At 52.9% G+C, this 57,671-nt stretch carries 38 protein-coding genes, 6 tRNA genes, 6 rRNA genes and 1 riboswitch (2 of these 51 only partly in view); of the genes, 11 read left to right on the forward strand and 39 right to left on the reverse strand.

From position 1 onward, the window contains the following. On the reverse strand, positions 1-997 hold the beginning of the coding sequence (metH, locus tag LH22_RS01010; RefSeq protein WP_038649728.1) for a methionine synthase. The gene continues 2,687 nt to the left of window position 1, outside the view; the window shows 997 of its 3,684 coding nt (coding positions 1-997); it begins with the start codon at positions 995-997; its stop codon lies beyond the left edge, outside the window. A 198-nt stretch (positions 998-1,195) separates the two neighbouring features. Here metH and iclR point away from each other — a divergent pair, with 198 nt between their 5' ends. Further along, positions 1,196-2,026 carry a glyoxylate bypass operon transcriptional repressor IclR gene (iclR, locus tag LH22_RS01015; protein WP_038643723.1) on the forward strand — a complete coding sequence of 277 codons (831 nt, stop codon included), beginning with the start codon at positions 1,196-1,198 and terminating at the stop codon, positions 2,024-2,026. Here the strand turns inward: iclR and aceK are convergent. The 4 genes from aceK to metA all read right to left on the reverse strand — a co-directional run bounded on the left by aceK (position 2,023) and on the right by metA (position 8,009). Continuing rightward, positions 2,023-3,756 carry a bifunctional isocitrate dehydrogenase kinase/phosphatase gene (gene aceK, locus LH22_RS01020; RefSeq protein WP_038643725.1) on the reverse strand — a complete coding sequence of 578 codons (1,734 nt, stop codon included), beginning with the start codon at positions 3,754-3,756 and terminating at the stop codon, positions 2,023-2,025. The two genes, iclR and aceK, sit on opposite strands and share 4 nt — an antisense overlap. A gap of 134 nt (positions 3,757-3,890) precedes the next feature. Further along, positions 3,891-5,192, reverse strand: coding sequence for an isocitrate lyase (aceA, locus tag LH22_RS01025; RefSeq protein ID WP_038643727.1), 1,302 nt, complete (start codon positions 5,190-5,192; stop codon positions 3,891-3,893). Between the two features lie 16 nt (positions 5,193-5,208). Beyond that, positions 5,209-6,807, reverse strand: a complete 1,599-nt coding sequence (aceB, locus tag LH22_RS01030) for a malate synthase A (RefSeq protein WP_038643728.1) — start codon at positions 6,805-6,807, stop codon at positions 5,209-5,211. A 272-nt stretch (positions 6,808-7,079) separates the two neighbouring features. Continuing rightward, positions 7,080-8,009: a homoserine O-acetyltransferase MetA gene (metA, locus tag LH22_RS01035; protein WP_034827128.1), complete on the reverse strand. Its 930-nt coding sequence runs from the start codon at positions 8,007-8,009 to the stop codon at positions 7,080-7,082. Between the two features lie 427 nt (positions 8,010-8,436). On the opposite strand from metA, the gene LH22_RS20495 reads away from it, so the two are divergent. Further along, the gene (locus tag LH22_RS20495; protein WP_156102771.1) at positions 8,437-8,574 is read left to right on the forward strand and encodes a hypothetical protein; all 138 of its coding nucleotides are present in this window, start codon (positions 8,437-8,439) and stop codon (positions 8,572-8,574) included. Between the two features lie 163 nt (positions 8,575-8,737). Here the strand turns inward: LH22_RS20495 and rrf (LH22_RS01040) are convergent. From rrf (LH22_RS01040) to LH22_RS01055, 4 genes are all read right to left on the reverse strand, one after another. After that, positions 8,738-8,853, reverse strand: a 5S ribosomal RNA gene (gene rrf, locus LH22_RS01040). Between the two features lie 103 nt (positions 8,854-8,956). Beyond that, a 23S ribosomal RNA gene (locus LH22_RS01045) occupies positions 8,957-11,863 on the reverse strand. Positions 11,864-12,077: 214 nt separating this feature from the next. Further along, positions 12,078-12,152: transfer RNA gene (locus LH22_RS01050), tRNA-Glu, on the reverse strand. Positions 12,153-12,241: 89 nt separating this feature from the next. Beyond that, positions 12,242-13,781 (reverse strand): 16S ribosomal RNA (locus LH22_RS01055). Together the 16S, 23S and 5S rRNA genes with 1 tRNA gene alongside form the textbook arrangement of a ribosomal RNA operon. A gap of 628 nt (positions 13,782-14,409) precedes the next feature. Between LH22_RS01055 and purH the strand changes: the two genes are divergently transcribed. Then, a complete protein-coding gene (purH, locus tag LH22_RS01060) occupies positions 14,410-15,999 on the forward strand; it encodes a bifunctional phosphoribosylaminoimidazolecarboxamide formyltransferase/IMP cyclohydrolase (protein ID WP_038643730.1) in 1,590 nt (529 codons plus the stop codon). Between the two features lie 19 nt (positions 16,000-16,018). Then, a complete protein-coding gene (purD, locus tag LH22_RS01065; RefSeq protein WP_038643732.1) occupies positions 16,019-17,299 on the forward strand; it encodes a phosphoribosylamine--glycine ligase in 1,281 nt (426 codons plus the stop codon). A 41-nt stretch (positions 17,300-17,340) separates the two neighbouring features. Here purD and LH22_RS01070 read toward each other — a convergent pair whose 3' ends face one another. The 6 genes from LH22_RS01070 to nudC form a co-directional block, all read right to left on the reverse strand. Continuing rightward, positions 17,341-18,006 (reverse strand): DUF1481 domain-containing protein, encoded by a 666-nt coding sequence (locus LH22_RS01070; RefSeq protein ID WP_038643734.1) that lies wholly within the window; start codon positions 18,004-18,006, stop codon positions 17,341-17,343. 68 nt (positions 18,007-18,074) lie between these two features. After that, positions 18,075-18,347 (reverse strand): nucleoid-associated protein HU-alpha, encoded by a 273-nt coding sequence (gene hupA, locus LH22_RS01075; RefSeq protein WP_006121511.1) that lies wholly within the window; start codon positions 18,345-18,347, stop codon positions 18,075-18,077. 188 nt (positions 18,348-18,535) lie between these two features. Beyond that, positions 18,536-19,126, reverse strand: coding sequence for a YjaG family protein (locus LH22_RS01080; RefSeq protein WP_034828920.1), 591 nt, complete (start codon positions 19,124-19,126; stop codon positions 18,536-18,538). A gap of 62 nt (positions 19,127-19,188) precedes the next feature. Beyond that, entirely contained in the window at positions 19,189-19,857 is a 669-nt protein-coding gene (nfi, locus tag LH22_RS01085) for a deoxyribonuclease V (RefSeq protein ID WP_038643739.1), read from the reverse strand. A 2-nt stretch (positions 19,858-19,859) separates the two neighbouring features. Beyond that, positions 19,860-20,927 carry a uroporphyrinogen decarboxylase gene (gene hemE, locus LH22_RS01090; RefSeq protein ID WP_034828917.1) on the reverse strand — a complete coding sequence of 356 codons (1,068 nt, stop codon included), beginning with the start codon at positions 20,925-20,927 and terminating at the stop codon, positions 19,860-19,862. A 39-nt stretch (positions 20,928-20,966) separates the two neighbouring features. Then, positions 20,967-21,740: an NAD(+) diphosphatase gene (gene nudC, locus LH22_RS01095; RefSeq protein WP_038643741.1), complete on the reverse strand. Its 774-nt coding sequence runs from the start codon at positions 21,738-21,740 to the stop codon at positions 20,967-20,969. Between the two features lie 88 nt (positions 21,741-21,828). Between nudC and LH22_RS01100 the strand changes: the two genes are divergently transcribed. The 3 genes from LH22_RS01100 (at position 21,829) to thiE (ending at position 25,352) form a co-directional block, all read left to right on the forward strand. Further along, complete coding sequence (locus tag LH22_RS01100) at positions 21,829-22,335, forward strand: Rsd/AlgQ family anti-sigma factor (protein WP_038643743.1); 507 nt, start codon at positions 21,829-21,831, stop codon at positions 22,333-22,335. A 256-nt stretch (positions 22,336-22,591) separates the two neighbouring features. Continuing rightward, a riboswitch (TPP riboswitch) is annotated at positions 22,592-22,692 on the forward strand. A 90-nt stretch (positions 22,693-22,782) separates the two neighbouring features. Further along, positions 22,783-24,708 carry a phosphomethylpyrimidine synthase ThiC gene (gene thiC / locus LH22_RS01105; protein WP_038643745.1) on the forward strand — a complete coding sequence of 642 codons (1,926 nt, stop codon included), beginning with the start codon at positions 22,783-22,785 and terminating at the stop codon, positions 24,706-24,708. Continuing rightward, entirely contained in the window at positions 24,705-25,352 is a 648-nt protein-coding gene (thiE, locus tag LH22_RS01110) for a thiamine phosphate synthase (RefSeq protein ID WP_038643747.1), read from the forward strand. Before thiC ends, thiE begins: the two co-directional genes overlap by 4 nt. Positions 25,353-25,508: 156 nt before the next feature. Here thiE and LH22_RS01115 read toward each other — a convergent pair whose 3' ends face one another. Further along, the gene (locus LH22_RS01115) at positions 25,509-26,963 is read right to left on the reverse strand and encodes a PLP-dependent aminotransferase family protein (RefSeq protein WP_038643749.1); all 1,455 of its coding nucleotides are present in this window, start codon (positions 26,961-26,963) and stop codon (positions 25,509-25,511) included. Between the two features lie 174 nt (positions 26,964-27,137). On the opposite strand from LH22_RS01115, the gene LH22_RS01120 reads away from it, so the two are divergent. Next, entirely contained in the window at positions 27,138-27,326 is a 189-nt protein-coding gene (locus tag LH22_RS01120) for a DUF1127 domain-containing protein (protein ID WP_038643751.1), read from the forward strand. Positions 27,327-27,387: 61 nt separating this feature from the next. On the opposite strand, the gene rpoC is transcribed toward LH22_RS01120, so the two are convergent. From rpoC to LH22_RS01185, 13 genes are all read right to left on the reverse strand, one after another. Continuing rightward, on the reverse strand, positions 27,388-31,611 hold the full coding sequence (rpoC, locus tag LH22_RS01125) for a DNA-directed RNA polymerase subunit beta' (RefSeq protein WP_038643753.1): 4,224 nt from the start codon (positions 31,609-31,611) through the stop codon (positions 27,388-27,390). A 78-nt stretch (positions 31,612-31,689) separates the two neighbouring features. Next, positions 31,690-35,718 (reverse strand): DNA-directed RNA polymerase subunit beta, encoded by a 4,029-nt coding sequence (gene rpoB, locus LH22_RS01130; protein WP_034828907.1) that lies wholly within the window; start codon positions 35,716-35,718, stop codon positions 31,690-31,692. 328 nt (positions 35,719-36,046) lie between these two features. Further along, complete coding sequence (rplL, locus tag LH22_RS01135; RefSeq protein WP_034828906.1) at positions 36,047-36,409, reverse strand: 50S ribosomal protein L7/L12; 363 nt, start codon at positions 36,407-36,409, stop codon at positions 36,047-36,049. Positions 36,410-36,475: 66 nt separating this feature from the next. Next, the gene (gene rplJ / locus LH22_RS01140; protein ID WP_034828904.1) at positions 36,476-36,973 is read right to left on the reverse strand and encodes a 50S ribosomal protein L10; all 498 of its coding nucleotides are present in this window, start codon (positions 36,971-36,973) and stop codon (positions 36,476-36,478) included. 351 nt (positions 36,974-37,324) lie between these two features. After that, positions 37,325-38,029 (reverse strand): 50S ribosomal protein L1, encoded by a 705-nt coding sequence (gene rplA / locus LH22_RS01145; RefSeq protein WP_034828901.1) that lies wholly within the window; start codon positions 38,027-38,029, stop codon positions 37,325-37,327. Between the two features lie 3 nt (positions 38,030-38,032). Further along, positions 38,033-38,461: a 50S ribosomal protein L11 gene (gene rplK, locus LH22_RS01150; RefSeq protein WP_034828899.1), complete on the reverse strand. Its 429-nt coding sequence runs from the start codon at positions 38,459-38,461 to the stop codon at positions 38,033-38,035. Positions 38,462-38,608: 147 nt separating this feature from the next. Continuing rightward, entirely contained in the window at positions 38,609-39,154 is a 546-nt protein-coding gene (gene nusG, locus LH22_RS01155) for a transcription termination/antitermination protein NusG (protein ID WP_010616908.1), read from the reverse strand. Between the two features lies 1 nt (position 39,155). Next, on the reverse strand, positions 39,156-39,539 hold the full coding sequence (gene secE / locus LH22_RS01160; protein WP_038643757.1) for a preprotein translocase subunit SecE: 384 nt from the start codon (positions 39,537-39,539) through the stop codon (positions 39,156-39,158). Between the two features lie 227 nt (positions 39,540-39,766). Beyond that, on the reverse strand, positions 39,767-40,951 hold the full coding sequence (gene tuf, locus LH22_RS01165; RefSeq protein ID WP_038643759.1) for an elongation factor Tu: 1,185 nt from the start codon (positions 40,949-40,951) through the stop codon (positions 39,767-39,769). A gap of 107 nt (positions 40,952-41,058) precedes the next feature. Beyond that, a tRNA-Thr gene (locus LH22_RS01170) sits at positions 41,059-41,134 on the reverse strand. A 5-nt stretch (positions 41,135-41,139) separates the two neighbouring features. Next, positions 41,140-41,214 (reverse strand) — tRNA-Gly (locus tag LH22_RS01175). A gap of 190 nt (positions 41,215-41,404) precedes the next feature. Further along, a tRNA-Tyr gene (locus tag LH22_RS01180) sits at positions 41,405-41,489 on the reverse strand. 8 nt (positions 41,490-41,497) lie between these two features. Next, positions 41,498-41,573, reverse strand: a tRNA-Thr gene (locus LH22_RS01185). A gap of 643 nt (positions 41,574-42,216) precedes the next feature. Here LH22_RS01185 and coaA point away from each other — a divergent pair. Beyond that, positions 42,217-43,167 (forward strand): type I pantothenate kinase, encoded by a 951-nt coding sequence (gene coaA, locus LH22_RS01190; RefSeq protein WP_038643760.1) that lies wholly within the window; start codon positions 42,217-42,219, stop codon positions 43,165-43,167. A gap of 59 nt (positions 43,168-43,226) precedes the next feature. On the opposite strand, the gene birA is transcribed toward coaA, so the two are convergent. The 10 genes from birA to pepQ form a co-directional block, all read right to left on the reverse strand. Then, positions 43,227-44,189, reverse strand: coding sequence for a bifunctional biotin--[acetyl-CoA-carboxylase] ligase/biotin operon repressor BirA (gene birA, locus LH22_RS01195; protein WP_038643761.1), 963 nt, complete (start codon positions 44,187-44,189; stop codon positions 43,227-43,229). Then, positions 44,186-45,223 (reverse strand): UDP-N-acetylmuramate dehydrogenase, encoded by a 1,038-nt coding sequence (gene murB / locus LH22_RS01200; protein ID WP_038643762.1) that lies wholly within the window; start codon positions 45,221-45,223, stop codon positions 44,186-44,188. The genes birA and murB overlap by 4 nt, the downstream gene beginning before the upstream one ends. A gap of 150 nt (positions 45,224-45,373) precedes the next feature. Further along, a 5S ribosomal RNA gene (gene rrf, locus LH22_RS01205) occupies positions 45,374-45,489 on the reverse strand. Positions 45,490-45,718: 229 nt separating this feature from the next. Further along, positions 45,719-48,624 (reverse strand): 23S ribosomal RNA (locus tag LH22_RS01210). Between the two features lie 215 nt (positions 48,625-48,839). Continuing rightward, positions 48,840-48,915, reverse strand: a tRNA-Glu gene (locus LH22_RS01215). An 89-nt stretch (positions 48,916-49,004) separates the two neighbouring features. Further along, positions 49,005-50,544: ribosomal RNA gene (locus LH22_RS01220) — 16S ribosomal RNA — on the reverse strand. Positions 50,545-50,951: 407 nt separating this feature from the next. Beyond that, on the reverse strand, positions 50,952-51,488 hold the full coding sequence (hemG, locus tag LH22_RS01225) for a menaquinone-dependent protoporphyrinogen IX dehydrogenase (protein ID WP_038643763.1): 537 nt from the start codon (positions 51,486-51,488) through the stop codon (positions 50,952-50,954). Positions 51,489-51,506: 18 nt separating this feature from the next. Further along, the gene (trkH, locus tag LH22_RS01230; protein WP_038643764.1) at positions 51,507-52,958 is read right to left on the reverse strand and encodes a Trk system potassium transporter TrkH; all 1,452 of its coding nucleotides are present in this window, start codon (positions 52,956-52,958) and stop codon (positions 51,507-51,509) included. 26 nt (positions 52,959-52,984) lie between these two features. Next, the gene (locus LH22_RS01235) at positions 52,985-53,602 is read right to left on the reverse strand and encodes an IMPACT family protein (protein WP_038643765.1); all 618 of its coding nucleotides are present in this window, start codon (positions 53,600-53,602) and stop codon (positions 52,985-52,987) included. Next, positions 53,602-54,933 carry a Xaa-Pro dipeptidase gene (pepQ, locus tag LH22_RS01240; RefSeq protein ID WP_038649731.1) on the reverse strand — a complete coding sequence of 444 codons (1,332 nt, stop codon included), beginning with the start codon at positions 54,931-54,933 and terminating at the stop codon, positions 53,602-53,604. The genes LH22_RS01235 and pepQ overlap by 1 nt, the downstream gene beginning before the upstream one ends. A gap of 186 nt (positions 54,934-55,119) precedes the next feature. Here pepQ and fadB point away from each other — a divergent pair, with 186 nt between their 5' ends. Both fadB and fadA read left to right on the forward strand, forming a co-directional pair. Further along, positions 55,120-57,303: a fatty acid oxidation complex subunit alpha FadB gene (gene fadB, locus LH22_RS01245; RefSeq protein WP_038643766.1), complete on the forward strand. Its 2,184-nt coding sequence runs from the start codon at positions 55,120-55,122 to the stop codon at positions 57,301-57,303. Positions 57,304-57,313: 10 nt separating this feature from the next. After that, positions 57,314-57,671, forward strand: the beginning of a protein-coding gene (fadA, locus tag LH22_RS01250; RefSeq protein ID WP_038643767.1) for an acetyl-CoA C-acyltransferase FadA. 806 nt of this gene lie beyond the right edge of the window; only the first 358 of its 1,164 coding nucleotides appear in the window; it begins with the start codon at positions 57,314-57,316; the stop codon falls past the right edge of the window.

Here is a 57,671-nt window from a genome sequence, read left to right on the forward strand (position 1 = left end):
ACTGACGGGGTGCAACGCCCTCAACCGCCGCCGCCATCGCCGCGATATGCTCCGGCGTGGTACCGCAGCAGCCGCCGATGATATTGAGAAAGCCAGCTCGCGCCCATTCGCCGATCTGTTCAGCCATGGTTGCCGCATCTAAATCATATTCACCAAACGCATTCGGCAATCCGGCGTTAGGGTGGGCAGTGACATAGCCTTCCGCAATACGGGATAGCTCCTGCACATACTGACGCAACTCGTCCGGGCCCAGCGCACAGTTGAGGCCGAACGACAGCGGCTCGGCGTGACGCAGTGAGTTGTAGAAACCTTCGGTGGTTTGCCCGGAGAGCGTGCGACCCGAGGCATCGGTGATGGTTCCGGAGATCATCACCGGCAGCTTCACGCCCATCGCTTCCATCTCGACCTGCACAGCGTAAATCGCCGCCTTGGCATTCAGAGTATCGAACACCGTTTCGATCATAATCAGGTCGGAGCCACCCGCAATCAGGGCATGCGTTGATTCGCAATAGGCTTCCACCAGCTGATTAAAGGTGACGTTACGGAAGGCAGGATCGTTCACATCGGGCGAAATGGAGCAGGTGCGGTTGGTGGGACCGAGCACGCCCGCAACATAGCGCGGTCGGTCCGGTGTTTTCACCGTCCATGCATCCGCACTGGCACGCGCCAGTTTTGCCGCTTCAAAGTTAATCTCCGCTGACAAAGCTTCCATCGCGTAATCGGCCATCGCAATGGTGGTGGAGTTGAAGGTGTTGGTTTCCAGAATATCTGCGCCAGCGGCGAGATAAGCATCATGAATTTCGCGAATAACGTCCGGTTTGGTGAGCACTAACAGATCGTTATTGCCTTTTAAATCAGAGGGCCAGTCGGCAAAACGGCTGCCCCGGAAATCTGCTTCACTCAGTTTATAACTCTGGATCATGGTGCCCATGCCACCATCCAAAATCATAATGCGCTGTGCCAGCTGCTGATGCAGCATTTCGGTTTTGTTGCTCACTCTCGCCCCGTCCACGTCATTGCATTGGCTAATATGCCAGCCAAACATACTGGCATAACTTTCCGGCGAGCAAAAGTCACGACAGATGAGACATTTTCAGCCTGAAAGCATCACAGATCCGACCAGTAAAGCAGCGTTTGCATTCATACGCCCAAAAACGAAAATGGTTTCCAGCATTGATGCGATTGTGGAGACGTTATGGCAACCCCAGTACCGGCGAAACGTGGAAAAAAACCGCGTGCCGCAACAGCCACCAGCGCCCCGGCAGGTGGGCAAGTTCAATCCCTGACGCGCGGTTTGCGTTTACTCGAACTGATCGCCGAATCTCACGGCAGCGTCGCGCTGACCGAGCTGGCTCAACAGGCCGGCTTACCGAATTCCACCACGCATCGCTTGCTGACCACCATGCAGCAGCAGGGATTTGTGCATCAGGTCGGTGATCTGGGCTTCTGGACCATCGGATCACATGCCTTTGTGGTCGGCAGTAGCTTCCTGCAGAGCCGCAATCTGCTGGCGATTGTCCATCCCATCCTGCGTAAACTGATGGAAGATGCCGGAGAGACGGTGAATCTGGCGGTGCTGGATCTCAGCGATTACCAGGCAGTGATCATCGATCAGGTGCAGTGTACGCAGCTGATGCGGATGTCGGCACCGATTGGCGGTAAGCTGCCGATGCACGCGTCTGGCGCTGGCAAAGCATTTCTCGCCCATCTCAGCGATGAGCAGGTGACCGCGCTGTTGCATCAGAAAGGATTGCACCACTACACGCCGAAAACGTTGATGTCTCCGCACAGCCTCAAAGAGAATCTGGCGCTGATCCGTAAGATGGGCTTTTCGCACGATGATGAAGAGCACGCGCTGGGCCTGCGCTGCGTAGCGGCCCCGATTTATGACGAGCACGGCGAGCCTTTTGCCGCCATCTCGATTTCCGGCCCAATCGCGCGCATGACCGACGACCGCGTGACCGAACTGGGCGCGCTGGTGATCCGCGCCGCCAGGCAAGTCACGCAAACCTATTCTGGCCGCTAAGCGGCCACTGATGCATAGCGCGCGCTGAAACGTTGTCCGGCGCGCCAGGCGATCACTTCTTCGATGTGTCCTTGACGAATGCGCGCTTGCAGCGCGCGCCACCAGCCCGGATCAAACAATTGCGGATGCAACGCCTGCAATAACCTTCCGGTGCCTGGTTCGCTGCACAGCGCATAGCGGAAGGTTTCCGGGAACACATCATCCGGTCCCACGCTGTACCACGGCTCGGCCTGCAGTTCATCCTCTTCGTAACGCGCTGGCGGCACATCGCGGAACTGCAATTCGGTCATGGGGCGAATTTCATCGTAGTCGTAAAACACCACGCGGCCGTGGCGCGTCATGCCGAAGTTTTTGAACAGCATGTCGCCGGGAAAAATGTTGGCTGCCGCCAGCTGGCGAATCGCGTCGCCATATTCACTCACCGCGTGCTGACGCTGTTCCGGCGTGGCCTGCGCCAGCCACAAATTGAGTGGCTCCATGCGACGCTCCAGCCACAGATGTCGAATGATCAGCACATCGTCACGCAGTTCCATCTTCTCCGGAATGTCGCGTTGAAATTCCTCCATCAGCTCTGCCGGGATACGTGCGCGCGGTATCGCGAAGTACTCAAATTCCTGAGTATCAGCCATGCGTCCCACACGGTCGTGTTCTTTGACCATGCGATAGCATTCCCGCACCTGCGCATCAGTGACCTCTTTCTGCGGCGCGAAGCGATCTTTAATCACCTTAAATACGCGATCAAATCCTGGCAGCGTAAACACCAGCATCACCATACCGCGGATGCCGGGCGCGATGGTGAAATCTTCGTCGCTGTGTGCCATATAATCCAGGTATTCGCGGTAGCATTCGGTTTTGCCGTGTTTCTGGCAACCGATGGCCATGTAGCGTTCGGCAAGGGTTTTTCCCGGCAGAATCGGTTGCAGCCAGGCAACCAACGCCGCAGGAACGGGTGCATATACCATAAAGTAGGCGCGGGCGAAGCCAAACACGATGCTGGCGTCGTCGCTGTCGGTTAAGCAGGTGTCGATCCACAAGCGTCCCGCCTCATCACGCTGAATAGGCAGTAAGCAAGGCACCATGCCATCACTCAGCTGCAATCGCGCCACAATCCATGCGGTTTTATTTCGGTAGAACAATTCACCGGCGACATCCAGCGTGGCAGCTGCCAGTTGAGTGGAGCTGAACTGCTCATGCAGATGGCGGACAATCCAGCCAATATCACGGGTGAGGTCCTGCCAGGGTAAGCGCAAAGGAATATCATTGAGCACCTGACGCAGTACCTCATGCCAGTTGTGCTGCGGGCGATACAAGCGTGACAGCGGACGCTGGGCCAGCGGCGTCGGGGCAAAAGGCTGCGACGGAAAGATAAACAGGCGTTCGGGATCCAGATGACTATGGCCTTGCAGACGGCAATAGACGGAATTAAAAAAGCTTTCGGCGATTTCATGGCGCGGATAGCCGGGGAGCAGCGTCTCATAATGGCTTTTTACCCGCAGCCAGAACGCCTCATCCCAGTTCGACACGTCATTGAGGATGCGCAGTTGGTTGGCCACGAGTCCGACATGGTGATCATAAAGATGGATACGCGCTTTCATCGCCTGCTGCACGGCATGCCAGTCGGCCTGCTCGAAGCGCTGCTGGGCGCCTGCAGTAATATCCAGAAAGCGGCCATACTGCGCATCGAAACCTTGCAGAATGGTGTGGGCGATCAGAGATTCTCTTGGTGTCATCGGCAACGCTCCGGCAAAGGGCGCCCGTCCGTGGGCCAGGCGTGATGAAAGTCCGGGATGCGGTTTTTGGTCGTCATCAATGGCGACCCTACGAATGTATCGTGCGATTTTCGTAGGGTACGCATGCAGACTGATCAGAACTGCGCGGCCTCAGTGGAACCGGTCAGTGCAGTGACGGAAGACTGGCCGCCCTGAATCACGTTAGTGATACGGTCAAAATAGCCGGTGCCCACTTCCTGCTGATGTGAGGAGAAGGTGTAACCTTTTTCGCGCGCGGCAAATTCCGGCTGCTGCACTTTCTCAACGTAATGGCGCATACCTTCACCCTGCGCATACGCGTGCGCCAGATCGAACATGTTGAACCACATACTGTGGATACCCGCCAGCGTGATGAACTGGAAGCGGTAGCCCATGTCGCTCAATGCCTGCTGGAAACGGGCGATGGTGCGATCGTCGAGGTTCTTCTTCCAGTTAAACGATGGCGAACAGTTGTAGGCCAGCAATTTGCCCGGATATTGTGCGTGGATCGCATCGGCGAAACGCTGCGCCAGTTCGAGATCCGGCGTCGAGGTTTCGCACCAGAGTACATCTGCGTACGGCGCATACGACAAGCCTCGGCTGATCGCCTGCTCAATACCGGCACGAGTGCGGAAGAACCCTTCCGCAGTGCGTTGCCCGGTGATAAACGGCGCATCGCGCTCGTCACAGTCGGAGGTAATCAAATCAGCCGCATCCGCATCGGTGCGCGCCAGCAATATGGTGGGCACCCCCATGACATCGGCTGCCAGTCGCGCGGCCACCAGTTTTTGAATCGCTTCCTGGGTTGGCACCAACACTTTGCCGCCCATATGGCCACACTTCTTCACCGAGGCCAGCTGATCTTCAAAGTGCACCGCGCCGGCGCCTGCTTGTATCATCGATTTCATCAGCTCGAAGGCGTTGAGCACGCCACCAAAGCCTGCTTCCGCATCCGCCACAATCGGCAGGAAGTAGTTGATAAAGCCCTCATCCTCTGGTGACACACCATTCGCCCACTGAATCTGGTCGGCTCGCTGGAAGCTCTGATTAATACGCTCAACCACATTGGGCACCGAGTTCGCCGGATAGAGCGATTGATCGGGATACATCTGCCCGGCCATATTCGCATCCGCTGCTACCTGCCAGCCGGAGAGATAGATCGCCTCGATTCCCGCTTTGGCCTGCTGTATCGCCTGCCCGCCGGTTAAGGCACCAAGGCTGTTGATATAGCCCTTGGTGGATTCACCGTTGAGCAGCGACCACAGTTTATTGGCCCCCCGCTCCGCCAGCGTACAGGCCGGATTCACCGAACCGCGCAGGTTGATAACATCTTCCGCGCTGTAGGGGCGGGTAATGCCCTGCCAGCGCGCGTCGTTCCAGCTCGATTCCAGTTGTTTGATCTGTTGGTTACGATTCATAGCGTTATCTCCAGGTTCATGGCAGCAGGCGGTAGCCCGGCAGAGTGAGAAAAGAAACCAGTTCGTCATCCGTGGTGATTTGCGCCATCAGTGCGGCGGCATCGGCAAAGCGCCCGCTACGGCAGCGCTCTTCACCCAGCGTTTGTTGCAGCGCTTGCATCTCCTCATCCAGCAAACGTTCAAACAGCTCGGTGGTCACCAGTTGGCCATCGCTGAGGATCTGTTTGTGGTGAATCCACTGCCAGATGGAGGTACGAGCAATTTCTGCCGTGGCGGCATCCTCCATCAATCCATCGATAGGCACGCAGCCGTTACCCCCGATCCACGCCTCAAGGTATTGCAGCGCCACACGAATGTTGGCGCGCATACCCGCTTCAGTACGCAGCCCCCGGCATGGGCGCAACAAGCGTTCGGCGGTGATGGGCGCATCCTGATCGCGACTGACATGCAACTGATTCGGTTGCTCACCCAGCTGGCGATCAAATTCTGCCATCGCGATATCGGCCAGGCCCGGGTGTGCGACCCAGGTGCCGTCATGACCGTTACCGGCTTCACGCGCTTTGTCTTCCTGTACTTTCTGCATCACCCACGCATTACGTTCGGCGTCTTTACTGGGGATTAGCGCGGACATGCCACCCATCGCTAAGGCGCCGCGGCGGTGGCAGGTTTTGATCAGCAGCCGTGAATAGGCATCGAGGAAAGGCTGATCCATGCTGATTTGCTGACGATCCGGCAGAATGCGATCGCCGTGCTGTGCCAGGGTTTTGATGTAACTGAAGATGTAATCCCAACGGCCGCAGTTCAGGCCGACCACGTGATCGCGCAGTTCCCACAGGATCTCGTCCATCTGGAAGACTGCCGGCAGCGTTTCGATCAACACCGTGGCTTTGATGGTGCCGCGCGGCAGATCAAAACGATCTTCGCTAAAGCGGAAGATCTCACGCCACCACGCCACTTCAGACGCATGCTCGGTTTTTGGCAGATAGAACCAGGGCGCGTGCCCCTTCTCCAGCAGCGCATCAACGTTGTGGAACAGATAGAGCGCAAAATCAAACAGTCCGCCAGGAATGGCACGATCGCGCCACTCAACATGCTTTTCATTCAGATGCAGTCCACGTACACGGCACATCAGCAGAGCAGGATCGGATTTCAACTGGTAGATCTTGCCCGCTTCACTGGTGAAGCTCAGCGTGTCCTTAACCGCATCGCGCAGTGTCAGCTGGCCATCCATCAATTTCTGCCAGGTCGGTGCCAGTGAATCCTCAAAATCGGCCATGAAGACATTGACGTTAGCATTCAGCGCGTTGATCACCATTTTGCGATCCGGCGGACCGGTGATCTCAACGCGACGATCGCGCAGCAGTTGGGGAATTGGACGTACCTGCCAGTCACGGTTACGAATGGAAGCTGTTTCCGAATCAAAATCCGGTAAGGCCCCCTGATCGTAACGTTGCTGGCGCTGCTGACGTGCCTTTAACAGGCGCTCACGTTCCGGTGCAAAACGTGCAACCAGTGTATGCAGGAAGTCGATGGCTTCCGGTGTGAGCAGCTGCTTTTCCGCTTGGGTAAAGGGCTGAGTGAAAGTCAGCGTATTGTGGATAACCGAATCTGTCATGCGGGCTGCTCCTGTTTTGATCCGTCCCCCACTTACGGGGATCCGGGTGTAGGGTGATTTTTAACCGGCAAGATCAGAGCATAATGATTTTTATTTTGTTTTCAAAAACTATTTCCATTTTTGTTGCTTAACTGATTTATCTTTCTGATTTAAATGTAATTTAAACTCTCGAATTAAAGGCAATGGATTCCACCACTTTGCGCAAGGCAAAAAAAATGCCGCGACAGCACGAGGCTGTCACGGCACATTTAATGAGAAAAGCGAGCTTTGCTTTAGTCGAGTGTGGGGTTCATATGACGCAGATCGAACGGCGTGATCTGGTAAACGTAATAGTTTAACCAGTTTGAGAACAACAGATTACCGTGGCTGCGCCAGGTGGCACGCGGTGGCAGTTCAGGGTTGTCCTGCGGGAAGTAGTTAAACGGTACTTCCGGGTGCAGCCCGGCATCATAATCTCGATGATATTCACCGGACAGCGTCAGCGCATCGTATTCAGGATGGCCAGTAACAAATGCCAGGCGCTTGTCTTTGCTCGCCATCAGGTAAGCCCCGGTAGCGTCAGATTCGGCAAACAACTCGAGATCGGTATAGTCGCGAATTAACTGGCTCGGGAAATCAGCATAACGCGAATGAGGCGCAAGGAAATTGTCGTCAAATCCACGGGTTAACAAGGCATGTGGATGCAGGATTTGATGTTCATATACACCCGAAAGTTTGTTCTGCCGCGTCTGCTTAGGAATACCATAGAGAATGTTCAGGGCTGCTTGCACCGCCCAACAGACAAACAGCGTGGATGTGACGTGTTCTTTCGCCCAGTGCAGCACACGCTGAATCTGCGGCCAGTATGCCACGTCATTGAAATCTACCAATCCCAGCGGGGCACCCGTAACGATCAGACCATCGAAATTATCGTGCTCAATATCTTCGAAGTTGCAGTAGAAGTTATTGAGATGCTCGCTCGGCGTATTGCGTGACTCACGACTGTCGATGCGCAGTAGCTGTATGTCAATCTGCAGTGGCGAGTTAGAGAGTAAGCGTAAGAACTGATTTTCCGTTTCGATCTTTTTTGGCATCAGGTTGAGGATCAGTACTTTTAGCGGACGAATCTCCTGAACACTGGCGCGCGATGAGGCCATGACAAACACGTTCTCATTACGCAAAAAATTCACTGCCGGTAATTCGTCGGGGATTCTGATTGGCATAACTGACTGACCTCTTACTGATAACCGTATAAACGTTTAGACATCCAGATGCCCGAGGTTAGCCTGGCATCCGCTGAATGTCGAGTCTTCATGCGGATTATGAAAATGTTTCAGTTTAAAGCGGGATTCATACCGGTAAATTGGCCATTTAAGTCGCGTTTTGACCGTGCTGACGCTTGGATTTATGCCTATTTTGCATATAGGCGTGATTCTGATAATGGTTTTTTATTGCTGAAATGTGGATCTAATTCAACAGATAATGATCGCTGTTTGGAGTCAACACTATAGCGATTGAGTTCAGGAGTGGCAGCCGTTCAGTGGATACAAAATAGAATCAAATTACTGCTGATTTATCAGGATTAACTCAAGGTTTTGAGGTTAACCTGTAACCAAAATCGCGCTATGGCGGCATGGTGTCAAAGGTGAAGTGGCTGATTTACTGGATGAATATGTGATTGCGCTGGCCAGCGATGAGAAATTAACAAACGGCTACTTTATTCCTGATATTAATCAGCCGGTTAGCGTGGCTGATTTTATTGAAAACTGGCTGATAAAGGGCCGGTAAGCGGGGGGGTTTTTGCGGGACTGGCTGAATTTCAGACGTAAAATCTCCTGACTACAGACGTAAAATCTCCTGGCTACAGACGTAAGAAAAACATGGACTATCCCCTGGCTACAGACGTAAAAAAACCCTGAACTTGCGTTCAGGGTTTCTTCACTTAATTGATGCCTGGCAGTTCCCTACTCTCGCATGGGGAGACCCCACACTACCATCGGCGCTACGGCGTTTCACTTCTGAGTTCGGCATGGGGTCAGGTGGGACCACCGCGCTAAAGCCGCCAGGCAAATTCTGTTATTCACGCCGTGACAAAAGTCACCACGCGAACCAATCCGTTCGAACAAAGCTGAAAATCTGTTGCGTCTCTCAAAAACGCCTCTGGCGTTGTAAGGTTAAGCCTCACGGGTCATTAGTACCGGTTAGCTCAATGCATCGCTGCACTTACACATCCGGCCTATCAACGTCGTCGTCTTCAACGTCCCTTCAGGACTCTCTGGGAGTCAGGGAGAACTCATCTCGGGGCAAGTTTCGTGCTTAGATGCTTTCAGCACTTATCTTTTCCGCACTTAGCTACCGGGCAATGCCATTGGCATGACAACCCGAACACCAGTGGTGCGTTCACTCCGGTCCTCTCGTACTAGGAGCAACCCCCCTCAATTCTCCAGCGCCCACGGCAGATAGGGACCGAACTGTCTCACGACGTTCTAAACCCAGCTCGCGTACCACTTTAAACGGCGAACAGCCGTACCCTTGGGACCTACTTCAGCCCCAGGATGTGATGAGCCGACATCGAGGTGCCAAACACCGCCGTCGATATGAACTCTTGGGCGGTATCAGCCTGTTATCCCCGGAGTACCTTTTATCCGTTGAGCGATGGCCCTTCCATTCAGAACCACCGGATCACTATGACCTGCTTTCGCACCTGCTCGAGCCGTCACTCTCGCAGTCAAGCTGGCTTATGCCATTGCACTAACCTCCTGATGTCCGACCAGGATTAGCCAACCTTCGTGCTCCTCCGTTACTCTTTGGGAGGAGACCGCCCCAGTCAAACTACCCACCAGACACTGTCCGCAGCCCGGATCACGGGCCTACGTTAGAACATCAAACATTAAAGGGTGGTATTTCAAGGTTGGCTCCACGCAGACTGGCGTCCACGCTTCAAAGCCTCCCACCTATCCTACACATCAAGGCTCAATGTTCAGTGTCAAGCTATAGTAAAGGTTCACGGGGTCTTTCCGTCTTGCCGCGGGTACACTGCATCTTCACAGCGATTTCAATTTCACTGAGTCTCGGGTGGAGACAGCCTGGCCATCATTACGCCATTCGTGCAGGTCGGAACTTACCCGACAAGGAATTTCGCTACCTTAGGACCGTTATAGTTACGGCCGCCGTTTACCGGGGCTTCGATCAAGAGCTTCTCCTTGCGGATAACCCCATCAATTAACCTTCCGGCACCGGGCAGGCGTCACACCGTATACGTCCACTTTCGTGTTTGCACAGTGCTGTGTTTTTAATAAACAGTTGCAGCCAGCTGGTATCTTCGACTGGCTTCAGCTCGGGGAGCAAGTCCCTTCACCTACGCGCCAGCGTGCCTTCTCCCGAAGTTACGGCACCATTTTGCCTAGTTCCTTCACCCGAGTTCTCTCAAGCGCCTTGGTATTCTCTACCTGACCACCTGTGTCGGTTTGGGGTACGATTTCGTGTTACCTGGAGCTTAGAGGCTTTTCCTGGAAGCAGGGCATCAGTTACTTCACCACCGTAGTGACTCGTCATCACACCTCAGCGTTAAAAAGAGTCCGGATTTACCTAAACTCTCCGCCTACATGCTTAAACCGGGACAACCGTCGCCCGGATAACCTAGCCTTCTCCGTCCCCCCTTCGCAGTAACACCAAGTGCAGGAATATTAACCTGCTTCCCATCGACTACGCTTTTCAGCCTCGCCTTAGGGGTCGACTCACCCTGCTCCGATTAACGTTGAACAGGAACCCTTGGTCTTCCGGCGAGCGGGCTTTTCACCCGCTTTATCGTTACTTATGTCAGCATTCGCACTTCTGATACCTCCAGCAAACCTCACAGTTCACCTTCAACGGCTTACAGAACGCTCCCCTACCCAACAACACATAGTGTCGCTGCCGCAGCTTCGGTGCATGGTTTAGCCCCGTTACATCTTCCGCGCAGGCCGACTCGACCAGTGAGCTATTACGCTTTCTTTAAATGATGGCTGCTTCTAAGCCAACATCCTGGCTGTCTGTGCCTTCCCACATCGTTTCCCACTTAACCATGGCTTTGGGACCTTAGCTGGCGGTCTGGGTTGTTTCCCTCTTCACGACGGACGTTAGCACCCGCCGTGTGTCTCCCGTGATAACATTCTCCGGTATTCGCAGTTTGCATCGGGTTGGTAAGCCGGGATGGCCCCCTAGCCGAAACAGTGCTCTACCCCCGGAGATGAGTTCACGAGGCGCTACCTAAATAGCTTTCGGGGAGAACCAGCTATCTCCCGGTTTGATTGGCCTTTCACCCCCAGCCACAAGTCATCCGCTAATTTTTCAACATTAGTCGGTTCGGTCCTCCAGTTAGTGTTACCCAACCTTCAACCTGCCCATGGCTAGATCACCGGGTTTCGGGTCTATACCCTGCAACTTAACGCCCAGTTAAGACTCGGTTTCCCTGCGGCTCCCCTATACGGTTAACCTTGCTACAGAATATAAGTCGCTGACCCATTATACAAAAGGTACGCAGTCACCTGACAAATCAGGCTCCCACTGCTTGTACGTACACGGTTTCAGGTTCTGTTTCACTCCCCTCGCCGGGGTTCTTTTCGCCTTTCCCTCACGGTACTGGTTCACTATCGGTCAGTCAGGAGTATTTAGCCTTGGAGGATGGTCCCCCCATATTCAGACAGGATACCACGTGTCCCGCCCTACTCTTCGAACTCACAGTATGTGCATTTTTGTGTACGGGAGTATCACCCTGTACCCTGCGACTTTCCAGACGCTTCCACTAATGCACAAACTGATTCAGGTTCTGGGCTGTTCCCCGTTCGCTCGCCGCTACTGGGGGAATCTCGGTTGATTTCTTTTCCTCTGGGTACTTAGATGTTTCAGTTCCCCAGGTTCGCCTCGCAACACTATGTATTCATGTTGCGATGATGCACAGAGTGCACCGGGTTTCCCCATTCGGACATCGTCGGCTGTAGCGGTTCATATCACCTTACCGACGCTTTACGCAGATTAGCACGTCCTTCATCGCCTCTGACTGCCAGGGCATCCACCGTGTACGCTTAGTCGCTTAACCTCACAACCCACAGGCGTTTTGCAACGCATGCAGACTGCAAGCATTTGAGAGACTCGAACACATCGTTTATTCATTCTTATTACGGAGAATGAACGCGACGTGTCGTTTCAATTTTCAGCTTGTTCCGGATTGTTAAAGAGCAAATATCTCAAACGCAGCTCGTAAGCTGGTTTTGAGATACTGTGGAGACACCTTTCACCTGTCACCAAGCAAGTGGCGTCCCCTAGGGGATTCGAACCCCTGTTGCCGCCGTGAAAGGGCGGAGTCCTAACCGCTAGACGAAGGGGACACGATAGTGTCACGACTTCGCAGCCGTCTTGCTCATTACTTTTCTATCAGACAATCTGTGTGAGCACTGCGCGGGAAGGTATCTTCAGGTAAGGAGGTGATCCAACCGCAGGTTCCCCTACGGTTACCTTGTTACGACTTCACCCCAGTCATGAATCACAAAGTGGTAAGCGCCCTCCCGAAGGTTAAGCTACCTACTTCTTTTGCAACCCACTCCCATGGTGTGACGGGCGGTGTGTACAAGGCCCGGGAACGTATTCACCGTAGCATTCTGATCTACGATTACTAGCGATTCCGACTTCATGGAGTCGAGTTGCAGACTCCAATCCGGACTACGACGCACTTTATGAGGTCCGCTTGCTCTCGCGAGGTCGCTTCTCTTTGTATGCGCCATTGTAGCACGTGTGTAGCCCTACTCGTAAGGGCCATGATGACTTGACGTCATCCCCACCTTCCTCCAGTTTATCACTGGCAGTCTCCTTTGAGTTCCCGGCCGGACCGCTGGCAACAAAGGATAAGGGTTGCGCTCGTTGCGGGACTTAACCCAACATTTCACAACACGAGCTGACGACAGCCATGCAGCACCTGTCTCAGCGTTCCCGAAGGCACTAAGGTATCTCTACCGAATTCGCTGGATGTCAAGAGTAGGTAAGGTTCTTCGCGTTGCATCGAATTAAACCACATGCTCCACCGCTTGTGCGGGCCCCCGTCAATTCATTTGAGTTTTAACCTTGCGGCCGTACTCCCCAGGCGGTCGACTTAACGCGTTAGCTCCGGAAGCCACGCCTCAAGGGCACAACCTCCAAGTCGACATCGTTTACGGCGTGGACTACCAGGGTATCTAATCCTGTTTGCTCCCCACGCTTTCGCACCTGAGCGTCAGTCTTTGTCCAGGGGGCCGCCTTCGCCACCGGTATTCCTCCAGATCTCTACGCATTTCACCGCTACACCTGGAATTCTACCCCCCTCTACAAGACTCTAGCCTGCCAGTTTCGAATGCAGTTCCCAGGTTAAGCCCGGGGATTTCACATCCGACTTGACAGACCGCCTGCGTGCGCTTTACGCCCAGTAATTCCGATTAACGCTTGCACCCTCCGTATTACCGCGGCTGCTGGCACGGAGTTAGCCGGTGCTTCTTCTGCGGGTAACGTCAATCGCCAAGGTTATTAACCTTAACGCCTTCCTCCCCGCTGAAAGTACTTTACAACCCGAAGGCCTTCTTCATACACGCGGCATGGCTGCATCAGGCTTGCGCCCATTGTGCAATATTCCCCACTGCTGCCTCCCGTAGGAGTCTGGACCGTGTCTCAGTTCCAGTGTGGCTGGTCATCCTCTCAGACCAGCTAGGGATCGTCGCCTAGGTGGGCCATTACCCCACCTACTAGCTAATCCCATCTGGGCACATCCGATGGTGTGAGGCCCGAAGGTCCCCCACTTTGGTCCGAAGACGTTATGCGGTATTAGCTACCGTTTCCAGTAGTTATCCCCCTCCATCGGGCAGTTTCCCAGACATTACTCACCCGTCCGCCACTCGTCACCCAAGAGCAAGCTCTCTGTGCTACCGTTCGACTTGCATGTGTTAGGCCTGCCGCCAGCGTTCAATCTGAGCCATGATCAAACTCTTCAATTTAAAGTTTGATTTGCTGCAACAAGTGCAGCGATGCTCATCTGTAAAACGTCATAATGAATTTCATTATGTGTTCACTCGTGAGACTTGATATTTTTTACGTCCGGAGACGCTGATATCAATCCTGCGAGTGCCCACACAGATTGTCTGATAAATTGTTAAAGAGCAGTGCAATCAGCGCGTTAGCTTGCTGTTGCGAGGTGGCGTATATTACGCTTTCCTCCTTCAGAGTCAAACGTTTTTTTCAGCGTTTTTTCTCTTGCGGAAGTTCTTATCGAAGCTTCCTGTCAACACCGCACTTCGTAAACCGTTGTGCCGTCTCGATGGATGCGCATTATAGGGAGTTGTTCGCAGCGCGCAACCGCTAAATTCAACAAAAACAACTGTTCGCTGCATTCCACAGCAAAACCCCGCCTTATACCCACTTACACACAGTGTTATCCACATTCATCCGGACAGATGAATTTAGGCGAGCATCGCGCAAACGTTTTCGCTACAATGCCCGGCGACGTCAAGGATGCCCCTTTTGGGGCGTTACATGAAGCAAGCGCTCTCTTCTATATAGAAAGAAACGCTAAGCTTGATGTAACGCTCTTATTTATGCGAAACAAAGCCAAGGGATAAAACCACCATGCAACAACGTCGTCCAGTACGCCGCGCTCTGCTCAGTGTTTCTGATAAAGCCGGTATCCTCGAATTTGCTCAGGCACTCTCCAGTCGTGGTGTTGAGCTGCTCTCCACAGGTGGTACTGCACGCCTGCTGGCAGATGCGGGCCTGCCCGTCACCGAAGTCTCTGACTACACCGGTTTCCCGGAAATGATGGATGGACGCGTCAAAACGCTGCACCCGAAAGTGCATGGCGGTATTCTGGGCCGTCGCGGCACCGATGATGCGATCATGGCCGAGCACGCGATCAACCCTATCGATATGGTGGTGGTAAACCTTTATCCCTTCGCGCAAACCGTTGCCAAACCCGATTGCTCACTGGCAGACGCGGTAGAGAATATCGATATCGGTGGCCCAACCATGGTGCGCTCCGCTGCGAAGAACCACAAAGATGTGGCGATCGTGGTGAAGAGCAGCGACTACGAGGCCATCATCGCCGAGCTGGACGCCAATGAAAACTCCCTGACGCTGGATACCCGTTTCGATCTGGCGATCAAAGCCTTCGAACACACCGCAGCCTACGACAGCATGATTGCCAACTACTTTGGCAGCCTGGTGCCGGCTTATCATAGCGACAGCAAAGAACCCGCCGGCCGCTTCCCACGTACGCTGAACCTCAACTTCATCAAGAAGCAGGATATGCGTTACGGCGAGAACAGCCATCAGGACGCTGCCTTCTATATAGAAGAGAATGTGGCAGAAGCTTCTGTTGCGACTGCACAGCAGGTCCAGGGCAAAGCGCTCTCTTACAACAACATCGCCGATACCGATGCCGCGCTTGAGTGTGTGAAAGAGTTTGATGATGCGGCTTGCGTGATCGTTAAGCATGCCAACCCGTGTGGTGTGGCCGTGGGCGGTTCGATTCTTGACGCCTATGAGCGTGCTTACAAAACCGACCCAACTTCTGCTTTTGGCGGCATCATCGCTTTCAACCGCGAATTGGATGAAGCCACTGCCCAGGCGATCATCAGCCGTCAGTTTGTCGAAGTGATCATTGCCCCTTCAGCCAGCGAAGCGGCTCTTAAAGTCACCGCAGCAAAACAGAACGTTCGCGTGCTGGTTTGTGGCCAGTGGCAGGGCCGTGTTGCCGCACTGGACTTCAAGCGTGTTAATGGCGGCCTGCTGGTTCAGGATCGCGATCTCGGTATGGTGGATGCCAGTCAGCTGCGTGTCGTGACTCAGCGCCAACCAAGCGAGCAGGAACTGCGTGATGCGCTGTTCTGCTGGAAAGTGGCCAAGTTCGTGAAGTCCAACGCCATTGTCTACGCACGTGACAATATGACTATCGGCATAGGCGCTGGACAGATGAGCCGCGTTTATTCTGCCAAAATTGCCGGTATTAAAGCAGGCGACGAAGGTTTAGAAGTTAAAGGTTCAGCCATGGCGTCTGATGCTTTCTTCCCATTCCGCGATGGTATCGACGCAGCGGCAGCTGTGGGTATCAGCTGTGTGATTCAACCCGGTGGTTCTATCCGTGATGATGAAGTGATTGCCGCCGCTGATGAGCACGGTATTGCGATGATCTTCACCGACATGCGTCACTTCCGCCATTAATAGTCTGGAGCTTTAATAGATGAAAATTTTAGTGATTGGTAATGGCGGACGTGAACACGCGCTGGCATGGAAAGCAGCACAGTCTCCTTTAGCTGAGACCGTGTTTGTGGCACCGGGTAACGCCGGTACCGCACTGGAGCCCGCGTTGCAAAACGTGGCGATCAGCGCCACTGATGTGCCTGCCCTGCTGGCTTTTGCTCAAAAAGAAAATATCGGCCTGACTATCGTCGGCCCGGAAGCCCCGCTGGTGATGGGTGTGGTTGATGCGTTCCGCGCTGCTGGTCTGAAGATTTTTGGCCCAACGCAGGCGGCTGCACAGCTGGAAGGATCAAAAGCCTTCACCAAAGATTTCCTGGCACGTCAGCAGATCCCTACCGCTGAATACCAGAACTTTACGGAAGTTGAGCCAGCGCTGGCTTACCTGCGTGAGAAAGGCGCACCGATCGTGATTAAAGCGGATGGTCTGGCAGCTGGTAAAGGCGTTATCGTCGCGATGGAACTGGCTGAAGCGGAAGCTGCAGTGCAGGACATGCTGGCAGGCAATGCTTTCGGCGATGCAGGCCATCGTATCGTCATTGAAGAGTTCCTCGACGGCGAAGAAGCCAGCTTTATCGTGATGGTGGATGGCGACAACGTGTTACCCATGGCCACCAGCCAGGATCATAAACGTGTAGGCGATGGTGATTCCGGCCCGAATACCGGAGGCATGGGCGCTTACTCGCCTGCCCCGGTTGTCACCGATGAGATCCACCAGCGTGTGATGGACCAGATCATCTGGCCAACCGTTAACGGCATGAAAGCGGAAGGCAACACCTATACCGGCTTCCTATATGCCGGCCTGATGATCGATAAAGCCGGTCAGCCGAAAGTGATCGAGTTCAACTGCCGCTTTGGCGATCCAGAAACCCAGCCGATCATGTTGCGCCTGCAGTCAGATTTGGTTGAACTGTGCCTGGCCGCAGTGGATGGCAAGCTGGATCAGCAAACTTCGCAGTGGGATCCACGTCCATCGCTGGGTGTCGTGCTGGCAGCTGGCGGCTATCCCGCGGATTACAATACCGGTGATCAAATTCACGGTCTGCCACTGGAAGAAGTGCCGGACGGTAAAGTGTTCCACGCGGGCACCACGATGAAAGATGATGTGGTGGTCACCAACGGTGGACGCGTGCTGTGCGTCACTGCACTGGGCGAAGATGTGGCTGCCGCGCAGAAGAATGCCTATGCGCTGGCGAAACATATTTCCTGGGAAGGCAGTTTCTGCCGTAAAGATATTGGTTACCGCGCAATTAATCGCAAGTAATCATCAAGGGGCGCGCTCAGCGCCCCTTGGTTTTTCCCCACTCAGAAATCACTCTCTTTCGGCTGCCAGCTGCACTCATCCTCTGGCGTCGCCCGCAACAACTGCACGCCTTCAGGTGCCTCCAACCATGACACCATCAACGGCTGTGGCTGGTTTTGCTGCTGCTGAGATAGCGTGGCAATGATTCCGTTATCAAAGGGTGCATTCACCACCTTGCCATCACAGTCGCGCACCTGCGTAGCGCCCAGCCAATGCCCCTGCTTCAGCAATACACGTCCACTCAGCAACGCATTACTTTGCTCCAGCATGCGTTGCGCGTCGAAACGATAGAGTTCAACCGTATCACCACTTACCGCTTCACGACGGCCGGCCAGCTGACGCTGCATAAAATTAAGATTGCCCAGATGGTCAAAACGCAACGTCACGTCATCGGGTTGCTCACCCGCCACAATGCGCTCAACGCTGATCAGCTTGTTCTGTTGCCAGTTGTAGTCAGTGGTTTCCATGGCATCGCCATTGAAAGGGGTATAAACAGTGCGAAGATGAACAGCCTGATGGTCACTGTTCTTGCGCCAGATGCGCACAGTGCCACGATCGGCCAGATAGCCGCTTGCCGTAAAGGCAGGGAGATCAGAGGTGGAACTACAGCCCGCGAGCAGCGCACCGAGTAACAGGGCGCAGACGCGCTGAGTAATCGTGTTCAGCATGACAGGCCCCAATAACAAAAAGGGGCGTGTCGCCCCTCTTTTAAAGCTTAAACCGCGATGCGGAAAACTTACTTAACAGCGTCTTTCAGAGCTTTACCAGAGACGAACGCTGGCACGTTAGCTGCCGCGATTTTGATCTCTTTACCAGTCTGTGGGTTGCGACCGGTACGCTCAGCGCGGTGGTTCACTTTAAAAGTACCAAAACCAACCAGTTGTACAGCATCACCTTCTTTCAGAGACTCAGTGATCGCAGCCAGGGTAGATTCCAGCGCAGCTTTAGCCTGGGTTTTTGACAGGTCAGCTTTCTCTGCGATCACATCAATCAGTTGAGTCTTGTTCATAAGTTATCCTTAAAGTGTATTTATCGCTTGCTAAGCAACGAGTGCGAGGGAAAAGCCATATTCTGGCACTCTTCAACCTGCACGCAAAGATAGCCACAATTTTCAGCCCCCCAAATGTAGACCAGACAGGGGGCTGATGTGAAGCCTCCAGGCGCGGTAATTCAGGCCTGAAGTCACGTTTTATCGCCTTATTGCTGAAAAAGTATACCGATGTTACTGATTCCCGCTTCGCGCAGGTCAGAACGTAACCCCTTAATCAGCTCAAGGTCGCGCTCTTCGCAGTCTGCCAGCAGGCGGAAAATCTCCCACTGCAGATCCCATTCATCAATCACCGCCTGATTTTCGCGCAGCTCTTCATCGGTCATTTCACGACCGGCTTGCGTCATTTCCAGAATAGCAACGGTGGTAATCGACGTACGGCTGACTTCGATTGCGTGTTCCAGGGTTTCACCGCTGAGCTGTGCATGCACAACTTCGCTCAGAGCAACACAGGCATCGATTGCTGGGTGGACACCATAAATATCAAAATCATCGCCATTCGGAATCGCTGATTCCAGCTTCTCCAGTTGGCTATCGAAGTTAATTTTGGCGTCTTTGACCGTCAGGCTCTCCCAGACAAGGTCAAGGATGCGACGATAGAGTTGCGGATCGGCGAATTCAGTCTGCTGACAGAAGGCCCAATAATTGGGGAACATCCGCTCGCACAGACAGGCCATAAAGGTCATATGCTGCCAGCTTTCCAGCTTCGCCAGACGCAAATGGACGGGGTTCTGTAACATCAAACTTACTCTCAATAGGTTAGCTGGCGGCAGTGTACCGCAAAAGCCGCGCGCAAACAGCGTTAACGCGCATTTTGCCAACGTAGAAACGCAGGACGGCCCGAAGCAACCGCATCGGCCCAGCGTGTAGGCTCGGGCAAACGATAGCCCGCGGTACATCTCTCCACCCAATTCAGTGCGCTGTCCATACTGACACGATGCCCGGTTGAGACGAACAGAGGGTTGCAGCGCGCTTTACTGCGCCACACCCAACCAATTTGTTCGCCTTTATCCATCAGTGGTTGGCGGCTTCCCGGTTCAGCATCCAATTCGGTAAAACGCCCGCAGAGCCGTTTTTTCGCCACGCCAATGGTTGGAACATCCACCAGCGAGCCAAAATGCGCAGCCACGCCGAGGCGACGGGGATGGGCAATACCATGACCATCAACGAATAAAAGATCGGGTTGGTGTGTGAGCTGCTGCCAGGCTGCAAGCAGTGCGGGGACTTCGCGAAACGATAAGAAACCCGGGATGTAAGGCATGGTGGTCGCGATGCGCGCTATACGGTGCTCCACGAGTTGCAATGAGGGATATTCTAATACCACCAGTGCCGCACGCGTGACATCACCTTCCTGTTCAAAACCGACGTCCGCACCGGCGATAAAACGAGGCGGCAGGATGTCAAAATCATCCTGCCGCACCACATTAGCAGCGCGTTGTAACTGTTCAGCACGCAGCGCGGCTAAATCCATGCTTAGCCCTGATGATAAGGGCGAGACAGGCGATGTACGGCTTCGACGAAAGCACCGGCGTGCTCTGGCGGCACATCCTGATGAATGCCATGACCGAGGTTGAAGACGTGCCCTTCACCCGCGCCAAAGCCTTCAAGGATAGTGGCCACCTCCTGCTCGATACGTGCCGGAGGCGCATACAGCATGGAAGGATCCATGTTGCCCTGCAACGCAACTTTATCACCCACGCGACGACGCGCATCGGCAATATCGGTGCTCCAGTCCAGACCCAGTGCATCACATCCGGTCGCTGCGATAGCTTCCAACCACTGACCACCCCCTTTGGTGAACAGCGTAATCGGCACACGGCGACCTTCGTTCTCGTGTAGCACGCTATCGACGATTTTGTGCATATAGTAGAGTGAAAACTCACGGTAATCGCGGCCTGTCAGCACGCCGCCCCAGGTATCGAAGACCATAATCGACTGTGCACCAGCTTTGATCTGGGCGTTCAGGTAATGGATGACACTGTCAGCCAGCTTATCCAGCAGCTTATGCAGGGTTTGCGGCTCGGCATACATCATCTTTTTAATTTTGGTGAACGCTTTGCTGCTGCCGCCTTCAACCATGTAGGTTGCCAACGTCCATGGGCTGCCAGAGAAACCGATCAAAGGCACTTCGCCTTTCAGGTTATGGCGAATGGTACGCACCGCATTCATCACATAACCCAGCTCATCTTCTGGATCCGGAATCGGCAGTTTGTCTACATCTGCACGGCAGGTAATAGGATTTGAGAAGCGCGGACCTTCGCCTGTTTCGAAATAGAGCCCCAAGCCCATCGCATCAGGAATGGTCAGGATATCGCTGAAGAGGATCGCTGCATCCAGCGCATAGCGACGCAGCGGCTGCAACGTGACTTCACACGCCAGCTCGGCATTCTTACACAGCGACATAAAATCACCGGCTTCAGCACGCGTGGCTTTGTACTCCGGCAAATAACGCCCGGCTTGTCGCATCATCCATACAGGGGTGACATCCACCGGCTGACGTAACAGGGCACGCAGATAACGATCGTTCTTCAGTTCACTCATAATGGGCTCTCTCATGCTAAGGCCGCCAGTGTAGCATTTTCACGGCGCGCTGGCGCGACACAGGGCAACGGTATCTTCAATCAACCGTCGTGCCACCGTGCCCGGTGGCGGTAACAAGGGCAGATCGTCATAGCGATACCAGCCGGCATCCAGCAACTCTTTGCCATCATGCTGCAAGTCTCCGCCTTCGTACTCGGCCATAAACGCCATCATTAGCGAATGCGGGAACGGCCAAGGCTGCGAGGTGACGTAACGGACATTTTTAACCCGGACGTTGCTCTCTTCCATCACTTCACGCGCGACGGCCTGCTCCAGCGTCTCCCCGACCTCAACAAAGCCAGCTAATACTGTGTAAATGCTGTTGCGATGACGCGCATGGTTGGCCAGCAGAATCTCCTCCCCCCGGCGAATCGCTACGATGATGCACGGTGCAATTTGCGGGTAATATCGCTCACGGCAATGGTGACACAGGCAGGCAAATTCGCGTTTACTGAGGTGCATTTCGTGGCCGCAGTAGCCACACCAGCGGTGTGAGCGGTAGAATTCGGCGAGTTGAACTCCGCGCCCAACCATCTGGAAAAGCCCAACATCTTCGTCGATAAGCTGGCGAACAGATCCCATATTGTCAGGTCGTGATTCACGTATCAGCCAGACATTCTCCGCCTGCCATTCACCAATCAAAATCGCGGTTTTTCCTGTCAGGCCAAAATCGCCGGATAAGCCATGCGGCAGTTCACCTTGCGGTAGCCAAAGTTTTTGTTCATGGCTGACAATCCACCAGCCAGCGTCTACGCTTGAGATCTCACGTTGCATCTTATTCGTTGTCCTTAGCGTCAAATGGCACGCTGAAATCCTGATGTTAAGTGTGGAATGGATAACTATAACTCACCCGGAGCCCCATATGCTTACCCAGTTAGATGACCTGGCCAGGCGTGTAAGTGGCGATAATGAACTCGTTGATGCGTGGCTGCGCGCGCGCCGACAGTTGCTTGTCAGCTATTACGCATTAATTGGCATCAAGCCACACAAAGAGGCGCTCAGTGCTCTGGATGAACAGGCGCTGGATGCGTTTTGCCACGGCCTGGTTGATTACCTCTCAACCGGTCATTTCAGTATTTATGAACGCATTATCAGTGAGATGGAGGGCGATAGCCCGCTCATTGCGGCCGCCCAACTCTATCCCGCTCTGGAAGCGAATACCGATCGCATGATGCAACTGTATGACAGCCATCTGCAGCAGGCCATCAACGACGATAACTGCGTAGAATTCCAGAAGGCATTATCCGAAGTGGGTGAAGTACTGGAGTCGCGCTTCACGCTGGAAGATAAGCTGGTGCAACTCGCCTGGGATAACCAGCTGGCACGCCCACCGGTCGCCAACGAAAGCAGCATGGCTCGCCCCGCTTAACCTCGGGCCCATGTAAAAAACTTGTTATTCCGAAAAAGCCCTCTTATGCTGAATGGGCTTTTTTGTTGAGACCTATTCACGTTTTTATGCGTCTCTTTAAAGAAATCTAGAGTCAAATTTTGCGATATAAGTGTAGCGTGCGCAGCCAGTCCACGCTCGGACAGCGCGCAGGGGCCGGAGCGTACACGTAGTACGTGACGGACACGAGCACTGCCCAGGCGTGAAATGGCAAGCAAAGTAGCTTATATCGTAAAATTCAACCTTGTCGGAGTGCCCTAAGGGGCTGAGACCGTTTATTCGGGATCCGCGGAACCTGATCAGGTTAGTACCTGCGAAGGGAACAAGAGTAGACATTCACAGAGCGATGCGTGTTGGCGCCCGGCATCGTCCCTGTTACTCCTTCCGAACTCTGGACAAGCAACTTCCCCTTAATTCAGGAAATTTGCTATGTCTGTTGCTAAAACTTCTCGTCGTGAACAACGTGCACAAGCGCAGGAATTTATCGATTCGCTGCAGGGCACGGCTTTCCCCCAATCCAAACGTATCTGGATCACCGGCAGCCGAGCGGATATCCGTGTGCCGATGCGCGAAATCCAGCTCAGCCCAACACACATTGGCGGTACAAAAGAGAATCCGCAGTATGAGCACAACGAGCCGGTGCCGGTATATGACACGGCGGGTGCTTATGGCGATCCCGCGGCCACCATTGATGTGCATCGGGGATTAAGCCGATTACGTGAAAACTGGATCGCCGAACGCGATGACAGTGAGGCTATCCACCAACTGAGTTCGCAATACACCCAGCAACGCTTAGCCGATGAAGGGCTGGATCACCTGCGCTTCGAGCAGTTACCGCAGCCGCGCCGTGCTAAAGCTGGCCGCTGCGTCACGCAACTGCATTACGCACGTCAGGGCATGATTACACCCGAGATGGAATTTATTGCGGTGCGAGAAAACATGGGCCGCGAACGTATTCGTGGTGAAGTGCTACTGCAACAGCACCCGGGCCACAGTTTCGGTGCCAATCTGCCGGAAAATATCACCGCCGAATTTGTGCGCCAGGAAGTTGCCAGCGGTCGCGCTATCATACCCTCCAATATTAATCACCCCGAATCCGAGCCGATGATCATTGGCCGTAACTTTCTGGTGAAGGTGAACGCCAATATAGGCAACTCAGCGGTGAGTTCATCGATTGAAGAGGAAGTGGAGAAACTGGTGTGGTCAACACGCTGGGGCGCGGATACCGTGATGGACCTCTCCACAGGACGCTATATCCATGAAACGCGCGAGTGGATTTTGCGAAACAGCCCGGTGCCGATTGGCACTGTGCCCATTTATCAGGCACTGGAGAAAGTGAACGGCGTGGCGGAGGATCTTAACTGGGAGATCTTCCGCGATACTCTGCTCGAACAAGCAGAACAGGGGGTGGATTACTTCACTATTCACGCCGGTGTGCTGCTGCGCTATGTGCCGATGACGGCTAAACGTCTGACCGGTATTGTCTCGCGTGGTGGTTCGATCATGGCGAAGTGGTGCCTGTCACATTATCAGGAAAGCTTCCTCTATCTGCACTTCCGTGAAATCTGCGAGATCTGCGCGGCTTATGATGTCGCGCTGTCACTCGGCGATGGTCTGCGCCCAGGATCGATTCAGGACGCCAACGATGAAGCCCAGTTTGCCGAATTGCACACGCTAGGTGAGCTGACAAAAATTGCCTGGGAATACGATGTGCAGGTGATGATTGAAGGTCCAGGCCATGTGCCCATGCAGATGATCCGCCGCAACATGACCGAACAGTTAGAGCACTGTCACGAAGCGCCGTTTTACACGCTTGGCCCACTGACCACCGATATCGCCCCCGGGTACGATCACTTTACCTCCGGCATTGGTGCCGCGATGATTGGTTGGTTTGGCTGCGCCATGCTGTGTTACGTCACACCGAAAGAGCACCTCGGTTTGCCCAATAAAGAAGATGTGAAGCAGGGGCTGATTACCTACAAGATCGCCGCGCATGCTGCCGATCTGGCCAAAGGCCATCCCGGCGCACAGATCCGCGATAACGCCATGTCGAAAGCACGTTTTGAATTCCGCTGGGAGGATCAGTTCAATCTGGCGCTCGATCCGCATACGGCACGCGCTTATCACGATGAGACATTGCCGCAGGAATCGGGCAAAGTGGCTCACTTCTGCTCAATGTGCGGTCCAAAATTCTGTTCGATGAAAATTACCCAGGAAGTGCGCGAATATGCTGCTCGCCAGCAGGCTGAAGCCCAGCCAATTGAAATTGGCATGGCGCAGATGTCGGATGCCTTCCGCAGTCGTGGTGGCGAACTTTATCACGCCGCCGATGCCCTTAAAGAGGAAAAAGTATGACCGATGCCTTTCCAGCCACGGCCCCGAAACTGGGGCTGTACCCTGTTGTTGATAGCGTAGAGTGGATTGCACGCTTACTGGAGGCTGGCGTTCGCACCATCCAGTTGCGCATCAAAGATTGCCAGGATCATGAAGTAGAAGACGCCGTGCGCGAGGCAATTGCGCTGGGCAAGCAGTACCGTGCACGCCTGTTTATCAACGATTACTGGCGATTGGCAATTAAATACAACGCCTATGGCGTGCATCTTGGTCAGGAAGATTTAGACGTGGCCAATCTGGACGCTATCCGCCAGGCAGGTTTGCGTCTGGGGTTATCGACTCATGATGATGCCGAGTTGGACCGCGCGCTGGCGCTGCGTCCTTCCTACATTGCACTGGGACACATTTACCCTACGCAAACCAAAGATATGCCTTCAGAACCGCAGGGCGTCATGGAACTGAAACGCCACATGGCACGGTTGCAGGATATACCGACTGTGGCGATTGGCGGTATATCCCTAGCGCGCGTACCTGAAGTTTTGGCCACTGGCGTAGGAAGCGTTGCCGTGGTGAGCGCCATTACCCAGGCGGAAGACTGGCGCCAGGCGACACAGGAGCTGCTGGCACTGGTTGAAGCTGGAACCCAGCCCGCAGAAGCGCTGTAACGTTCTGCAATCAGGGTAAATTGGCTGGAATCTCACGCGCAGTCCGCTTCCTGCGTGCTAGCGTGTTTTTCCGGTCAGGATAAAGTGTGCCTGCCCGCTGTCGCTGGCAGTGGGCCAGGGCTGGTCTACCCCTCTCTCCAGCCCTGCCTTTCCACTTTAATCCGTCAGGGATGAAGCGTGTTCCGTTTCGATATGACAGGCGTGCATGGCCTGCTCCACCGCAGCGCCAAGTTGGGCGATGGCCTGTTCAGTATGCTCATTAATGGGCAAACCATAATTCAGACGTAAGCAGTTGCGATATTTTCCCGAGGCAGAAAACAGCGATCCGACTGCAACCTGAATGTTCAACGTGCGCAGTTCGGTGTTAAGCCGAACGGCATCAAACGCTTCTGGTAGCTCGATCCACATCAGGAAACTGCCCTGCGGACGTGAAACACAGATACCGCAGGGGAAGTAGTGACGCACCCAGCAACTAAAGGTCTCGTAGTTGCGCTGATAAACCTGACGCATCCGGCGTAGATGTGGCCCGTAGTGGCCAAGACGAATAAATTCGGCCACTGCATGTTGCGGCTGTGTGGCCGTTGAGCCGGTGCCGATATATTTCATATGCAAAACGCGATCGCGATAACGCCCTGGCGCCACCCATCCCACACGCAAACCGGGTGCCAGCGTTTTGGAGAATGAGCTACACAGCAACACCCGGCCATCCATGTCCAAAGATTTGATGGTAATGGGGCGTGGGTACTCCCATGCCAACTCACCATAGACATCGTCTTCGATGATTGCTGCATCAAAACGCTGAGCCAGTGCCAGCAGCGCACGCTTGCGCGCTTCAGGCATGATAAATCCCAGCGGATTATTGCAGTTTGGCACCACCACCACGGCTTTTATAGGCCACTGCTCGAATGCCAGCTCCAGGGCTTCGAGGCTAATGCCCGTCACCGAATCGGTAGGGATTTCAATGGCACGGATACCAAGCCCGCGCAGGGTCTGCATCGTGCCATGGAAAGTCGGAGATTCAACGGCGATGATATCACCCGGCTCACACACCGCGCGGATCGACACGGACAGCGCTTCATGGCAGCCCGTGGTGATCACAATATCCTCTGCGGTAAGCTGACAACCGCTATCGATAGTTAAGCGTGCGACCTGCTCACGCAAGGCCGCAACGCCTAACAGACTGTCATAATTGAGCTGGTCAAGATCCTGCTTCTGCGCCATTCGGCTCTGAATTTTCCATAATGGCTTTAAGGTCGGCTGGGTAAGGTCGGGCATGCCGCTACCTAATTGCAGCACGTTACCGCTGTTGCGGCTGCTTAATAACTCCAGCACCGATTCCCACTGGGTGATCTCGACAGGGCGTTGTACCGGGCGGGTTAACGCAGGAACAGGAGGCGTAGCTTTGCGCGTCGCAACGAAATAGCCAGAGCGCGGCTGCGGCACAATAAGCTGTTTCTCTTCTAGCAGGTGATACGCCTGCTGTACGGTACTGATGCTCACACCATGCTCAATACTCAAGGTGCGTACTGAGGGTAAGCGTTCACCACTACGATAGAGGCCCTGCTCAATTCTGTCAGAAAGCAGACAGGCCAAATGTTGATACCGCGTCATCGTATGCTACCCCTCATCGGTTAACCGCCAAAACCAGTACAGATTGTTATCCTTTCTACCATTCAGATCCGTCTCCGCGCAATCTGTATGTTAATAATAAGTGATTTTTGAATCTGTATTGAAATGCACAAGAACTGGACAATACCTCACATACAACTGATGAGGGCATTCATAATGGAATTCGATCAAAACCGCGCAGCAAAACCATTTGATGTAACACTACTGGACATGGTTCGTGGTGCAGGGCGCGCCATCAAGAGATGGCGCGCGCGCCGTGAGACTCGCAAAATTCTGTCTCACTTAAGCGATGCACAACTACGCGACATTGGCCTGACCCGCCACGATATCTGCCGTAAGGGCTGATTGAAGACGAAAAAAAACCCTGCCGAGGCAGGGTTTTTTATGGGTCAGCTATCGCAGACGATTATTCGTCGTCGCTACCGCCAAGACCGGCGTTCAGCAGTTCAGCCAGGCTCGCAGAGGCTTCATCCGCAGTGACCTGCGGTGCAACCGGTGCTTCACCTACAGAACGGCGACGCATACGATCCTGATGGTAAGCATAACCGGTACCGGCCGGGATCAAACGACCCACGATCACGTTCTCTTTCAGGCCGCGCAGTTCATCGCGCTTGCCTGCAACTGCTGCTTCGGTCAGGACACGTGTGGTCTCCTGGAACGATGCTGCAGAGATGAACGATTCGGTTGCCAGAGAAGCTTTGGTGATACCCAGCAGATCGCGCATAAAGGTTGCGCCAATTTTGCCGTTCGCTTCGAGGTCGCGGTTCGCGATCTTGATGCGAGAGTATTCAGCCTGCTCACCTTCCAGGAACTCGGTGCTGCCCGCGCTGGCGATGGTTGCTTTACGCAGCATCTGACGCACGATGACTTCGATGTGTTTATCGTTAATCTTAACGCCTTGCAGACGGTAAACTTCCTGCACTTCGTTAGTGATGTAACGGGTCACAGCATGGACGCCACGCAGACGCAGGATATCGTGTGGAGATTCTGGGCCGTCAGAAACAACGTCACCACGTTCAACACGCTCACCTTCGAATACGTTCAGCTGACGCCATTTCGGAATCATCTCTTCGTACGGATCGCTACCATCAACTGGCGTAATCACCAGACGACGCTTGCCTTTGGTCTCTTTACCGAACGAGATAATACCGCTGATCTCGGCCAGAATGGCTGGCTCTTTCGGACGACGCGCTTCGAACAAGTCAGCAACGCGTGGCAGACCACCGGTGATGTCCTTGGTACCGCCAGATTCCTGAGGTACGCGAGACAGGGTGTCACCAGCACTGATCTTAACGCCATCTTCCAGCTGCACAATTGCTTTGCCCGGCAGGAAGTACTGAGCTGGCATGTCGGTACCTGGAATCAGAACATCATTTCCGTTGGCATCAACAATTTTCAGCGCAGGACGCAGATCTTTACCGCCCGCAGTACGTTCTGCAGAATCCAGAACCACCAGCGATGACAGACCAGTCAGGTCATCAGTCTGACGAGTAATCGTCTGACCATCAATCATGTCAGTGAAGCGAATGAAACCGCCCACTTCAGTAATAACTGGCATGGTATGCGGATCCCAGTTTGCTACGGTTTCGCCCGCGGCAACCTGCTCGCCATCACCTTTGGCCATCATCGCGCCGTAAGGGACTTTATAGCTCTCTTTGGTACGACCGAATTCATCGATCATCTTCAGCTCAACGTTACGAGAGACGATAACCAGTTTCCCGGAGGAGTTGGTTACAGACTTCGCGTTGGTCAGCTTGATAGTACCTTTGTTCTTCACCTGGATGCTGGATTCAGCAGCCGCACGAGATGCCGCACCACCGATGTGGAACGTACGCATCGTCAGCTGTGTACCCGGCTCACCGATGGACTGTGCTGCGATAACGCCGATGGCCTCACCTTTGTTGATGATGTGACCACGAGCCAGGTCGCGACCGTAGCAGTGTGCACACACACCAAAGTCGGTTTCACAACCAACAACAGAACGCACTTTAATGGCATCGACCGAATTCTCTTCGATCACATCACACCAGTGCTCATCGATCAGCGTATTACGCGGGATCAGAATGTCAGCAGTACCTGGCTTCAGCACGTCTTCTGCGGTCACACGACCCAGTACACGCTCACGCAGTGGTTCTTTAACGTCGCCACCTTCGATAACCGGAGTCATCATGATGCCTTCGAAAGTACCACAGTCGTCTTCGGTCACCACCAAGTCCTGCGCAACGTCTACCAGACGACGCGTCAGATAACCGGAGTTAGCGGTTTTCAGTGCGGTATCCGCAAGACCTTTACGCGCACCGTGCGTCGAGATGAAGTACTGGAGTACGTTCAGACCTTCACGGAAGTTCGCGGTGATTGGCGTTTCGATGATTGAGCCATCTGGCTTAGCCATCAGACCACGCATACCGGCCAGCTGACGAATCTGAGCTGCAGAACCACGCGCACCGGAGTCGGCCATCATGTAGATGCTGTTGAACGAGACTTGCTGCTCTTCTTCGCCGTGACGGTTAATCACGGTTTCGGTTTGCAGGTTGTCCATCATCGCCTTGGAAACGCGTTCGTTCGCTGCGGCCCAGATATCGATGACTTTGTTGTAACGTTCGCCAGCAGTAACCAGACCAGACTGGAACTGTTCCTGAATCTCAGCAACTTCCGCTTCTGCTTCTGCCACGATTTCCGCTTTCTTAGCCGGGATCACCATGTCGTCGATACCTACAGAGGCACCTGAACGGGCTGCGTAAGCAAAGCCGGTGTACATGGTCTGGTCAGCGAAGATAACGGTCGGCTTCAGGCCCAGGATGCGGTAACAGGTGTTCAGCATCTTAGAGATAGCTTTCTTACCCAGCGCCTGGTTGACGATGGAGTAAGGCAGACCTTTCGGCACGATCATCCACAGAATCGCACGACCAATGGTGGTGTCGATTAAGCTGGTTTTCGCGACGAACTCTTCTTGTTCGTTTTTGCTGTACTCGGTGATACGCACTTTAACGCGAGCATGCAACTCGGCCAGGCCAGCGCGATAAACACGCTCAGCTTCTTTCGGGCCAGTCAGCACCATGCCTTCGCCACGCGCATTCACTTTGTCACGGGTCATGTAGTACAGACCCAGTACAACGTCCTGAGAAGGAACGATGATTGGCTCGCCGTTCGCAGGTGACAGGATGTTGTTGGTAGACATCATCAGCGCACGCGCTTCCAGCTGAGCTTCCAGCGTCAGCGGTACGTGAACTGCCATCTGGTCACCATCGAAGTCGGCGTTATATGCCGCACAAACCAGCGGGTGCAGCTGGATCGCTTTACCTTCGATCAGAACAGGTTCGAATGCCTGGATACCCAAACGGTGCAGGGTTGGTGCACGGTTCAGCAGTACTGGATGTTCGCGGATCACTTCGTCCAGGATATCCCAAACGACAGCTTCTTCACGCTCAACCATCTTCTTAGCAGCTTTGATGGTGGTCGCGAGGCCACGCAGTTCCAGCTTGCCGTAGATGAACGGTTTGAACAGCTCCAGTGCCATTTTCTTCGGCAGACCGCACTGATGCAGACGCAGGTATGGACCTACGGTGATCACAGAACGACCAGAGTAGTCAACACGTTTACCCAACAGGTTCTGACGGAAACGACCCTGCTTACCTTTGATCATATCGGCCAAAGATTTCAGAGGACGTTTGTTAGAGCCAGTGATGGCACGACCGCGACGGCCGTTATCCAGCAAGGCATCTACCGCTTCCTGCAGCATACGCTTTTCGTTACGTACGATGATATCTGGCGCAGCCAGATCCAGCAGACGTTTCAGACGGTTGTTACGGTTGATAACGCGACGGTACAGATCGTTCAGATCCGACGTAGCGAAACGACCACCATCCAGCGGTACCAGCGGACGCAGATCTGGCGGCAGAACCGGCAGAACGGTCAGGATCATCCACTCTGGCTTGTTGCCAGACTGAACAAACGCTTCCAGCAGCTTGATACGCTTGGTCAGCTTTTTACGTTTGGTCTCGGAGTTGGTTTCGTTCAGCTCTTCACGCAGCTGCTCGCACTCTTGCTCCAGATCCATATTTTTCAGCAGCGCCTGGATAGCTTCCGCACCCATCTTCGCGTCGAATTCGTCACCGAACTCTTCCAGCGCGTCAAGGTACTGCTCTTCGGTCAGAATCTGACGTTTTTCCAGGTTGGTCATACCGCCTTCGATCACAACATATGATTCGAAGTACAGTACGCGCTCGATATCACGCAGTGGCATATCCAGCAGCAAGCCGATACGCGAAGGCAGTGATTTCAGGAACCAAATGTGCGCAGTCGGTGAAGCTAGTTCAATGTGGCCCATGCGCTCACGACGCACTTTGGTCTGTGTAACTTCAACGCCACACTTCTCACAGATTACGCCGCGATGTTTCAAACGCTTGTACTTACCGCACAGGCATTCGTAATCTTTTACCGGCCCAAAGATACGGGCGCAGAAAAGACCGTCACGCTCCGGCTTGAAGGTACGGTAGTTAATGGTCTCTGGCTTTTTAACTTCACCAAAAGACCATGAACGGATCATGTCTGGCGAGGCCAGAGCGATCTTGATCGCATCAAACTCTTCGGTCTTAGTTTGCGCTTTCAGAAACTTAAGTAAGTCTTTCACGGATTAGCTCCCGTCGGAGTGGAACTCTCAGGGACGCACACCTTAAGTGCACGTCCCGTAACCAGTACTTGCGAGTACTTACTCGTCTTCCAGCTCGATGTTGATACCCAGCGAGCGAATCTCTTTCAACAGTACGTTGAAGGATTCCGGCATGCCTGGTTCCATCTGATGGTTGCCATCGACGATGTTTTTATACATCTTCGTACGGCCATTCACGTCATCAGACTTAACAGTCAGCATTTCCTGCAGGGTATACGCAGCACCGTATGCTTCCAGTGCCCACACTTCCATCTCACCGAAGCGCTGACCACCGAACTGCGCCTTACCACCCAGCGGCTGCTGAGTAACGAGGCTGTAAGAGCCGGTAGAACGTGCGTGCATCTTGTCGTCAACCAGGTGGTTCAGTTTCAGCATGTACATGTAACCTACGGTTACCTGACGCTCAAACTGCTCACCGGTACGGCCGTCGAACAGGGTGATCTGGCCAGAAGAAGGCAGGCCGCCGAGCTGCAGCAGCTCTTTGATCTCGCTCTCTTTCGCACCATCAAACACTGGCGTTGCGATTGGCATACCTTTTTTCAGGTTCTCAGCCAGACGCAGAACTTCATCGTCAGTGAAGGTGTTCAGATCAACTTTCTGACGCACATCCGTGCCCAGATCGTAAGCACGCTGGATGAACTCACGCAGTTTGGCAACTTCTTCCTGCTTCTTGAGCATCGCGTTGATCTTCTCACCGATGCCTTTCGCTGCCATCCCCAGGTGGGTTTCCAGAATCTGACCGATGTTCATACGTGACGGTACGCCCAGCGGGTTCAGTACGATGTCGACCGGCGTACCGTTCTCATCGTAAGGCATATCTTCGATCGGGTTGATCTTAGAGATAACACCCTTGTTACCGTGACGACCTGCCATCTTGTCACCAGGCTGGATCTGACGTTTAACCGCCAGGTACACTTTCACGATTTTCAGCACGCCTGGTGCCAGGTCATCGCCCTGAGTGATTTTGCGGCGCTTAGCTTCGAGTTTCTTCTCAAACTCGTGCTTCAGCTCGTCATACTGCTCAGCCAGCTGCTCGAGAGAGTTTTGCTTCTCTTCGTCAGTCAGGCCCAGTTCCAACCAGCGCTCACGTGGCAGTTTATCCAGCTTCTCAGCTTCAACACCACCCGAAATCAGTACAGCCTGAATACGGCTGAACAAGCCCGCTTCGAGGATCTGCAGTTCTTCAGACAGGTCTTTCTTAGCCTGCTTCAGCTGCATCTCTTCGATTTCAAGCGCGCGCTTGTCTTTTTCTACGCCATCACGGGTGAAGACCTGTACGTCGATAACCGTACCGGAAACACCGTTAGGAACACGCAGAGAAGAGTCTTTAACGTCAGACGCTTTCTCACCGAAGATCGCACGCAGCAGTTTCTCTTCTGGCGTCAGCTGGGTTTCGCCTTTCGGCGTCACTTTACCGACCAGAATGTCACCACCGGTCACTTCCGCACCGATATACACGATACCGGATTCATCCAGTTTGGAGAGCGCAGCTTCACCCACGTTCGGGATGTCAGCGGTGATCTCTTCTGGCCCCAGCTTGGTGTCACGAGACACACACGCCAGTTCCTGGATGTGGATAGTGGTGAAACGGTCTTCCTGGACAACACGCTCAGAAACGAGGATGGAGTCTTCGAAGTTGTAACCGTTCCATGGCATGAATGCCACGCGCATGTTCTGACCCAGCGCCAGTTCACCGAGATCGGTAGACGGGCCATCTGCCAGCACGTCGCCACGTTCGATTGGCTCACCCAGGGACACACATGGCATCTGGTTGATGCAGGTGTTCTGGTTAGAACGGGTGTACTTGGTCAGGTTGTAGATGTCGATACCCGCTTCGCCCGGATACATCTCATCTTCGTTAACTTTGATAACGATACGAGAAGCATCAACGTACTGAACGGAACCGCCACGTTTCGCTACGGCAGTTACACCGGAGTCAACCGCTACTGCGCGTTCCATACCGGTACCAACCAGCGGCTTATCAGCGCGCAGGGTTGGTACTGCCTGACGTTGCATGTTCGCACCCATCAAGGCGCGGTTAGCATCATCGTGCTCCAGGAATGGAATCAGTGACGCACCGACTGAAACGACCTGTTGGGTCGAAACGTCCATGTAGTCAACTTGATCACGGCTGAACAGGCTTGATTCACCTTTGCTACGGCAAGTGACGAGATCGTCAACAAAGCTACCGTCTTCAGCAAGGTTGGTGTTCGCCTGAGCGATAACGTAGTTACCCTCTTCGATTGCAGAGAGGTAATGAATTTCATCACTCACTTTGCCATCTACCACGCGACGGTACGGAGTCTCAAGGAAGCCGTATTCGTTAGTCTGCGCGTAAACAGAAAGGGAGTTGATCAGACCGATGTTCGGACCTTCAGGCGTTTCGATTGGGCACACACGACCGTAGTGGGTTGGGTGTACGTCACGCACTTCGAAGCCTGCACGCTCACGCGTCAGACCGCCTGGGCCCAGAGCAGAGATACGACGCTTATGCGTGATCTCAGACAACGGGTTGTTCTGATCCATAAACTGGGACAGCTGGCTTGAACCGAAGAACTCTTTCACCGCCGCCGAGATTGGCTTGGCGTTGATCATGTCCTGAGGCATCAGGGTATCGAGGTCGCCCAGAGACAGACGCTCTTTAACAGCACGCTCAACACGCACCAGACCCACACGGAACTGGTTCTCAGCCATCTCACCGACTGAACGGATACGACGGTTGCCGAGGTGGTCGATATCATCGACTTCGCCAATACCGTTACGGATGCCGATCAGTTTCTTCATCACTTCAATGATGTCGTCTTTGCTCAGGATACCTGAACCTTCGATTTCATCACGCAGCAGTGAACGGTTGAACTTCATACGGCCAACTGCAGACAGATCGTAACGATCTTCTGAGAAGAACAGGTTCTCGAACAGATTCTCTGCAGCTTCGCGCGTTGGCGGCTCACCAGGACGCATCATACGGTAGATCTCAACCAGCGCGCTCAGGCGATCGTTGGTTGGGTCAACACGCAGGGTCTCTGAAATGTATGGGCCGTGATCCAAGTCGTTGGTGAACAGCGTTTCAATGCGCTTGTGGCCTGACTGGCTCAGTTTAGCCAGCAGATCCAGTGACAGTTCCATGTTCGCAGGAACAATCAGCTCGCCGGTGTTCAGGTCAACGTAATCTTTAGCGACGACTTTGCCAGCAATGTATTCAACTGGGACTTCAATGTGTTGAATACCGTCTTTTTCCAGCTGACGAATATGACGCGCAGTGATGCGACGACCTTTCTCAACGTAGACCGTGCCGTTGGCTTCGATATCGAAGCTGGCGGTTTCACCACGCAGGCGCTCAGGCACCAGTTCCATCTGCAGTTTGTTATCGCGGATTTCATACACGACTTTGTCAAAGAACAGATCAAGGATTTGTTCAGTGGTGTAGTGCAGTGCGCGCAGAATGATACTGGCCGGCAGCTTACGGCGACGGTCAATACGGACAAACAGGTTGTCTTTCGGGTCAAACTCGAAGTCGAGCCATGAACCGCGGTAAGGGATGATACGTGCGTTATAAAGCACTTTACCGGAAGAGTGCGTTTTACCCTTATCGCTGTCAAAGAACACGCCAGGACTACGATGCAGCTGAGAAACGATAACACGCTCAGTACCATTGATAACAAAGGTACCGTTGTCGGTCATGAGTGGAATTTCACCCATGTACACTTCTTGTTCTTTGATGTCTTTTACGGTGCCTTCCGGCGCTTCACGCTCGTAGATCACCAGACGCAGTTTCACGCGCAGCGGTGCCGAATAGGTCACGCCACGGATCTGACATTCAGTTACGTCAAAGACCGGCTCACCCAAACGGTAGCTGACATACTGCAACTCAGAGTTGCCGCTGTAGCTTGAGATTGGGAATACGGAGCGGAAGGCTGCTTCCAGACCGTATTGGCCTTCTGGATCTTGCTCGATAAACTTCTGGAACGAGTCAAGCTGGATAGAAAGGAGATAAGGTATGTCCAGTACTTGTGGACGTTTACCAAAATCCTTACGAATACGTTTTTTCTCGGTATAGGAGTAAACCATAGGGTTCCTCAGCTAGCTGACATGTCGAACCACGCTGTCCGTCCTGAAGGGACAGTTCATGCAACACTATTTTGTTTTTCATGCGATGCGTAACACCCCATGCAATACATCTTTCTATCACTCTTAAATCATTTCATCGCCGTTGTGCAGGCAGGGAACCCTCACAGGAAAGCGATATATTAAGTCGTCGATAGAAAAAGATATTGAAGAGAAACAATGGACAAACAGTGTGAAACGCCATCATTCCCCTGAAGCGCAAAAAAGCTGGTGACCCAAAAGTCACCAGCCATCAGCCTGATGTTACTCAGGCTGCAACCCGAAGGTTGTCTTACTTAACTTCAACTTCAGCGCCAGCTTCTTTCAGCAGTGCTTCCAGAGCAGCTGCGTCATCTTTGCTGATGCCTTCTTTGATAACACCGGTAGCTTCAACCAGGTCTTTAGCTTCTTTCAGGCCCAGACCAGTTGCAGTACGAACTGCTTTGATTACGGCAACTTTGTTAGCGCCAGCAGCTTTCAGAATTACGTCGAATTCAGTTTTCTCTTCAGCAGCTTCAGCTGGGCCAGCAGCAACAGCTACAGCAGCAGCAGCAGAAACGCCGAATTTTTCTTCCATAGCAGAAACCAGCTCAACTACTTCCATTACGGACATAGCTGCTACTGCTTCCAGAATTTGATCTTTGGTGATAGACATATCGATTGTTCCTAAAAAACAGAAAAAGTTTATACGTTAGCAAGTACGAAGGAAAAGAAGATGGGCTTAAGCCGCTTCTTTTGCATCGCGTACAGCAGCCAGAGTGCGAACCAGTTTGCCAGCAGCGGCTTCTTTCATGGTCGACATCAGACGTGCCAGTGCTTCTTCGTAAGTCGGCAGAGTTGCCAGACGGTCAATATTGGCCGCCGTGATCAGCTCACCTTCAAAGGCTGCAGCTTTGACCTCAAATTTTGCATTCGCTTTCGCGAACTCTTTGAACAGACGAGCAGCAGCGCCCGGGTGTTCCAAAGAGTATGCAATCAGGGTCGGACCAACAAACGTGTCTTTCAGGATCTCAAACTGAGTTCCTTCAACGACGCGGCGCAGCAAGGTGTTGCGAACAACACGCATGTAAACGCCAGCTTCACGACCTGCTTTACGCAGTTCGGTCATTTTATCAACGGTAACGCCACGGGAATCCGCAACAACCGCTGAAAGCGCGCCTTTGGCTACTTCGCTAACTTCAGCAACAATCGCTTGTTTGCCTTGAAGATTTAATGCCATTAGCTTTTGCTCCTGGATTTGACCGGGAAAGATTTCCCGGAACTCACTTCACTCAGCTACCCGAAGGCACTGAGCGCTATTACACGGTGAGCAGAATCCAGCGAAGAAAAAATTCTTTTTGGTTCTGTCACCGTCTACGCAGGGTATTAAGCAAGTTATCCGAAGATAATCCCGCTCCTGCGGTCTTGGACGGAGGCCAGGATAAGGCCTGGCTCCAACCTAAGCCACTGAACATAAGAGCTTTTAGGCTTATACATTCAGCAACTTTGAGTCTGGGTTCTGAATTGAATGCTCAATCAGAACAACGGGCGTAAGATTCTAGATGAATTTTTCGCCCGTTTCAAGCAGCAATTAGTTTGCTGCTGCGCTCAGACCAGCCTGGTCAACGGCAACGCCGGCGCCCATGGTGGTAGAGATGCTAACTTTCTTGATGTACACGCCTTTAGCCTGTGAAGGTTTCGCTTTTTTCAGCGCAACCAGCAGAGATTCCAGGTTTTCTTTCAGTTTGTCAGCGTCGAAGTCCACTTTACCAATGGTAGTGTGGATGATGCCGTTTTTGTCGTTACGATAACGAACCTGACCAGCTTTAGCGTTTTTCACTGCTTCAGCAACGTTAGGAGTTACAGTACCCACTTTCGGGTTTGGCATCAGGCCGCGTGGACCCAGAACCTGGCCCAACTGGCCAACAACGCGCATTGCATCTGGAGATGCAATTACAACGTCAAAGTTCATTTCGCCTTTTTTGATCTGGTCAGCCAGATCTTCCATACCTACCAGCTCAGCGCCAGCTGCTTTAGCAGCTTCTGCGTTTGCGCCTTGGGTAAATACAGCAACACGTACTGAACGACCAGTACCGTGTGGCAGAACAGTCGCGCCGCGAACGTTCTGATCTGATTTACGTGCATCGATGCCGAGGTTAACAGCAACGTCAACGCTCTCAACGAACTTAGCAGTTGCCAGTTCTTTAAGCAGAGCAATAGCTTCAGCGATGTCGTACTGCTTGGTCGCATCAACTTTGTCACGGATTACGCTCATGCGCTTGGTCAGCTTAGCCATTTCTTAATCCTCTACTACCAGGCCCATGGAACGTGCAGTACCTTCGATAGAGCGAGTCATCGCTTCTACGTCAGCACCAGTCATGTCCGCAGCTTTAGTTTCTGCGATTTCACGTACCTGAGCACGAGAAACTTTACCGACTTTGTCTTTGTTCGGCTTACCAGAACCAGACTTGATGCCCGCTGCTTTTTTCAGCAGTACGGCAGCCGGAGGGGTCTTGGTAACGAAGGTGAAAGAACGGTCGCTGTATACAGTGATAACAACTGGAGTAGGCAGGCCTTTCTCCAGAGATTCTGTTTTGGCGTTGAACGCTTTACAGAATTCCATGATGTTAACACCCTGCTGACCCAGTGCTGGACCAACAGGTGGACTTGGGTTCGCCATACCAGCTGCAACTTGCAGCTTGACGTAGGCTTGTACTTTCTTAGCCATGATAATTCCTCAAATGGGTTATAGCGCCTGAAAACAGGCTCCCCGTGATTACGATTTACACGCTATTGCTAGCGCATAAAAACAAAAGGCGCGAAATTATAGGTAAATTTCGCGCCTTCCGCAAGAGCTAAAAAGTGAACAAAAGGGTTAACCTTTCTCCACCTGGGCAAAGTCGAGTTCGACTGGTGTTGCACGGCCAAAGATGGACACAGAGACCTTCAGGCGGCTCTTTTCGTAATCCACTTCTTCGACCACACCGTTGAAGTCGGCAAATGGACCGTCGTTGACGCGCACCATCTCGCCTGGCTCGAACAGCGTTTTTGGACGCGGCTTATCACCCACCTGCTGCAGGCGGTTCATAATCGCATCGACTTCTTTATCACTAATCGGCGCAGGACGGTCAGAAGTACCGCCAATGAAGCCCATGACACGTGGTACGCTACGCACTAAGTGCCAGCTGGCGTCATTCATCACCATCTGCACCAGCACATAGCCAGGGAAGAACTTACGTTCGCTTTTACGGCGCTGGCCACCACGGATTTCAACGACTTCTTCAGTCGGCACCATGACTTCGCCAAACAGTTCTTCCATGTTGTGCAGTTTGATATGCTCTTGCAGCGACTTCGCTACGCGGGCTTCAAAACCGGAAAACGCCTGAACGACGTACCAGCGTTTTTTTGGAGCTTCAGACATCTCAGAACCTCAGGCCAGTGATAAACGATACCAGACGGACCAGAATTCCATCCAGCCCCCACAAAATCAGTGACATCACGGCAGTGACCGCGGCAACGATTAACGTGGTGTGCAATGTTTCCTGGCGAGTCGGCCAAATGACCTTACGCATTTCAGTTCTTGCTTCACGAGCAAAAGCCACGGTCGCTTTGCCTTTAATAGTCAGCAACACAATGCCGCCCGCCGCAGCGATCAGTACTACGACAGCCAGCGCGCGCAGAGGCAGCGTAATGTCGCGATAGAGATAGTTGCCAACGATGGCGACTAACAGCAACGCGATGACAGCAACCCACTTTATCGCTTCCAGGCCGCGCCCGCTCCCTTGAGCTTCGGTATTCGCACTCATAAACCAACCTGCCACAATAATTCAGAAACAATTCTGCCCCGCAGAGCGAGGCATCCAAACCGAATGAGCTTTTGGGCGTAACTCGGTATCCGACGCCGTAAACCAGAGCCTGTCTCAGCAATGATTATGATCGAAAATCACTGATGAGCCAGGTTCTATGTAACAGCGTGCAAAAAGGGCATCAAATGATGCCCTTTCCGTATGCATTGCGTCAAATGTTATCGCAATTAAGCGATAATTTCAGCAACAACACCCGCACCAACAGTACGGCCGCCTTCACGGATTGCGAAACGCAGACCCTGATCCATAGCGATTGGCTTGATCAAGGTAACGGTCATTTTTACGTTATCGCCTGGCATTACCATCTCAACGCCTTCTGGCAGTTGAACGTCACCGGTCACGTCAGTAGTACGGAAGTAGAACTGAGGACGGTAGCCTTTGAAGAACGGAGTATGACGGCCGCCTTCATCTTTAGACAGTACGTAAACTTCTGAAGTGAACTGGGTATGTGGCTTGATGGTGCCCGGCTTAGCCAGAACCTGACCACGCTCGATATCTTCACGCTTGATACCACGCAGCAGAACACCACAGTTTTCACCCGCCTGACCCTGGTCCAGCAGTTTGCGGAACATTTCAACGCCGGTACAGGTAGACTTAACGGTGTCTTTCAGACCAACAACTTCAACTTCGTCGCCCACTTTCACGATACCGCGCTCAACACGACCGGTAACAACAGTACCACGGCCAGAGATTGAGAATACGTCTTCGATTGGCAGCAGGAACGGCATGTCAATTGCACGTACTGGCTCTGGGATATAGGTATCCAGGTGGCCAGCCAGTTCAATGATCTTCTCTTCCCACTCAGCAACACCGTTCAGTGCCTGCAGAGCAGAACCGCGAATGATTGGAGTATCGTCGCCCGGGAAGTCATACTGTGTCAGCAGGTCACGTACTTCCATCTCAACCAGTTCCAGCAGCTCTTCATCATCAACCATGTCGCACTTGTTCAGGAACACGATGATGTAAGGAACGCCAACCTGACGACCCAGCAGGATGTGCTCACGGGTCTGTGGCATTGGGCCATCAGTCGCAGCAACAACCAGGATCGCGCCGTCCATCTGCGCAGCACCGGTGATCATGTTTTTCACATAGTCGGCGTGGCCTGGGCAGTCAACGTGTGCGTAGTGGCGAGTCGGGGTTTCATATTCAACGTGAGAAGTGTTGATGGTGATACCACGTGCTTTCTCTTCTGGCGCCTTATCGATCTCATCGAATTTGCTTGCTTTACCGCCGTAGGTTTTAGCCAGAACGGTGGTGATCGCTGCAGTCAGAGTGGTTTTACCATGGTCAACGTGACCGATGGTGCCGACGTTTACGTGCAGTTTGTTACGCTGAAATTGCTCTTTAGCCATCGCTAGTCCCTCTAAGACACGGATATATCGAAGATATCATCATATCAACCAGGCAGTGCCTGACTGTTTGGTTTACAGAGAGAGAATCAGGAGAGAGATAAAGGAAGTGGTGCTGATACCCAGAGTCGAACTGGGGACCTCACCCTTACCAAGGGTGCGCTCTACCAACTGAGCCATATCAGCACATCTGGAGCGGGCAGCGGGAATCGAACCCGCATCATCAGCTTGGAAGGCTGAGGTAATAGCCATTATACGATGCCCGCATCCTGGAACTCGGCTACCTGTTCTTTCTGTAGCTTATGAATAATAAAAGAAGACCTTCTATTATTCGAGCCTGCCAGAGTTTCTGACCGACTTTGATTGCGAAACTCCGCAATCTGAATTCGAAGGTGAGAGAGATGAACTCACCCGCCAGATAATGATTTTATCTGACGCTCAACCAAGTGGTTGAGATGGTGGTGGGAGAAGGATTCGAACCTTCGAAGTCTGTGACGGCAGATTTACAGTCTGCTCCCTTTGGCCGCTCGGGAATCCCACCTACTTGATTGGTGCCGGCTACCGGAATCGAACTGGTGACCTACTGATTACAAGTCAGTTGCTCTACCAACTGAGCTAAGCCGGCATCAAGTGGAGCGCATTCTAGGAAGACCGCGCCCAGGATGCAACAAAAAAATTATCAAAATTGTTCTATCGCCTACTATTTGTGCAAAACATCGCAAACCGCTCATCATTTGCAGTATTTTCGTCCAAATGCCGTGTGTTTTTACGCCACTGCGTTAAGTGATTTACAGATGCTTATCGTGGTTTGGTCGTCGCACTCCAGAAGCACAACGCCATTTTTCATTTAAAAGTGCGCAACTTTTTTATTGGATCGGGTTTGATTGAACATTTTTTCAACTAACACATTGCAAGATGGGATTGTTCGTTAACGGATGCAACTGTCGGCGTGTAAAGAGGGAAGCATTATCGATTGTCTGAAGACGGCTCAACGTTGTTAGTGAGGGATAATCTGAAAAGATTTTACGCGGCGCTACAGCAAAATCGATGGTAACAAGCGACTAAGCAATAATAAAAATGCGGGCACGCTTACGAAAGCGTGCTCAGGTTTATCAATTTGCTTCTTTTTAAAGTGACACTGGTGTTACCCTCCAGCCCATTGTTCTCGTTACTTACCCCCTATGACGTGCAACTGAGCTCGACGCATCATTGTATGCCAGACGCTACAAGGTGTTGATGAGCCGGGATTTGCGGTCAGATGCATACTTATGAGTAAAAAAACGACACCACTCACTACACCCTATTTGCAGTTTGACCGTCAGCAATGGGCCGCCCTGCGCGACTCAGTGCCAATGACGCTCGCTGAAGGCGAAATTGAACGACTACGCGGTATCAATGAAGATCTCTCTTTAGAAGAGGTTGCTGAAATCTATTTGCCGCTCTCACGTCTGCTTAACTTCTATATCAGTTCTAATCTGCGCCGTCAGGCCGTGCTGGAGCAGTTCCTTGGCACTAACGGGCAAAAGATTCCCTATATCATCAGTATTGCCGGCAGTGTTGCTGTAGGTAAAAGTACCACCGCGCGTGTGTTGCAGGCACTGCTCAGTCGCTGGCCAGAACATCGTAAAGTCGAGTTGATTACAACTGACGGCTTTTTACACCCCAATGCAGTGTTGAAAGAACGGGGGCTAATGAAGAAGAAAGGCTTCCCGCAATCTTACGATATGCATCGTCTGGTGAATTTTGTATCCGATTTGAAATCAGGCGCGAGTCAGGTCACTGCGCCAGTTTATTCACACCTTATTTATGATGTGATCCCTGATGGCGATAAGGTGGTACAACAGCCTGATATTTTGATTTTGGAAGGCTTAAATGTGCTTCAAAGCGGGATGGATTATCCCCACGATCCGCATCATGTATTTGTTTCTGATTTTGTCGACTTCTCAATTTATGTCGATGCACCTGAAACATTATTAGAACGCTGGTATGTTAATCGTTTTTTAAAATTCCGCGAAGGTGCCTTCAGCGATCCAGATTCTTATTTCCACCATTATTCTCAGTTACCCAAAGATGAGGCGGAAAATATTGCTCGTGGTTTATGGAAAGAGATTAACTGGCTGAATCTCAATGAAAACATTCTTCCAACTCGAGAGCGCGCCAGTCTGATCATGACCAAATCTGCAGATCATGCCGTGCAAAGTGTTCGCTTGAGAAAATAACTTTTGATATTTAAATGCCCTTCTTTCCGAGGGCGTTTAATTTTTCAGGTCAATGCAAATTAATGACCTGGACGCAGCGAAATCTCACCACCAACCCAGGATTTCACTTCGCCTTCTTGCTCCAGTAATAAACCACCCTGCTTATCAATACCACGTGCAATACCATGAACTTCTCTATCGCCAATCAGCAACTTAACCGGGCGATTGATAAAGTTGTCCAGAGCATCCCAGCGCTCTACAAACGGTGCCAATCCATCTCGCTCGAAAATCGGCAGTGCTTCACGCAGACTATTAATGATTTTTGCAGCCAGCTCATTACGATTAATTTCTACACCGGCTTCCTGCAAATTAATCCATCCCTGATTAATTTCAGAGGCTCCTTCTGAGCGCATCACCAGATTGACGCCTGCACCCATGACAATTTGTGCCGCATCGCCTGTTTTGCCGGTTAATTCAACCAGAATCCCGGCCAATTTACGATCGTTCAGGTAAAGATCATTGGGCCATTTGACACGAACATCAGGTACACCCAATGACTGAATCACCTCGGCCGTCACGATACCAATCACCAGGCTGAGTCCCATTGCTGCAGCGGGACCTTGCTCAAGTCGCCAGTACATCGACAGATAGAGATTAGAGCCAAAAGGAGAGAACCACTTTCTGCCACGGCGGCCACGACCGGCTTGCTGATACTCTGCAATACAGGCATGACCCGAAGGCAACTGATCCATGCGATCCAGTAAATACTGATTGGTAGAATCAATCACAGGGATGACATCTAAATCCTGCTGATGCAGATGCGAAAGAATATCGGCTTCATTCAGTAGCTGAATAGGTGCAGGCAGGCTGTAACCTTTACCTGTGACGGTGTAGACATCCAGACCCCAGCTCTTCAGAGTTTGGATATGCTTATTGATGGCTGCACGGCTCATACCCAATGCTTCACCCAACTGCTCACCTGAATGGAATTCTCCATCAGCCAGAAGCGCAACTAATTTCAGCGGAACACTATTATCTTTCATGAAATGACCTCAACGGCGTTACGTTCACCTTGAGCACCAATGAAGCGTACCTCTGGCTCGAGCCAAACATTGAATTTCTCACCCACGTGGTTTCGTACCTCGTGCGCTAAAGCAACGATATCCTTTGGCGTCGCATGGTTTTCATTGATCAACACCAGCGCTTGTTGACGGTGTACCGCAGCGCCACCTACCTGATATCCTTTTAGATGACATTGATCGATCAACCAACCTGCCGCTAATTTGACGTCACCATTTGCCTGCGGATAATGTGGCATCCCCGGCCATGCTTCTAATAACTCATTAGCCAACTCGAGTGTGATAAGAGGGTTTTTGAAAAAACTGCCTACATTTCCCGTTACGCGCGGGTCGGGTAATTTGCTCTGGCGCATTTGGCAGACGGCATTGAATACATCCCATGCGCATACCGTGGCCGGGTTCAGTTTCGCTAAATCGCCGTAATTCAGTACCGGCTTCCATTGCTTTGCCAAACGGAGTCCGACAGCAACAATAACGTGATTATCCTTCATCTCGTGCTTAAAGATACTGTCACGATAACCAAACTGACACGCTTCTCGATCCAGGCGACTGATTTTTTGTGTGGGTAGATGCAACACATCGACGTAGTGGCAAATATCCTTAAATTCAACACCATAAGCGCCAATATTCTGGATAGGCGCTGAACCAGCCTTGCCGGGAATTAATGCAAGATTTTCCAGGCCGGTAATACCTTTCTTTAAAGTATGCTCAACCAGCTCGTGCCAGTTCTCACCTGCACCGATATGCAAATGCCATGATTCAGCCTCTTCCTCAAGTGAAATACCTTTGATGGCGTTAATAATCACGCCACCATCAAAGTCTCCCAGGAATAGCACATTGCTGCCCTCACCTAGTACGATGAAAGGTTGATTCGCCTGTTGAGTTGCTTGCCATGCGCTCATGATGGCTTCGGGTGTGTCTGCGATATACAGCGCTTGTGCACTGACTTCGAGACCCAGTGTGTTGAAAACTTTTAGAGAAGTGTGGGGGCTGGACATTTCACGGCCTTTACTGATTTATCTGGCCGTAGTTTACCCGATCAGTTAGTCACGGGTGGGATGTTTTCGTGGCTTTTAGCCCTGATTTCGCCAATCTTCAGACGTAAAAAAACCCTGAACTTGCGTTCAGGGTTTCTTCACTTGTTTGATGCCTGGCAGTTCCCTACTCTCGCATGGGGAGACCCCACACTACCATCGGCGCTACGGCGTTTCACTTCTGAGTTCGGCATGGGGTCAGGTGGGACCACCGCGCTAAAGCCGCCAGGCAAATCTTGGTGCCATGTCCTGTGTCTTTTGTGCTGATGCTGCGTTGCTCTCCCTCGCGTAACTCAGTCACATACTTCAGTATGCTCCTTCGTTCCGTCTCAGTCGGCGCCTTGCCTCAGCGCAAAATCCTTCGGACTTAAGTCCACAGGACATCGCTAATTCTTTTATCCGGATGAATCAAGCTGAAAATCTACTTCTGCGTCTCTTCAAAAACGCCTCTGGCGTTGTAAGGTTAAGCCTCACGGGTCATTAGTACCGGTTAGCTCAATGCATCGCTGCACTTACACATCCGGCCTATCAACGTCGTCGTCTTCAACGTCCCTTCAGGACTCTCTGGGAGTCAGGGAGAACTCATCTCGGGGCAAGTTTCGTGCTTAGATGCTTTCAGCACTTATCTTTTCCGCACTTAGCTACCGGGCAATGCCATTGGCATGACAACCCGAACACCAGTGGTGCGTTCACTCCGGTCCTCTCGTACTAGGAGCAACCCCCCTCAATTCTCCAGCGCCCACGGCAGATAGGGACCGAACTGTCTCACGACGTTCTAAACCCAGCTCGCGTACCACTTTAAACGGCGAACAGCCGTACCCTTGGGACCTACTTCAGCCCCAGGATGTGATGAGCCGACATCGAGGTGCCAAACACCGCCGTCGATATGAACTCTTGGGCGGTATCAGCCTGTTATCCCCGGAGTACCTTTTATCCGTTGAGCGATGGCCCTTCCATTCAGAACCACCGGATCACTATGACCTGCTTTCGCACCTGCTCGAGCCGTCACTCTCGCAGTCAAGCTGGCTTATGCCATTGCACTAACCTCCTGATGTCCGACCAGGATTAGCCAACCTTCGTGCTCCTCCGTTACTCTTTGGGAGGAGACCGCCCCAGTCAAACTACCCACCAGACACTGTCCGCAGCCCGGATTACGGGCCTACGTTAGAACATCAAACATTAAAGGGTGGTATTTCAAGGTTGGCTCCACGCAGACTGGCGTCCACGCTTCAAAGCCTCCCACCTATCCTACACATCAAGGCTCAATGTTCAGTGTCAAGCTATAGTAAAGGTTCACGGGGTCTTTCCGTCTTGCCGCGGGTACACTGCATCTTCACAGCGATTTCAATTTCACTGAGTCTCGGGTGGAGACAGCCTGGCCATCATTACGCCATTCGTGCAGGTCGGAACTTACCCGACAAGGAATTTCGCTACCTTAGGACCGTTATAGTTACGGCCGCCGTTTACCGGGGCTTCGATCAAGAGCTTCTCCTTGCGGATAACCCCATCAATTAACCTTCCGGCACCGGGCAGGCGTCACACCGTATACGTCCACTTTCGTGTTTGCACAGTGCTGTGTTTTTAATAAACAGTTGCAGCCAGCTGGTATCTTCGACTGCCTTCAGCTCCGTCCGCGAGGGACTTCACTTACCGACAGCGTGCCTTCTCCCGAAGTTACGGCACCATTTTGCCTAGTTCCTTCACCCGAGTTCTCTCAAGCGCCTTGGTATTCTCTACCTGACCACCTGTGTCGGTTTGGGGTACGATTTCGTGTTACCTGGAGCTTAGAGGCTTTTCCTGGAAGCAGGGCATCAGTTACTTCACCACCGTAGTGGCTCGTCATCACACCTCAGCGTTAATAAGAGTCCGGATTTACCTAAACTCTCCGCCTACATGCTTAAACCGGGACAACCGTCGCCCGGATAACCTAGCCTTCTCCGTCCCCCCTTCGCAGTAACACCAAGTGCAGGAATATTAACCTGCTTCCCATCGACTACGCTTTTCAGCCTCGCCTTAGGGGTCGACTCACCCTGCTCCGATTAACGTTGAACAGGAACCCTTGGTCTTCCGGCGAGCGGGCTTTTCACCCGCTTTATCGTTACTTATGTCAGCATTCGCACTTCTGATACCTCCAGCAAACCTCACAGTTCACCTTCAACGGCTTACAGAACGCTCCCCTACCCAACAACACATAGTGTCGCTGCCGCAGCTTCGGTGCATGGTTTAGCCCCGTTACATCTTCCGCGCAGGCCGACTCGACCAGTGAGCTATTACGCTTTCTTTAAATGATGGCTGCTTCTAAGCCAACATCCTGGCTGTCTGTGCCTTCCCACATCGTTTCCCACTTAACCATGACTTTGGGACCTTAGCTGGCGGTCTGGGTTGTTTCCCTCTTCACGACGGACGTTAGCACCCGCCGTGTGTCTCCCGTGATAACATTCTCCGGTATTCGCAGTTTGCATCGGGTTGGTAAGCCGGGATGGCCCCCTAGCCGAAACAGTGCTCTACCCCCGGAGATGAGTTCACGAGGCGCTACCTAAATAGCTTTCGGGGAGAACCAGCTATCTCCCGGTTTGATTGGCCTTTCACCCCCAGCCACAAGTCATCCGCTAATTTTTCAACATTAGTCGGTTCGGTCCTCCAGTTAGTGTTACCCAACCTTCAACCTGCCCATGGCTAGATCACCGGGTTTCGGGTCTATACCCTGCAACTTAACGCCCAGTTAAGACTCGGTTTCCCTGCGGCTCCCCTATACGGTTAACCTTGCTACAGAATATAAGTCGCTGACCCATTATACAAAAGGTACGCAGTCACCTGACAAATCAGGCTCCCACTGCTTGTACGTACACGGTTTCAGGTTCTGTTTCACTCCCCTCGCCGGGGTTCTTTTCGCCTTTCCCTCACGGTACTGGTTCACTATCGGTCAGTCAGGAGTATTTAGCCTTGGAGGATGGTCCCCCCATATTCAGACAGGATACCACGTGTCCCGCCCTACTCTTCGAACTCACAGTATGTGCATTTTTGTGTACGGGAGTATCACCCTGTACCCTGCGACTTTCCAGACGCTTCCACTAATGCACAAACTGATTCAGGTTCTGGGCTGTTCCCCGTTCGCTCGCCGCTACTGGGGGAATCTCGGTTGATTTCTTTTCCTCTGGGTACTTAGATGTTTCAGTTCCCCAGGTTCGCCTCGCAACACTATGTATTCATGTTGCGATGATGCACAGAGTGCACCGGGTTTCCCCATTCGGACATCGTCGGCTGTAGCGGTTCATATCACCTTACCGACGCTTTACGCAGATTAGCACGTCCTTCATCGCCTCTGACTGCCAGGGCATCCACCGTGTACGCTTAGTCGCTTAACCTCACAACCCACAGGCGTTTTGCAACGCATGCAGACTGCAAGCATTTGAGAGACTCGAACACATCGATAGCTTCATTCTTATTACGGAGAATGAATACGACGTGTCGTTTCAATTTTCAGCTTGTTCCGGATTGTTAAAGAGCAAATATCTCAAACGCAGCTCGTAAGCTGGTTTTGAGATACCGTGGAGACACCTTTCACCTGTCACCAAGCAAGTGGCGTCCCCTAGGGGATTCGAACCCCTGTTACCGCCGTGAAAGGGCGGTGTCCTAGGCCTCTAGACGAAGGGGACACGATAGTGTCACGACTTCGCAGCCGTCTTGCTCATTACTTTTCTATCAGACAATCTGTGTGAGCACTGCGCGGGAAGGTATCTTCAGGTAAGGAGGTGATCCAACCGCAGGTTCCCCTACGGTTACCTTGTTACGACTTCACCCCAGTCATGAATCACAAAGTGGTAAGCGCCCTCCCGAAGGTTAAGCTACCTACTTCTTTTGCAACCCACTCCCATGGTGTGACGGGCGGTGTGTACAAGGCCCGGGAACGTATTCACCGTAGCATTCTGATCTACGATTACTAGCGATTCCGACTTCATGGAGTCGAGTTGCAGACTCCAATCCGGACTACGACGCACTTTATGAGGTCCGCTTGCTCTCGCGAGGTCGCTTCTCTTTGTATGCGCCATTGTAGCACGTGTGTAGCCCTACTCGTAAGGGCCATGATGACTTGACGTCATCCCCACCTTCCTCCAGTTTATCACTGGCAGTCTCCTTTGAGTTCCCGGCCGGACCGCTGGCAACAAAGGATAAGGGTTGCGCTCGTTGCGGGACTTAACCCAACATTTCACAACACGAGCTGACGACAGCCATGCAGCACCTGTCTCAGCGTTCCCGAAGGCACTAAGGTATCTCTACCGAATTCGCTGGATGTCAAGAGTAGGTAAGGTTCTTCGCGTTGCATCGAATTAAACCACATGCTCCACCGCTTGTGCGGGCCCCCGTCAATTCATTTGAGTTTTAACCTTGCGGCCGTACTCCCCAGGCGGTCGACTTAACGCGTTAGCTCCGGAAGCCACGCCTCAAGGGCACAACCTCCAAGTCGACATCGTTTACGGCGTGGACTACCAGGGTATCTAATCCTGTTTGCTCCCCACGCTTTCGCACCTGAGCGTCAGTCTTTGTCCAGGGGGCCGCCTTCGCCACCGGTATTCCTCCAGATCTCTACGCATTTCACCGCTACACCTGGAATTCTACCCCCCTCTACAAGACTCTAGCCTGCCAGTTTCGAATGCAGTTCCCAGGTTAAGCCCGGGGATTTCACATCCGACTTGACAGACCGCCTGCGTGCGCTTTACGCCCAGTAATTCCGATTAACGCTTGCACCCTCCGTATTACCGCGGCTGCTGGCACGGAGTTAGCCGGTGCTTCTTCTGCGGGTAACGTCAATCGCCAAGGTTATTAACCTTAACGCCTTCCTCCCCGCTGAAAGTACTTTACAACCCGAAGGCCTTCTTCATACACGCGGCATGGCTGCATCAGGCTTGCGCCCATTGTGCAATATTCCCCACTGCTGCCTCCCGTAGGAGTCTGGACCGTGTCTCAGTTCCAGTGTGGCTGGTCATCCTCTCAGACCAGCTAGGGATCGTCGCCTAGGTGAGCCATTACCCCACCTACTAGCTAATCCCATCTGGGCACATCCGATGGTGTGAGGCCCGAAGGTCCCCCACTTTGGTCCGAAGACGTTATGCGGTATTAGCTACCGTTTCCAGTAGTTATCCCCCTCCATCGGGCAGTTTCCCAGACATTACTCACCCGTCCGCCACTCGTCACCCGAGAGCAAGCTCTCTGTGCTACCGTTCGACTTGCATGTGTTAGGCCTGCCGCCAGCGTTCAATCTGAGCCATGATCAAACTCTTCAATTTAAAGTTTGATTTGCTGCAACAAGTGCAGCGATGCTCATCTGTAAAACGTCATAATGAATTTCATTATGTGTTCACTCGTGAGACTTGATATTTTTTACGTCCGGAGACGCTGATATCAATCCTGCGAGTGCCCACACAGATTGTCTGATAAATTGTTAAAGAGCGGTGCAATCAGCGCCTTAAGCTGCTGTTGCGAGGTGGCGTATATTACGCTTTCCTCCTTCAGAGTCAAACACTTTTTTCAGCGTTTTTCTCCGGCGGGGTGAATTTCTCACTCCCTGCTGAGCCGTCTGCGTTGCCGCTTTGCCGTCTCAGTGGTGGCGCATTATAGGGAGTTATTCGGAGCTGACAAGGGTTTATTGCAAAAAAATGATCGTTCGACCTAAATTTAGCCACAACGCTCTATTTCACAACGATTTGCCTGGTAACTGCACAAAATCCTGGGCAAAAACCGCCACTTTATTCCAATCGGTGTATTCCACTTCTTTAGAGGTATCCGTCTCACCGCCCGTCATACGCATAATCAGTTGAATCATGACACGATCAAACCAGCGATAACGGGGGTAGCGCAGCGCGCCGGCAAATACTGCACAGCAATCTGGCTGCCAGGGGGATTGCTCGAGAAACTTGTGCGTGTACGCATTAGTCGCTGGCGTGCATTTATCCGCTTTTCGCGCGGTAAGGTTGACGCTGAAAAAGCCACTGACGCGCTGGTGCAGCTCAGCCTTGTGCTGAGTGACAAACTTCATCAATGCCGGATGGAAATGCCCGTAACGGATCGATGCACCAATCAGCACGCGATCATACTGCGCCCACTCAACTTTTTGCGCTTCCAGCAAATCAATCACATCGCACAGCTGTTGCGGCGCTAATGTCTGCGCAATACGCGCCGCGATCTCGCGGGTTTGCCCATCGCGGCTGGAATATAGAATTAAAGCTTTCATTAGATAATCCTGTTTCTCTTATTCACGCCAGAAAGTCGGGGTGAACAGGACCAGCAGTGTGAACACCTCAAGACGCCCAAACAACATGGTCAAAATCAAAATCCACTTAGCCACATCATTCATAGAAGTGAAGTTGTCTGCCACAACGCCCAGGCCTGGCCCAAGGTTGTTCAGCGTGGCGGCCACAGCAGCAAAAGCGGAGAAGTCATCGACGCCCGTGGCGATGATGGCCAGCATGCTGAGTAAGAACACCAGTGCATAAGCGGAGAAAAATCCCCACACGGCTTCAAGGATGCGTTCCGGCAGCGCGCGATTACCCAACTTAATGGTATAGACCGCGTTCGGATGCACCAACCGCTTCAACTCACGCGAGCCCTGCTTGAACAGCAGTAAAATACGAATGACCTTTAATCCACCACCCGTCGATCCCGCCATACCGCCGATAAAAGCAGAGCAGAGCAACAGCACCGGTAGGAACAATGGCCAGCGCGCAATGCTATCGGTGGTAAATCCTGCCGTTGTCGCCATCGATACCACCTGGAAAAAGGCCTGGTTCAGTGTTTGCCAACCGCTGGCATAGACGTTGTGGAACCACAGCACTACCGTACAGATCAGCACTAACGTCAGCTGTACGCCAATAAACATGCGGAATTCGGGATCGCGCCAGTAAACTTTGAGGCTACGGCCGCTCAATAAAGAGAAGTGCAGACCATAATTACAGCCGGAGATCAGCAGGAACACCGCCACAATGGTATTGATAGTAGGACTGTTGAAGTAGCCGATACTCGCATCATGCGTAGAGAAACCACCAATCGCGATGGTGGAGAAGCTGTGGCCTATCGCATCAAACATTGGCATGCCTGCCAGCCACAACGCCACCGCACACGCTACGGTAAGCAATACATAGATGAGCCACAACGTTTTAGCCGTTTCGGCAATACGCGGGCGCATTTTGTTATCTTTCAGCGGCCCCGGCATTTCAGCGCGATACAGCTGCATACCACCAACGCCCAGAATCGGCAAGATGGCTACGGCCAGTACGATGATCCCCATACCGCCCAGCCACTGCAGCATTTGACGATAAAACAGAATCGCTTTAGGTAAGGTATCGAGGCCGACTAACGTGGTCGCGCCGGTAGTGGTCAGCCCGGAGAAGGATTCAAAGAAAGCATCAGTGACCGAAAGGTGCGGCTGTTCGGCAAAAATGAAGGGCATCGCACCGACACTGCCCAACACGGTCCAAAAAAGCACGACAATCAGAAACCCTTCGCGCGGTTTAAGCTCAGTTTTCTTTTTGCGATTCGGCCACCACAGCAGCGAGCCAATCACAATCGCCATCATAAATGTCTGGCTAAACGCACGTCCGGCGCCATCGCGATAAATCAAGGCCACCAGCCCCGGCAAGATCATAGTTACCGAGAATAAAATCACCAACAGGCCCACGATGCGGGTAATGGCGCGAAAATGCATTCAGCCGTTCCTTTAAACAGATGCTTTTAGTTGTCCAGCGGGATGAGCGTCAGCGCGCCCCGGCTGTAATCAGAAAGGTTTTGCCGAAAGCCATCGATCTGCGGATGCGGCAACGCCAAACGTAGCGCAATACGATCCTGATAATGGCTCTCTTCGATGATGCCGTCAAAACGTTGCAACAGACGTTCAATATCACTTAACTGGGCATAGTCACATTGCAGGGTAAAAGATTGCATCGGCACTTTACGCGCACGCGCCAGGTGCTTCAGCCCCTGCTGCACGCCACCACCATACGCTTTAACTAATCCACCCGTACCCAACATAATGCCGCCATAATAGCGCACGACCACTGCCGTAATCTCGCCCACGCCGCTCCCCATCAGCTGTGCCAGCATAGGCTTGCCTGCGGTGCCGGAAGGCTCACCGTCATCGGAGAACCCCAACTGCTGCGAATCATCCGGCGCACCCGCAACCCACGCCCAGCAGTGATGACGTGCCGCAGGATGTTCTTGCTTTACCTGCTGAACGAGACCGCGTGCCGCCTCAACGCCATCGGTATGTGCCAGATAGGTGATAAAACGGCTTTTCTTAATGGTTTCCTCACTGAGACTCACAGCCTCAGCGGGAATATCGTACGCCTCCATCAGGCCAGATGCAGATCGCGCGTCATGTTTTCAACGCGATTAGCGTGGATCACCACATTATCTTCGATACGAATACCACCGTACGGTTTCAATGCGTCGATCGCCTGCCAGTCAAAGTACTGGCTGTACTTACCACCACGGAGTTTCGCCAGCAGTGAATCGATAATGTAGAAACCGGGCTCGATGGTCAGCACCATGCCCGGTTCCAGCACACGGGTACAGCGCAGATAAGGATATTGCGACGGTGCAGCCATATGCGTGCCGTTGTCATCTTGCATAAAGCCGGCAACGTCGTGCACCTGCAAGCCCAGCGGATGCCCCAAACCGTGTGGCATAAACGGACCGGTCAGGTCTTCCGCCACCAGCACCTCTTCGGTTAAACCTTTCACCAGGTCGAACTTCAGCAATAGACGGGCGATACGCTGATGCATTTGCAGATGATAATCGGTGTATCGCACGCCCGCTTTCAACGTCGCAATCAGCGCCAGCTCTTCTTTATTCATCGCCTCCACCATTTCGGCATAGCGCGATTTGCTTTGTGCTGCATAGCTGCGCGTCAGGTCGGCGGCATAACCAAGATATTCGGCACCGGCATCAATCAGGAAGCTATGACGTTTCACCGGTGGCTGATGGTCGAGTTTGGTGTAGTGCAGCACCGCAGCATGTTCGTTGAGCGCGATAATATTGCCGTATGGCACGTCGGTATCACGATGGCCGGTCGCAGTCAGATATGCCTGGTTTATGTCGAACTCGCTCATCCCCGAGAAGAAGGCTTCTTTCGCCGCACGATGCCCCGCCACGGCAAGCTTCTGCGCCTCACGCATACAGGCCAGTTCGTAGTCAGTTTTAATGCTGCGATGATAATGAAGGAAGTCGATAACGCCTTTTGGATTCACGCGATCGCTCTGAATGCCGAGTTGCGTGGCTCGAGATGGCACAGGTCCGATATAAGCCACATTGTCGCGCTGAGCCGGCAGCAGTTGCCCAATCTCATCGGCATCTTTCAGGCCCACCACCTCAACATCCTGAGTCCAGAAGCTGTTGGGCAATGGCTCGACGTTATGCCAGTAATCCACCGGCGAGTAGAACCACAGTTTTGGCTTGTTAACACCATCGATCCATAACCAGCAGTTGGGCACCTGCGTCACCGGCACCCAGGCTTTAAATTGCGGATTCACCTTAAACGGATAGTCGTGATCGTCGAGGAAAACGGTTAACAGCTCGCCAGAGTGAATCAACATCGCATCAAGCTTAAAGCGTGCTAGCACCTGTTGCGCGCGCTGTTGCAGCGTATTGATATGCGCGTGATACAGGGTTTTCAGTGAATCCATGGACTTGTCTCCAATATCGCGAAATTGGCCGCAGTGTAGCACAGCCACGACAGCGTTGCCGTGCTGCACACGCTGTGATCGGCGTACCAAATAATCAAAGACTCGTTTGCAAAAAATTAACATGCCGCCCACACTCCCATTCATCTGGTATGACCAGATCACCTTTCGCGGTTTCAGGAGACGGACATGCTCTACCAAGGCGATACCCTTTCAGTTCACTGGCTTGATGATGGCATTGCAGAACTGGTTTTTGATGCCCCCGGTTCAGTGAACAAACTCGACACTAAAACCGTCGCTTCATTGGGCGACGCACTCAGCGTGCTGGAACAGCAGCCCGATCTGCGTGGCCTGCTGCTCACATCGGCCAAACCAGCATTCATTGTCGGTGCCGATATCACCGAATTCCTGTCGCTGTTTGATGCGCCTGAAGAGAAGCTGAGCCAATGGCTGGCATTTGCGAACAGCATCTTTAACCGTCTGGAAGATTTGCCGGTGCCGACCGTTGCAGCTATTGACGGCTACGCGCTGGGTGGCGGCTGCGAATGCGTGCTGGCGACCGACTTTCGCGTCGCGACGCCCAGCGCCCGCATCGGCTTGCCGGAAACCAAACTCGGCATCATGCCAGGCTTTGGCGGCAGCGTGCGCTTGCCACGTTTGCTCGGCGCTGATAGCGCACTGGAAATCATCGCCGCAGGAAAAGACGTTGATGGCACCAGCGCTCTGCAACTCGGCCTGGTCGATGCGGTAGTGAACAGCGAAAAACTACGCGCTGCGGCACTCACTATGTTGCAGGATGCGGTTGCGCAAGGCAGCTGGCAGGCGCGTCGGGCACCTAAGCTGGCCCCACTGAAATTAAGCCCGATTGAAGCGGCGATGAGCTTCACCATTGCCAAAAGCATGGTGATGCAAACAGCAGGCAAGCATTATCCCGCGCCTATTACCGCGGTGAAAACCATTGAAGCGGCAGCCGGTTTAAGTCGTGACGATGCATTAAAACTGGAAACCGCTGCATTCGTGCCGCTGGCACAAAGCGATGTGGCGCGCGCGCTGGTCGGTATCTTCCTGAACGATCAATATGTCAAAGGCCTGGCGAAAAAGCACAGCAACGCAGCCGGTGCACCGCAGCAGGCCGCCGTGTTGGGCGCAGGCATTATGGGAGGGGGGATTGCTTATCAGTCGGCATGGAAAGGCGTGCCGGTGAAAATGAAAGATATTAATCCGCAGGCGCTGACGCTGGGGATGACGGAAGCCAGTAACCTTCTTAACAAGCAACTGGAACGCGGCAAGATCAACGGCGCCAAACTGGCGAGCGTCCTCACGACGATTCAGCCCACGCTGGATTACGCCGGTTTCGAACGTGCCGATGCGGTGGTCGAGGCCGTGGTCGAGAATCCGCAAATCAAGGCCAAAGTGTTGGCAGAAACCGAGCAACACCTGCGCGAGGATGCCGTACTCGCCTCCAACACGTCGACCATTCCGATTAGCCTGCTAGCGCAATCGCTGCAGCGTCCAGAAAACTTCTGCGGCATGCACTTCTTTAATCCCGTGCCGCGCATGCCGCTGGTTGAGGTGATTCGTGGCGAGCAGACCTCAGAAGCCACCATCAGTAAAGTGGTGGCCTGGGCCAGCAAGATGGGCAAAACACCGATCGTAGTGAATGACTGCCCCGGCTTCTTTGTAAACCGCGTGCTGTTCCCCTATTTCGCTGCTTTCAGTTTGCTGCTGCGTGATGGCGCAGACTTCCGTCAGATTGATAAGGTGATGGAAAAACAGTTCGGCTGGCCAATGGGCCCGGCCTGGTTGCTGGATGTGGTCGGCATTGATACCGCTCATCACGCGCAACAGGTGATGGCACAAGGCTTTCCTTCCCGCATGCAAAAAGATTACCGCGACGCGATTGATGTCCTGTTTGAAGCCAAACGTTACGGTCAGAAAAACGGCCTGGGCTTTTATCAGTGGGAGCAAGATAAAAAAGGCAAAGCACAGAAGAGAGCCGATCCGGCTGTTGATGCACTGCTGGAACCGATTTGCGAGCCGAAACGCGTGTTCAGCGATGAAGACATTGCCAACCGCATGATGTTGCCAATGCTCAACGAAGTGGTGCGTTGCCTGGAAGAGAACATTATCGCTTCTCCGGCTGAAGCCGATATGGCGCTGGTGTACGGATTGGGTTTCCCTCCATTCCGAGGGGGCGCCTTCCGCTATATGGATACGCTCGGCCTTAGCAATCTGGTTGATCAAGCCAAACGCTACACCCCACTCGGCCCGCTGTATGCGGTACCTGAACTGTTAGTGCACAAAGCGCATCAGCACCAAAGCTGGTATCCCGCAGCCCAACCGATTGACGAAGCAACACTGCAAAGTGCCTGAGGTAAAGAATATGGAAAAGGTAGTCATAGTTGATGCGGTACGTACACCGATGGGCCGTTCAAAAGGCGGCGCGTTTCGTCAGGTACGCGCGGAAGATCTCTCGGCGCATCTGATGCGCGAGCTGCTGAGCCGCAATCCCGGCGTTGATCCGGCCTCTCTGGATGACATCATTTGGGGATGCGTGCAGCAGACGCTGGAACAGGGCTTCAACATTGCGCGTAACGCGGCACTGCTGGCAGAAATTCCGCATCGCGTGCCTGCCAGCACGGTGAATCGCTTGTGCGGTTCGTCAATGCAGGCGCTGCACGATGCGGCGCGCGCGATTATGGTGGGCGATGCGCACAGCTGTTTGATTGGCGGCGTTGAAC

Origin of the sequence: Pantoea rwandensis (genome assembly GCF_000759475.1) — a bacterium.
GTDB classification, from domain to species: domain Bacteria; phylum Pseudomonadota; class Gammaproteobacteria; order Enterobacterales; family Enterobacteriaceae; genus Pantoea; species Pantoea rwandensis_B.

Bases quoted from the DNA above. Each gene is read 5' to 3' on its own strand.
- iclR (WP_038643723.1), top strand. From the start codon at position 1,196: ATGGCAACCCCAGTACCGGCGAAACGTGGAAAAAAACCGCGTGCCGCA.
- aceK (WP_038643725.1), bottom strand. From the start codon at position 3,756: ATGACACCAAGAGAATCTCTGATCGCCCACACCATTCTGCAAGGTTTC.
- aceA (WP_038643727.1), bottom strand. From the start codon at position 5,192: ATGAATCGTAACCAACAGATCAAACAACTGGAATCGAGCTGGAACGAC.
- aceB (WP_038643728.1), bottom strand. From the start codon at position 6,807: ATGACAGATTCGGTTATCCACAATACGCTGACTTTCACTCAGCCCTTT.
- metA (WP_034827128.1), bottom strand. From the start codon at position 8,009: ATGCCAATCAGAATCCCCGACGAATTACCGGCAGTGAATTTTTTGCGT.
- purH (WP_038643730.1), top strand. From the start codon at position 14,410: ATGCAACAACGTCGTCCAGTACGCCGCGCTCTGCTCAGTGTTTCTGAT.
- purD (WP_038643732.1), top strand. From the start codon at position 16,019: ATGAAAATTTTAGTGATTGGTAATGGCGGACGTGAACACGCGCTGGCA.
- LH22_RS01070 (WP_038643734.1), bottom strand. From the start codon at position 18,006: ATGCTGAACACGATTACTCAGCGCGTCTGCGCCCTGTTACTCGGTGCG.
- hupA (WP_006121511.1), bottom strand. From the start codon at position 18,347: ATGAACAAGACTCAACTGATTGATGTGATCGCAGAGAAAGCTGACCTG.
- LH22_RS01080 (WP_034828920.1), bottom strand. From the start codon at position 19,126: ATGTTACAGAACCCCGTCCATTTGCGTCTGGCGAAGCTGGAAAGCTGG.
- nfi (WP_038643739.1), bottom strand. From the start codon at position 19,857: ATGGATTTAGCCGCGCTGCGTGCTGAACAGTTACAACGCGCTGCTAAT.
- hemE (WP_034828917.1), bottom strand. From the start codon at position 20,927: ATGAGTGAACTGAAGAACGATCGTTATCTGCGTGCCCTGTTACGTCAG.
- nudC (WP_038643741.1), bottom strand. From the start codon at position 21,740: ATGCAACGTGAGATCTCAAGCGTAGACGCTGGCTGGTGGATTGTCAGC.
- LH22_RS01100 (WP_038643743.1), top strand. From the start codon at position 21,829: ATGCTTACCCAGTTAGATGACCTGGCCAGGCGTGTAAGTGGCGATAAT.
- thiC (WP_038643745.1), top strand. From the start codon at position 22,783: ATGTCTGTTGCTAAAACTTCTCGTCGTGAACAACGTGCACAAGCGCAG.
- thiE (WP_038643747.1), top strand. From the start codon at position 24,705: ATGACCGATGCCTTTCCAGCCACGGCCCCGAAACTGGGGCTGTACCCT.
- LH22_RS01115 (WP_038643749.1), bottom strand. From the start codon at position 26,963: ATGACGCGGTATCAACATTTGGCCTGTCTGCTTTCTGACAGAATTGAG.
- LH22_RS01120 (WP_038643751.1), top strand. From the start codon at position 27,138: ATGGAATTCGATCAAAACCGCGCAGCAAAACCATTTGATGTAACACTA.
- rpoB (WP_034828907.1), bottom strand. From the start codon at position 35,718: ATGGTTTACTCCTATACCGAGAAAAAACGTATTCGTAAGGATTTTGGT.
- rplL (WP_034828906.1), bottom strand. From the start codon at position 36,409: ATGTCTATCACCAAAGATCAAATTCTGGAAGCAGTAGCAGCTATGTCC.
- rplJ (WP_034828904.1), bottom strand. From the start codon at position 36,973: ATGGCATTAAATCTTCAAGGCAAACAAGCGATTGTTGCTGAAGTTAGC.
- rplA (WP_034828901.1), bottom strand. From the start codon at position 38,029: ATGGCTAAGCTGACCAAGCGCATGAGCGTAATCCGTGACAAAGTTGAT.
- rplK (WP_034828899.1), bottom strand. From the start codon at position 38,461: ATGGCTAAGAAAGTACAAGCCTACGTCAAGCTGCAAGTTGCAGCTGGT.
- nusG (WP_010616908.1), bottom strand. From the start codon at position 39,154: ATGTCTGAAGCTCCAAAAAAACGCTGGTACGTCGTTCAGGCGTTTTCC.
- secE (WP_038643757.1), bottom strand. From the start codon at position 39,539: ATGAGTGCGAATACCGAAGCTCAAGGGAGCGGGCGCGGCCTGGAAGCG.
- tuf (WP_038643759.1), bottom strand. From the start codon at position 40,951: ATGGCTAAAGAGCAATTTCAGCGTAACAAACTGCACGTAAACGTCGGC.
- coaA (WP_038643760.1), top strand. From the start codon at position 42,217: ATGAGTAAAAAAACGACACCACTCACTACACCCTATTTGCAGTTTGAC.
- birA (WP_038643761.1), bottom strand. From the start codon at position 44,189: ATGAAAGATAATAGTGTTCCGCTGAAATTAGTTGCGCTTCTGGCTGAT.
- murB (WP_038643762.1), bottom strand. From the start codon at position 45,223: ATGTCCAGCCCCCACACTTCTCTAAAAGTTTTCAACACACTGGGTCTC.
- hemG (WP_038643763.1), bottom strand. From the start codon at position 51,488: ATGAAAGCTTTAATTCTATATTCCAGCCGCGATGGGCAAACCCGCGAG.
- trkH (WP_038643764.1), bottom strand. From the start codon at position 52,958: ATGCATTTTCGCGCCATTACCCGCATCGTGGGCCTGTTGGTGATTTTA.
- LH22_RS01235 (WP_038643765.1), bottom strand. From the start codon at position 53,602: ATGGAGGCGTACGATATTCCCGCTGAGGCTGTGAGTCTCAGTGAGGAA.
- pepQ (WP_038649731.1), bottom strand. From the start codon at position 54,933: ATGGATTCACTGAAAACCCTGTATCACGCGCATATCAATACGCTGCAA.
- fadB (WP_038643766.1), top strand. From the start codon at position 55,120: ATGCTCTACCAAGGCGATACCCTTTCAGTTCACTGGCTTGATGATGGC.